Below are 56,913 nucleotides of genomic sequence, written 5' to 3' on the forward strand. Positions count from 1 at the left end.
AATAATTCTTGGTCACTATGATTGCTCAGGCTACCCATGTAATGGATTGTTTGGCTACTTAGCTTTAAAACGAGTCCAAGAGAGATAGAAGACTTTTCAGTCCAATTTTGAACCGGTTTTAGGGTTTATTGTCAATTGTGAGGATACTACAATCGATTAATAGGCCATTAAACATATCACTAATTTTCGGGAAATTTATAGGCTTACCATTCCAAAAAAATCGTTGACGAACTTTGGCAATTTCAAAAAGCCCACTTTTTCAAGGTCAACTAAACTTTGCTTCGAATCTAAACTTACCCATCGTTTTCCTAACAGCTACTTGGGCAATTTCAGTCGAATATAACCCGTTCATTCGACCCTACGAGGGATTACCACTGGCCGATTCCCTTTACAGAAATTGACCTGAATCCGACTTTGGAGCAAAATCCAAACTAATGATCAAAAAAACTAACGAGATTTTGAAGCATATCCTTAGCGCTGGTTTGCTGGTTTTTTCCGAACGTTCTTCTGTTCCGTCTTCGCGCAGGACCATGGCAAATCCTTTCTGGTTTGCGGGGATACCATAGTTTTGTTGTTGACTACGAAAAGTCCACCAACGGGACTCCATCCGTTGTGTGGAGTTGGGATGCGGCAGAAGCCGAGGATCTCCCTGAGGATTAATTCCGGACGATGGATGATTGCAAACTTGACCATGGTGGCAAGTCCTTGCTGGTTTCATCCTCATCCGGGGGGCCAGAAATCCAACATCTACTTGCCATTGATGGCGACGCGAAAATCCTGTAGAGCCAATGCGATCTGGTTTTCCACGGTTTTGGGCGAGATGCCCAGTTCCTTCGAAATCTCCTTGTGGCTGAGCCCTTCCAGTCTTGACAACTCAAATACCTTCCTTCGTTTTTCCGGTATGTTCGCCATCACTCCTCTGATGGTCGATTGGAGCTCTCGGTAGTTAAGCGACTCTTCGATGTCATTAAATCCTGCGTCCAGAAAACTCATTTGGTAAGCCCTTGCAGCTTGCTCCCTGATTTTTTCCTTGAATCGGTCAACAATGGTGTTTCTTGTAATCGTCAGTAGATAGGATTGGAAATTGCTCGTCGGATCCACCTTGCTTCGCACTTCCCAGATTCTCACAAATACTTCCTGTGTCACTTCTTCTGCATCGGAGCAGTCAAGTCCATATTTCACGCAAAACCCATAGACCCGCTTGTGGTACTGGAAATAAATCTCCTCGAAGGATTTTTTACATCCTTTTCGCAGATTGTCGGTAAGCGTCTGCAGTGCAGTACTCATTTTAAAAAACGTATGGGTTTAAAAATAATTTGTGTAATCTATTAAAGATCTTTTAAAAATTTTCCAATAACACTGAAGTATTTGCTTTTATTCGAAAATTTAGATGGTTTAAAGTGGAAAATATTTTTTTTCTTCTGGGGTTTGGGGGATGGGCTTTCTTTTTCAGTATTACTGATAAACACAGGCATGAATCCAGAAATACTCCGGAAATTTTTCAAAGGCGATTGTAGTCCCGAGGAGGTACATGCGATTTTGCGCTGGATCAACAGTGAGCAAGGTAAAACGGAATTGGGGAGATTTTTTGAAAAGCACGACGAAGACTTTCCGCTAGATCCCGACAAAAGCAGGGAAATGTTCGAACGTATATCGCATAGCGTTAATTACGGGGAGGAACTGGAGCGCCGTGTAACGAACCCCATTGAAGTGGTTAGCCCGAGATATTCCAACACTAGAGTTGGCAGCTTTCGAATGGGAATTGTGGCTGCATGCCTAGTGGTCTTGGCGATGGGTTGGTTTATTGCCCACAGCTTTTTTGGGAAAGGCGATACGGTTCCCACTATAGTTTACCATTTGGAATGGATCGAGCGCTCGGTTGCTGCAGGGCAAAAGCTCAAGCTGACACTCGAAGACGGAAGCGAGGTTACGGTGAACTCGCTCAGTACCATTAGATTTCCAAAGAAATTCGCTCCACAGTCCCGTGAAGTTGTTGTCGAAGGCGAGGCCTTTTTTCATGTCACTCCAGACTCAAATCGCCCTTTTTTGGTACGTTCCGGGCAGGTGGTGACTCGTGTGTTGGGAACTTCTTTCTTGGTTAAGTCAGGCGAAGGGGGGCAGCCTTCCCAAGTGGCCGTGCTCACGGGAAAGGTGCAAGTCTCCCTAGCGAACACATCCATGGCAGAAAAAAGCGTGTTACTAGGGGCTATGGACGGAGTGTCGGTCAATGGGGATGCATCATTTCAGAAAAAACAGGTGGGATACGACGACATATTTGCCTGGAAGGATGATGTCATCAGCTTTAACAACTCAACTTTTTCCGAAGTGGTCACCCGCCTGGAAAAATGGTACGGGGTGAAAATCCTGCTACCAGACCATTGGGAGCCCCAAAAACAATATTCGGGGAGGTTTCAGAGCCAAAGTCTAGAGGAAGTCCTGCTTGGGCTTTCCTTTGTTTATGATTTTCAGTTTCGGATTCGAAATGATACCGTCACTATTTACCACTAACCTTAAATTCTTCTGCCTATGGGAAAGGAAACATAAAAAAACAAAAAAGACCATCGATCAAAGCTGGATTTGGCCGTGCAGCGATGATCAATGATCTGATCGTTTACAGACAATAAAAATTATCCACAAACTGCATTAAAATGACAACAAAGTTACGTAAAATAATTGTAACCATGGGGAGACATGCCTTGTTTGGAATAATAGTACAGTGTTTTTTTTACAGTACTATGTTTGCCGAATCCAGTATGGCGCAGTCTCGGCTAGACGAGACTTATCTATCCATGGGAAAGGGGAGGCTTTCTCTCCTGGAAGTGTTTCAAAAAGTGGAAGGGGAGACGGAGTTTAGCTTTTCCTACAGCCACAGCGACATCCAAGGGGAGAGTTACACCCCGGCCAATGCGGGCAAAATCTCCTTGGAAAGACTGCTGGAGGAAATCTCCCGAAGTACAACCCTGAAGTTTCGCCAGGTCAACAACCTCATCCACGTGGGTGTCAAAGATCAGCTGGCTGCTAAAGTTCGGGACGAAAAGGAAATCACCGTGACGGGTACCGTCCTTGACGATGCCCAATCCCCCCTGCCGGGTGTCACAATTACTGTGCAGGGCACCACCAGGGGGACGATCACCGATGTGGACGGCAAATACTCTATCACCGTAGAGGAGGACGCGGTACTCGTGTTTTCCTTTATCGGATACGAGAGCCAAACAGTCGAGGTGGGCAACAGAATCGTCATCGATATCACCATGGGGGAGGATACCCAGGCATTGGATGAAGTGGTGATCGTCGGATACGGCACCGAGAAAAAAGTAAACTTGACTGGAGCCATTACCCCAGTCAAAACCGAGGATATCAACGAAATTCCAGCCACCAACCTTTCCAATACCCTCGCTGGACGCGCGCCTGGCGTAAATGTGACGGGTACTTCGGGCCTGGCCGGAGCGTCTTCTTCTATCCGAATCCGGGGTAGTTTCGGAGATCCGTTGTACGTGATCGACGGAATCGTGCGTGACAAGGCTGCTTTTGATGCGCTCAATGCCAACGAGGTAGACCAGCTGTCCTTCCTAAAAGATGCGGCATCCGCTTCGATCTACGGATCACGCGCCGGAAACGGGGTCGTGTTGGTCACCACAAAGACCGGCACCAAACAAAAGATGACCATCGGTTTCCTGTCCACCTTCACAACCGCTAGGCCCACCCAAGAGCTATTGTCCGACAAGACTACTGCGACAGACGAACTGATCTACCAGAATCGGGTGGCCGAATACCTGGGGACCAGCCTGCCAAATGGCCCGGAGGAGTTTGAGTATTTTGCTAACCGCAGCTACAATGTCAATGACTTTATCTGGCAAAATCCCTTCAGCCAAAACTATGCACTGAGCGTAACCGGGGGAAATGACGATGTGACCTACTATTCTCTTTTGAGCTACATCGGCGAGCGGGGTTCATATAAAAGCGTTGAACACGGAAAGTTCAACTTGCGGACGAATGTCTCGGCCAAAATCACCGAGCGAATCCGGCTGGACCTCAATGTCTCTGCCACGCAGCTAAACCATGACCGCTTTTACTGGCCATTCTCCGGAGATGACGACTACGATGTCTCAGATCTATATCGGGTGAGCTTCAATTGGCCAAAAGTCTATCCCTATTATCTGGAGGCCGACGGAACTCCCGCGGATTACGTCACTGACTTTCCTGTGCAGACCCCGATGGGAAGCTGGCAAGCCTGGAGCGTCATCGACCAAATCGTCGGTGATCGATACATTAAAACCAGAAAACGCCAAGCCAATGCCATCCTCGCGCTTAACGTGGATCTGGGAGATCTGCTGGAAGGACTTTCTACCCGCGTCTCAGGCAACTACCTAGCCGACGACTACATGCGCAAAAAATACCTGACTTACCAGAAAAATTACGTTTTCAACCAGGCGGATCCCGACGGCAATAGGTTTCTACCCGGCCCGCCGGATCCAAACAAAACCAATATCTTCAACTTCAGCCAAAACCAGGAATTCCTGAGCTATGAGTTAGAGACGGCTTGGAGCTACCAGTTTAACTGGTTTTTGAACTTCCAGCGGAATTTTGGCAAGCATGGCATCAATTCCATGCTGGTATATGAACAGGCGGAAAATGGGCTGTACGGTGCTTTTGCCAAAGCAGAAGATCCGCTGACCCACTATGACCAAGATTTCGTGTATTCCCAAGACTCCGAGCGAAGATATGGTCAAGGATGGGAGGGAATCGGAGCGAGAAGGTCGCTCATCGGCCGGGCCAACTACAACTTTGACGAGAAGTACATCGCCGAGTTTTCCTTCAGATATGATGGAAACACACTCTTTCCCAAAGAAAATCGTTGGGGCTTTTTCCCATCGGTGTCGGCGGCTTGGAGGATCGCCGGGGAGGAATTTATGTCTGGTACTTCCAGTTGGCTGGACGACCTGAAGCTTCGCGCTTCTTACGGTACCACGGGAAATGACTTGGATGTAAACAACAATCGGATCAATCCCTTCTCCTATGTCAGTACGTATAGCAACGGCGGCAGCTACATCTTTGGCGATGACTTGTATAGTAGCATAGCGCCGGGAGCCACACCCAATCCCAACCTGACTTGGGCTACTTCCACTACGTTTAACGGGGGCTTGGATTTTGAGCTGATGACAACCCGCCTCTCGGGCTCCTTGGATGTCTTTTACAAGAGAGAAGTGGATATCTTGGGTTCGAGATTGGTCACCCTTCCGGACAACTATGGACAGGCCCTCGCTCCCGAAAACTACGCCGAGAGGTCTTGGCGGGGTGGGGAGTTTTCCCTGCTATGGAGAGACCGCGCCAACGGAGGCAGGATAAGCTATTCCGTGTATGGTAACGTTGGATTGGCAAAGGACCAATGGGATGTGCTGGATCAGGACCCCATTTTCCTTGAGGGAGGCCTGCGTGCGACGGAGTCTGCGATAGGTCAGCCGGTCAACCGCATCACAGGGCTGCGCGCGCTGGGAATCATTCGAACTCAAGAGCAGCTCAACGAACTGCTTGAGGCAGGATTTACCCAATATGGGAGACAGCCCTATCTCGGCGGCCTCTATTTTGAAGACATACGCGGCGATGGTTATTCGCCAGGTCCCGATGGCAAAATCGATGGCAACGACTTCCAGCTGCTGTCTTCCAATGCAGCGCCTCGATTAAACTATGGCTTTGGCTTCAACCTGGATTGGGCTAATTTCTCCGTCGACGCACACTTTCAGGGCGTTGGCGTGTACGACCGTATCATCAGCAATCAAGAGGGGCCGGGAATGAGACAGCACGGGGGATCTATTCGTCCCTACTATCCCATCTGGGCGGATGATGTGTGGACTCCGGAAAATCCGGACGCAAAGTACCCCAGACCCATTGGCCAAAACTGGTACGAGTCGGGGACGGGTGCTACCTCTTTCTGGATCAGAAACGGCGCCTACCTCAGGTTGAAAAATCTGAACGTCGGGTATAATGTGCCCCAGAAGATCCTCTCTTCCATGAAGATCACATCGGCGAAGATCTTCTTCAACGGCACCAACTTATTTGCCATCTCCGAAGTGAAAGAGTTTCACGACCCAGAGCAGAAGAACTACGATTCCTTCCCACTCATGAGAAGCTTCACGCTGGGCTTGGATGTTAAATTTTAAAAGCACTGCACTATGAAAAACTTACTATATTCTCTCGGTATCTGCTTCGTGTTTTCGTCTTGTGGGGACGTGCTGGATATCGAAGACATCAACAACTATAGTCCGGAATTGGTCTGGAACGATGAAAATCTGGCCAATGCCTACATGGCTAATCTCTATCCCATGTTTGGCAACTGGAATACCGGTGCCGACCGAACCAGTCAGCAACTCGCGGGTATCCACTGGTATGACAACCGTATCAATACCACCAATGGCGAATACAAAAACTGGAACTATGGACGGATTCGCCAGATAAACCAGGCAATCGTCGATGTGCAGGCCGGATCATTGCCTCAGGAGATCAAGGACAACATCATCGGGCAGGCGCTGTTTATGCGGGCCTATACCTACTTCGACATGGTCGTTTATCATGGCGGTGTTCCCTACATCACCGTACCCCAGGATCGCTACGAAGACGATTTATATGTCCCGCGAAACTCTACTGCGGAGTGTTTCGAATTCCTGATCAGGGATTTGGATGATGCAATCTCACGTTTGCCGGAAAGCATTGCCACCGGATCATCGGATTTTGGCAAAATCGACGGCAACTTTGCCAGGGCTTTCAAAGCCAAAGTGCTTCTCTATAAGGCTTCCCCACAGTTTAATCCATCCAATCCTTGGGACAACGCCTACTGGCAAGAAGCCCACCAAGCCAACAAGGCCGCATACGAGTCCCTGCTTGCCCAAGGATTTGGACTGGTCGAGGATTATGGATCGGTGGCTTTGGAGGAAAGAAACCGGGAAGTCGTGTTCTCCGTGATCAACAGCTACCCAGACAAGTCCGCCAATTGGGACTTTGGGGTGCGTCCCGGCTCGGAGAGCCGGGGGCCCGCTTCTGCCTGTCCGACCTGGGAATTTATCAAGGACTATCCCATGCTCGACGGGAAGAACTACGATGATCCCACGGGGGCATACTTCCTCGAGGAGGAGGACTTTCTGCAGAACTACTGGAAAAACCGCGACCCCAGATTTGGGAAATCTATCGTTTGGAACGGCAAAGTGTATGAGGTGTCAGGGAAGTCCGGCAAGCGCCAGTACACATCCCTGGGAATTGCCCATGAGCTGGATGACTTTGGCGTCAATCCCAAAGCGGCTACCAACTCTACTAACCTTGACCGGTACACCGGGTTTTTCATCCTAAAACACAGCCTGCTCGATCTAGCCCAGCCGGAAGTGCAGCAGTATGATGTAGACTATGTCGTGATGCGTTTTGCCGAGGTGATGCTGAACTACGCCGAGACAGCCAACGAAACCGGCGATCAAGCTGCGGCAATCCAGATCCTGAAGGAAATCCGCGAGCGGGCCGGCATACTGGCGGGCACCGATGGCATGTACGGATTGGAGGTCGGGTCAAGGGAGCAGGTGCGTGAAGCCATCCTGGCGGAGAGAAATATCGAACTGAGTTTCGAAGGTCGGCGTTTCTGGGATTTGAGAAGACTGAGAATGCTGGACAGGCTGGATGGTGCAACCAAGCATGGCGTGGAGGCTATTGCCATCAATCCGGACGGCAGTGAGCAATCCCTGGCCGCGGCAAGGGAAAAGGCGAATACCTACAGCTTGGTGGAGGAAAATTTCAAATATCAGATCCTCCAAATACCTCGGTCAGGGGTGCAGGTCAGCGTAGTGCCGGAAACTTACTATTTTTTTCCTATCCAGACCTCGGTTATAGACAAGAATCCCAACATAGCCCAGAACATCGACTGGGGCGGGACGTTTGACCCTACCTTGGAATAGACGGCTTATTTTGACTTCAAAGGCCTCGGGGATCATCCCGGGGCTTTTTTTGATTTGGCGCCTAGCCTATCTTCAGCTTTTCCAACCGTTAAGCAGCGCAAAAGCGAATGCGGAAAGCGGCTCAAGACCGGTTGGCCCAAGCCAACCGCTCGCCTTGGTCTTGAACCGCTTGGAGTATTCACGTACCTTCACTTACCTTCGCTTATCGGGTGAAAAGTAAACTTTTGACTGGCCCAATTTTCGGGGGAGCTTACAATTGAAATCAAGTTGGCTTTAGCTGACTAACTATCATCTTTGCAAAAAAAGCATCATGTTGACAGACATTATTCCGAAACTTCCCATGCGTAGCAAGGCTGCGACAAGAGAATTTTATTTAACCCAGTTGGGTTTCATTGACATTGGTAGTGAAGACTATGAAGGCTATTTGTTGGTTAAAAGGGACAATGTGGAAATCCATTTTTTTGAGTTCAAAGGACTTGACCCAAAAGAGAATTATGGACAAGTCTACATTCGTACTGATGACATTGATGCACTTTATCAATCTATGCTGGACACCAATAACAGCATACATCCCTCAGGACATTTGCAGATTAAGCCTTGGGGACAAAAGGAATTTGCAATGCTTGACCCAGACAATAACCTGCTAACATTTGGGCAGCGGATTTAATGTGAATTTAAACGGCTAAAGATTTCCACGAGGATTTTCGATAAGTCCGCAGGACGAAGTGATGAAACCTGGTTGCACGATTCCAATAGCTACAGGTATGAGGAGTTTCCTATGGGATTGTGAACACTTAAGCTCAGAATTATCCTTGGTCGAATCAAGGGTGTTTTGATCAAGGGTGGTGACATGGGAAAATGATTTGGTGAAGTTTGTTCTGACACAGAATTCGATCTATCCCTTCGGTCTCCTGTCTTCCTACTTCCGACCCTCCAGACTTCCCCACTTCCTACTCCGCATTCCCCAATTCCCAATTTTGGAATTAGATTTGGGAGCTTGACGGGCAGATAGGGATTCCGATTTAAGCGGGAAGAGCTGAGATTCCATACCCTTTGTTTCCAAAGATCTCTGCTGCCTTGATTGCCGATAGAGAAGAAATCAAATGGAGATTGACTTTAAGAAACTAAACATTTCAAGCCATGAATTGAAGATCGTCAGATCTGACAGGTCATCGGAAAAGGTAGTGCTTGATACCAAGACTTACTTGCTACACGACATTTGCCACTTTTTCGTCGAGAAGGAATTAAACACGGTTGATGGATTTTGGGGAATGCTCTCCCAAGGCTATCAGCTGGAGCAGCTTTTTGGGAAGACCAACCCCCTGACCGAAAAACTCAGAAGTATTGAGGGGATTGTTGGGGGGACTCAGTCGGTCTACTCCAAGCATATGGATGAGTCAGCGTTTTGGAATTACCTCGATGCCCCTGGTTTTGGCATAAAAGACTCCAATTTTCTTGACAAGGTGATCCCTCAGATCGAGGAATTTATGAACCATTGGCGCTTTTTGCCAATCGGGAAATCGATGACCTTAAAGTTTTAGCAATGGAGATTTTTAATGTCGGAAATAACGGGGTGAACCTCTACTTGCTTAAATCAGCCACCCACAATCTGCTGCTTGATTCTGGTTTTCCGGGGACCTTGCATGACTTGGGAAGGGCATTGAGGAAGACAAACACCAAAATCTCAGAAATAGACTTTTTGGTCGTCACACACTTCCATCCAGACCATGCGGGACTGGTACAGGAGCTGAAAAACAAATCGGTAACATTCGTGATACTGGATTTTCAGGTTCCATTTATAGCTAAAATGGAGCATCAAAAAAAGAGGCTGCTCGAGAGTCGAAACTACAAGCCCCTAATCCAAACCGACAACCGCTGTATTACACTCCCCCAATCGAGGAGGTTTTTGGAGGAGCTGGGAATCCACGGCGAGATCATCTCTACCAAAAGCCACTCGGAAGATGGACTGGCGCTGGTGTTGGACAGCGGGGAGGCATTTATTGGAGACTTGCTCTTGGAAAATATGGCACTCGAACTGAAGGATCCAAAATCCTTGCAGGACTGGGAAAAGCTAAAAAGCTTGGGTGCAAAAAGCATATTTCCAAGCCACTCCAATTAGTTACATTCTCAAAAGTACGGTGCATCGCAGGAGTGCCCTAGCAGGAAAGCAGAGCTACAAAATATTTTTTGATTAATTCTACAAAAATAAAAGATATATATTACTTTTACTTTCGTAGAACATATAAATCAGACCAGTGAAGGGATCTTATCTCGGTGAATTAGAGGAACTTATTTTATTGACTGTTGGCGTTTTGTTTCCGGATGCATACGGTGTTGCCGTGATGGACGAACTCAAAGCTCAGGCTGGTAGATCCCTTAATATCTCCGCTGTTCACGCTGTATTGACAAGGCTGGAGGAAAAAGGGTATGTAAAATCCGAAATGGGACAACCCACAGAAGAACGGGGTGGGAGAAGAAAGCGGATTTTTACCTTGACCGCTGCGGGAAAAAATGTCTTGGAAGAAAGCCAGGCCTTGAGAAATCAGCTCTATGCGATGATCCCAAAGCCGGCATTTGAGTTTAAACTGACCTAGGCCATACCTATTGTATGAAATCCAGACCTCCCAAATGGGCAGACAATTTCCTTAGTTGGTATTGCAGGGAAGATCTCCTCGATGAGATTCAGGGCGATCTATACGAACTCTACGAAAGGGAGTCCAGGGGAAGCAAGAGGGCAGCCAACTGGCAGTTTGTGTGGAATGTGATTCGGTTTTTTAGGATCAAGAATATTAAAAAGAAAAAACCAGCGCCCGATACCAACTTAGTTACTGCAGCTATGCTGATGAACAACCTACTTGTCTTTATCAGGAATTTCCGAAGGAATCCTGGACATTCCATACTTTCTCTTTTTGGCCTTTCCATTGCATTTGCCTGTACTTTTTTGATAGCCTTATGGGTGATCAATGAATTCTCTTTTGATCGGTTCCATCAAGACTCTGATAGGCTTTATAAAGTAATATCCCATGTGGATGCAAACAGTTCGATTCAGACTGAATTTGTAGCAGGATTTAACATCAATACAGAAAGCATCCCGGAAGTAGAGGAGGCGACCCATATATCTACGGGCAGCAGGTGGCCCCATGAACTATGCTTCTGGCCTGAAAACGAAACTGGTGATTGCGTCTATTTCAATGGCGTATATGCTAGCCCTAGTCTATTCAGTACATTTTCTTTTCCAATTATCAGCGGAGATCCAGATCCGCTAAAAGATGTTGCCCAGATTGCCATCTCGGAGTCCATGGCTAAAACTTTATATGGCGAGGAGAGTCCATTGGGTAAAATCATTAAGATTGACGGCACAAAAGAGGTTGCTGTTGCCGCTATCTTTCAGGATATCCCATCCCAGTCTTCCATTACTTTCGATTTTGCCCTTCCGTTCTCTATTCTAAAGAGGCAGTGGGGAATCGATGACAATGCCCTACAATCCCAATTTTTCAATGTTTACCTTAAAACATCCACTCAGATGCCTGCAGGGCAACTTTCAGAGAAGCTCAATCAACCCACAGTGATAGGGGAAGAGTATCTGGCCAATAAAATTACCTACGAGGCAGTACCATTGACCGATTGGCACCTGAACAATTCCTATGAAAACGGAAAGTCTGCCGGTGGAAGAATTGAATATGTCAGGCTATTCATCCTGATCGCCATGTTTGTATTGGCGATGGCGGTCATCAATTTTGTGAATCTGTCCACAGCAAAAGCAACACTCAGAGCCAAAGAGATTGGAGTGAGAAAAGCCATAGGTGCGGTGAAAAGCAGTCTGGTGGTTCAGTTTATGAGTGAATCTTTTATGATGGTGATAGCCGCCTTTTTATTGGGGCTGGGATGGACTATCCTAATCTTACCAACATTCAATACGATCATAGATGACCATGTAACACTTTCTCTTATCGGAGGAATGAATATCGTTTACCTCCTGATTTTCTTGGTTACTGTTGCTGTCCTTGCGGGAATATATCCTTCTGCAGTTCTTTCTTCCTTTCAATCATCTGAAATAATGAAGGGGTTGAAAAATACTGGCGGATCGCTGAATATCCGCAAAGTGCTCATGGCCGTTCAGCTTTGCCTATCTCTGGGAATCATCTTGTTTAGCACAGTGATTTATTTCCAACTGGATTTTATCAAGGCAAAAAATCTTGGTTTTGACAAGGAAAATATGATCAGGGTTGAGCCAACTTATAACCTTCTGAAAACATATGATGCGTTCAAAACTGAGGCACTTAAAAGTGGGGTCATCACGAATATGACTGTCACCAACGCCAACCCCATGGTGATTGGAAGCAATACCATTGCGGTCGACTGGCAAGGAAAATCACCTGATTCCCAAATCAGCTTCCAGACTATAGGTACTATCCACAATTTCCCGGAAATGTTTGGCTTGGAAATTCAGGAGGGGAGGGACTTTCTGCCAGTTCAACAGACGAAAGATTCTCTTGCTTCAGAGGCATTGATTTCGAAAACGGCAGTTGCTTTTTTCGGTTTTGAAAATCCCATCGGACAAAAAATCAGGATTCATGATTACCTGGATTGTGAGATTGTAGGCGTAGTGAATGATTTTCATACCAGCTCCCTGAAAGAGTCCATGCAACCTGTGATCATCTATAGAAATGTAATCACCCAACTTTCCGGGATCTATGTCAAATATAAACCCGGAGAAGCAGAGGCAGCTTTGAAAGCCATTGCGAAGTCTTATGAAACTTTTGAGCCCAACACCACCATAAAGTACTGGTTTCAGGACGAGACTTTTGATAGTCTCTACAAAACGGAGACGATTGCGTCTAAACTGGTTTTGGCTTTTTCAGGAATCTCTATCCTGATAGCAATCATTGGGATTGTTGGATTGGCCACTTTCAATACGATGAGAAAGACCAAGGAAATCGGTGTGAGAAGAGTCTTTGGTGCTTCTCACTCTGAATCCCTTCTGGTACTCCTGAAAGAATTTGTTTGGGTATCCCTGCTGGCTATAGTCGTGGCAGTGCCGTTGGCTTGGTTTGCTTCGCAAAAGTGGCTGAATACCTATGCTTATAGAACAGCAATGCCCTGGATGGCTTTTCTGCTGATTAGCGCATTGGCAGTAGTATTGATCGTAGGAATCATTTGGATTCAAGGCCAAAAAACCATCGCCACAAACCCGACCAAGTCACTACGTTCTGAATAGCTTGGATATTAAATGGATTAATGAAGGTGTTTGCGCAATTTCAGGATTGAATAATTTGAATCGCTTAAAATTACATTTCTGCCTCGTACACTTCGTACGGTACGAGGGGTACGAGCCATACGAAGTGTACGAATCCAGGAATGTTTTTTCCAAAGAATTCAAACACTCACTTGTGTAAGCTCCCCCGAAAATTGGGCTTAGTCAAAAGTTGAATTAAAAGTATCCCTCCGACGAACTGCATCTTGGTGTGCTTTGCTAGTAATTCATTTCTTCGCCAAAATTGGGGACGACGGGCGGTGTACTGGATTTCTGTCTCTGGTGGAATTCAATTTCCAGACTTGTTTTTGACTAGTTTTCCATCTTTCATGATCACGTGGAAATTGTCCTCCGGCTCGGCCAATATCGACAAATCGACCAACGGATCCCCGTTTACCAAAATCAGGTCGGCCAAAGCCCCTTCCTCTATCGTTCCCAGTTTTCCCGGATAGGGGCTTCTCAGCCCGGAAAGTTGCAGAAGTTCGGCATTGTCGTGGGTGATCATCTTGAGGATTTCCGCATTGCCAAACCATTGCTGAAGGCGAAGGATGTAGCGGTTTTGCTGCTCGTTGAGTTCGGGCTCAAAGAGGAAATCCGTTCCCCAGGCAAGCTTTACCCGGTGTTTTTTGGCCATATCCCAGATTCTTTCCTGGCCTTCCAAAACCGGTTTTCGCTTTTCCCTTCGAAGTGGGTCCATATTGGGAGTATCGGCCACGAGATTTTGCAGGCTGAGCCATACGCCTTTTCTGCGCATGAGCTTGAGCGTCTTTGGGTCCAAAAGCTGACCGTGTTCAATGCATTTTACACCCGCTTCTATTGCTCTCTGTACGGATCTCGGGGTATAAGCGTGTACCATCACGTAAGTACCCCAATCCTCCGCCGCCTGCACCGCGGCCCTCATTTCGTCCAAAGTATACTGCGTGACATCAAGCGGATCATAGGCGGAGGAGGTACCGCCGCCAGCCATCAGCTTGATTTGGCTTGCCCCATAGCGGAGATTTTCGCGTGTCGCCGTCAATACCTCGTCCCTGCCGTCGGCAATAAAGGTGGCATGGTATAGCTCGGCCCTGCTCGGCAGGCCGAAAAAGCGCCGTGAGCGTTCTTCGGGAGTCCTAAAATCACCGTGTCCACCTGTTTGGCTGATCGTAGCCCCCGATGGCCAAATCCTGGGTCCGGACACGCTGCCTTTGTCTATCGCAGCTTTCAACGGGAAGATTGGACCACCCGCATCCCTTACGCTGGTAAATCCCCTCATCAGCATTTGTTCCGACCCGGCTGCGGCTTTTTCCAATATCAGCTGCTCGGTCAAATCGGGGGACAGCATATCCTGCATGGAAAGGGAACCGAACACAAGATGGACATGCACGTCAATAAGTCCCGGAATGAGCGTTTTGCCGTCTCCGCGGATAACCTGGGTGCCGTCTTGATTTTCGATGGGAAATGCCGTAATGGCTTTGATGACGTTTCCCTTGACCAAAACGTTTACTGGTTCGGATAGCCTTGGACTTTTTCCGTCAAAAACCCTGACATTCTCAAAAATCACGGAGGCACTGTCTGTCTGCGCGAAGGAAAGCCTGGTGCAGAGTACCGCCAAGAAAAGCGAAAAAGGCATTCGTATATTCATCGTTAGGGGATCATTAACGTGTAGGTCATTCTCACCAGCGCTCCCAAAAAGGAAAAGATGCCCCCTGCCAGAACGTAGTTCAGGGTTCTTGTGTAGTAGCGATCGGCGTGCTCCCTATCGTACCTATTGTCAAGGATACGGTAGAGCGACACGACAAGCAGCACGATTCCTATCAGGGTCGCGACCAAGATGGATATCGAAAAAAGCCCTCCCTTTTTGTCCTGCCTGACCAGGTCTGTGGCAAAATTCAGGACAAAGCCAAGAATGATCCCCGACGCGGTGACCAAAGGCTGTCGAAAATTGAAATTCTGGTCTCTTTCCATTTTCCAAAATATGGTGGATGCCCATCGGGACTGTCGCTATTCCTTGTCGGGCAAACTTGGTCCAAGTCTTAAAAAAGTGGAATATACAGTTTTTTTTTCAGTCAGTTTTGATTTCTGGGGAAAAGAAGCAGTCCCCGAGTTCCGAGGACGGGGGGGGAGTTAAGTCCCGAATTTTCAATGGGTGTTGGAACTGGGGGCGAACCCTGTGGCGATTTTATTGTGTATATTCCGAATCAGAAGTAGTTGATAAATTAGAAAATCCATGTGTAAGTTTTTTGCTATTGTAGGTGTGGCCCTGATGTTTTTTTCATGCGCCACCGAGACACAGTCCTTGATTACGGCCGATAGTGATGAGGCTGAAAGGATCGCAAAGGAAGCCTATGTCTTTTCCTATCCCCTGTTGATGGGGTACCAAGCGCAGTACTACACCGCAATGCCCCAAAGCCCGGGTTATCGCGGACCACTAAACCAGGTTTCCAACGATACCATCCCAGCAGACGATACTCGGAAGGATGTGGTCACCATGAACGGAGACACGCCTTATTCGGCATTCGGTCTCGATTTAAGGGCCGAGCCCATGGTTCTATCGGTTCCCGAAATTAGCGATCGGTACTACGTGTTTCAGTGTGTTGACCTCTTTACACACAATTTTGCCTACATCGGCACCCGTAGCACGGGAACGGAACCCGGGAATTACCTCTTTGTGGGGCCGGGATATCAGGGCGAAATTCCAGACGGAATGTTCTCGGGAATATTTCACAGCGAAAGCCAGTTCATCACCATCATAGGGAGGACGCAGCTCAAGGGGAAAGATGACCTTCCCAAGGTGCTGCAGATACAAAAAGGATACAAGCTCCAGACCCTGAGTGAATTCAACGGGAAAGAGCCCGTACCCGTACCCAAAATCGACTGGGTTCCGCTGGACCCCAAGGAGTTTTTGGACGCCAGGTTTATCAAATACGTCAATTTTTACCTGACTATGGTAAAGCCCTATAACCCAGAGGACCTTGCGGCACTTCAGCGGTTTGAAAAGATCGGTATTTCTGCAGGGGCGGAGTTTGATTCCTCCAGGTACAGCCCAGAAGTTCTTGCCGCCATCGATAGGGGAGTCAAAGCGGGGATTTCGGAAATACAGAATAAAGCCGAGAATATCTCCCAACGGGTAAATGGCTGGAATATGATGGACGCTTTTGGACCTAGGGAATTTTACAAGGGCGACTGGCTCCTGCGTGCCGCAGCGGTCATGGTGGGTATTTATGCAAACGACAAAGCCGAGGCCTTCTATCCAATCGCCTATGTGGATGCGGATGGGGAAACCCTGGACGGGAGCAAGCATCGCTACAAGGTCCGGTTCACCAAAGACAAGATGCCTCCGGCGAAATATTTCTGGTCCCTTACGATGTACAACAAACAAGCAGACGGGGTAGCGGGGTATATGGTCAAAAACCCGATCAACCGATTTTTGATCAATTCGACTACCGAGGGACTGGTGTACGACCGGGAAGGTGGGCTTACCGTTTACATTCAGCCAAATGAACCTGCTGATTTAAACGAGCAAGCCAACTGGCTGCCAGCGCCAAGCGAGCCATTTTATCTGGTTTTGAGGGTCTACGGCCCGGAACAGGCAGCCCTGGATGGATCTTGGGAGCCTCCTGCGATCGAGAAAAACGGAAAATCGGAATAACTGGATTGGGCATCAAGCCTGGTTTCCCGCTGGCTTTTAGAGATGGTCGGATGTTTGTCGCTCCAGGCGTTTTCTTGAACTAAAGGGCTTGTTTTCCGTCATTGACAAGGATTTGTTTATGGGCTGAAAGTCCCTTCCAACCTATTTCTTGGGCAATTTTCGTGTTTGGGTGTATGTTGTCAAAAGAATTGGAATTTCGAGCTTAACATATTTGGCCTTTTTTTGTTTCATCTCTGGAAGCCAACAATTGCTTTTTCCAATCGCCTACGTTTTGGGCGCGGGGTTGAAAGCCAATGGAATTCCTGCCAGCATCACCCAAAAATACAGGTATAAGCGATTTGTTCCGAGTAATTGGCCATCTTCAGAAGGTTGCCGTTTTTACGGAATTATGGCTTGGTATAATCCTAAAGAAAAGAATGTTTAGTGGAGAATGGCATTGATCAAAAGGTATGGTCAAAAAGGTTTGCCTATGGGCAGAAAATGCGAATAGAAATACGGGTGGGCTTCATTGTAACCGCAGAATTGATTTCTACACCCATTGCAGGAGTGGCATAAAAAAAGTCGAAAATGAAGGATTTTAGTTGGTTGGAGACAAACCGTACCATCATGAGGAAGCTCACTTTTAGAGATGCGGAGGATTTCTATACCCTGAATTTGGATCAAGACGTCATTAGATTCACTGGGGACAAACCATTTGAAAGCGTGGAGGCTGCCAGGGATTTTCTCGACGCGTATGGGCAGTACAAAAGTTTTGGTGTTGGACGCCTTGCCGTGGTTGAAAAGGCAAACTTGAGATTTTTGGGCTGGTGCGGACTCGCGTATCGTCCTGAGTTGGATGAATACGATATTGGTTTTAGGTTTTACAGGCGATACTGGAATAGGGGATTTGCCACGGAAACCGCCGGAAAATGCCTCGAATTTGGATTTCAGGAATTGGGGATTCAAAAAGTCGTCGGAAGAGTCATGGAGAAAAATGGGGCTTCGATCAGAGTCCTGGAGAAAATCGGAATGGACTTTAAGGACAGGTGTGACTTTGATGGAAATCCCGGCTTACTCTACGAAATCTTCAGCAATGGCCTATCAGGTGGCAAGGGGACTATCAGTCCCCTAAAGGCGGCCCCTTCGAGGTTCTTGTAATTCACTGCCACTTTTGAAACCTGAACGAAGCAAAAGTCTTTCCCTCGGCATGGAATGTAAAAAGACTGGGGCCAATCTAAAAGACCTTGATCGAATGGAGGAATCTCCCAAGGATGGATCACTGCTCCATTGATGCGTTTGCGAAGTCATTTGTCACTTGTACAAGCTCCCGGCAGCTGCTGTCCAAGGTTGCGGCATCACTCAGTTAGCCCTCCAATCCATCTACCCAATCATACCTCATCAAAAATCCGCATCGCCAGAAGTCCGTTTCCCACGGCTCCGCCTGCTCGGATAGCGGAGGCTATGAACACGGTTTCGGCAACTTCCTCCTTGGTGGCACCGGCCTTTTTTGCGTTTTGGATATGGGATTCCATGCAATAGGCACATTGTGTGGTCAATGCCACGGCAATGGACATCAGTTCCCTGTATTTGACGGGTATCAGGCCATCTGTGCGTTCGGCGGTGTGTTTTAGCTGCCGACTCTCTTGGTGCAGATTCCAGTAGTTCTTTGGTGTAGGTTCGGTCTTTTGGGTTTGATGATTGGAAGGATGCTTTCCGGGCGGAGTATTCCAAAGAAGTATTTAAGATGAGCCTGAAAGAACTGGAGGGATTTCCGCACTATGCCTGCGTGTATTTTGATGAACAAGAGGAAGATATGACCCTCAGCGCCATGACCGACTTTGGGTACGACAACTTGGTCAAGGAACTGGTCAGCATGGGAATTGACGCTCCAACCGAGCCGGACATTCGCTTGCATATCTCCATGAAATCAGCCATCCGCGAAATAACCGGATGAGATCCCGAGTTGCTCCCTTTCGAAAGCTATTTCGGCCAGGAACCTGTTGAGGATAAAAACAGTCCGGAGCTGGATGCGTTGAATGCGTTTTTGGCAGAGCTGATGCCCGCGATCAACTCCAAAGCAGAAGTCGATCTGGATGAATTGATCCGTAAAACGGGGGCAGACCCCGTTGCGGCGAGGGCGATTAATGGGGATTTGATGAGAAAATTGAATAGATGAAGGTGACAAGTGACAAAGTGGCTCCGTTTCCTGAGCATGTCAAGGCTGCCCAGCTATTGTCTAATTAACCATCCAATAACCACTTTCCCCAAAACGCTTTAATCTCCAACAAACAGGCTTCGAGGGGTATTTTTTCAGCTTCACTTATTTTTTTTTTCCGAATCTAAGGCCTGACTTCAATTTGGTGGCATCAAACATTTCCATGGAAAGATGTCATACAACCATTTGCGCCAACTATCCCTTACTTTAATTGCCTTATTTCTCGCTGTAATCCCGCTGATGGGGCAAAAAGTCTCCGTCCGAAATTTTGGGGATATTTTGGACTTTGCCTATACCCAGTCCGATGAGAAACAGCTATGGGAGCTCCAGCGTCTTCAGGAAGAATCCTCCCAACGGGAATCCAAATCCGAGCTTTTGCCTAGGCTGAGGGCTTATGGCAACTGGGACAATTATCTGGAGCTTCCCGTTCAACTTCTCCCTTCGGAGTCAGTGGGGGGAGAACCTGGAACTTTTACCGAAATCCGATTTGGCACCAAGTATCAAGTCAACCTCGGGTTGGAGTTTTCCATACCGTTAGTAGACCTGGAACTTTGGAATCGAATCAAGACCGACCGCCTCAAGTATGAAGTAGCCAAGGAGGATATTTCCAGTCAGGAACATGCTTGGGTAGAGCAGCTCGCCAGGTCATATTATCTTCTTTTGCTCCACAAGGAAAGTCTGGAGTTGGCGAAAAATCGGTACGTCCTATCTGATTCGATTTATCGATTGGCAAAAGCAAAGTTTGAAATCGGAGAGCTGGAGCCTCTTCCCTTTCACAGGATCGAAGCGTCTGCACGATCCGCCAAAAACCAGGTTTTCAACCAAGAAAAACAAGTGAAAACCGCCTTGAACAGTCTTAACCGGCTGATAGGTGCAGATCAAACGTCGGAGTTTGAATTTCTGGACCAACTTGCTGATCAACAACCCGAGATACTTACAGCCGACTATGATTTGGAGCAATTGCCCGAATGGAAAATGGCTCAACACAGAGTCGACTTGAATGAACAGGCTCTCAAGCAATCCAGAACAAGCCATCTTCCGACCCTGATGGCCACTGGGAGCTTTTATCAACAAACACTCGGTAACCAGTTGAACCTTCAGGATGCGAGTTCTTTTGAGGTGGGCGTTTGGGGCCTTCGGCTGGAGTGGGATATTTTCCAAGGGGGTAAGCAGAAAACCAAAACCAAAACTGCGGCCCTTGATTACCAAATCGCCCAAAAACAGCTGGAGGTGACCAGGCAAGCTCTGGTGCAGGAAAAACTGGATCTGGAAGCTGAAATAGTCCACAATCAGGCTTTAGCAACCGGTTTTCTGCCCTTGCTTTCGGTATACGAATCCAACTATCGCCTTGCGGGAATTCAATGGGCCGAAGGTTTTATCCCTGTGGATGAATTGCTGCAGGTAGAAAATGAATGGATCGACCAACAGCTGGACTACCTACTCGCCTTGTCTGAACTCGCTACTTCCAAAGCATTGGTTTCCATTCGCAACCATTCCTATTCTCAACAACCCTGAATCCTATACCCATGAATAAATTACGCCAAACAATCGGCCTCGCATGGATTGCCACTGCAGTTTCCTGCGCAAATCCGGAAACGATCCAGCCTGAAACCAAATCGGTAATGGAAGCTGTTTATGCCTCCGGCTTTCTGGAAGCCATTGGCCAAGTTGAACTTAGGTCCCAGACCGAAGGCGTCTTGCAGAATGAATTTGGTACGGAAGGGGAAAAAGTCCAAAATGGGCAGGTTCTGTTTACCATTTCAGGTTTAGCCTTGGATAGCAGACTTCAGACTGCACAACAGCAATTCGAACTTGCCAAAATCAATGCCTCGCCTTCCAGCCCGGTATTAGCAGAATACCTTCAGGGAGTCAAAATCGCAGAAGAGCAATATCGTGCCGATTCGTTGACGTGGCTACGCCAGTCAAGACTCTACGAGCAAAAAGCAGTTTCCGTCTCACAATTCGAGTCGGCGGAAACGGCTTTTGAAAGCTCCAAACAGAATTGGAAAAGAAGCCAAAGCCAACTGAAAAGCAAAAGGGACCAAGTCCTGATGGATTTGGAATCGACCCGTAAAGACCTGCTCCTGCTTCAGGATGAGTTGGACCATTACAAAGTCCGAAGCGACCGGGATGGAGTCTTTTTCCATTCTGAAGCCGAGATTGGAGAATTCATCAAAAAAGGCGACGTCTTGGCCACCCTTGGTACAGACCGTGGATTTATCGGAAGTCTCAAGATTGACGAGCAGGACATCAGCAGAATCAGCTTAGGTCAAAAAGTACTGCTGGAAATGGATGCTTTTCCCGGAGAGACCTTTCAGGCAGAGCTCACCAAAATCTACTCCAAAGTCGATCCGATGGACCAGATGCTCCGAGTCGATGCCCGCCTGAAAGACACCTTGCCTTCCAGGCTGATCGGATTGGCTTTGGAGGCAAACATCCTGGTGCGGGAGAAAAGTGAGGCATTGGTGATACCCGGAAGTTTGCTTTTGCCAGGGGACAGCGTGCTGATACTCCATGATGGAAAAACCCGGAAAGTAAAAGTAAGCCCCGGTATCAGAACATTGACAGAAGTGGAAATTTTGGACGGGTTGAGTAAAGACTCAAATCTGATCAAGCCATGAATGTCATCCTCACGATAGCCAAAACCCACCTGCTTTCCAAGCCGAAGCAGACCCTGGTCGCCATGCTGGGTGTGACTTTTGGCATTGGCATGTTCATCATGATGATCAGCCTGATGACGGGGCTAAACAATTTCACGGAGGATCTTACCAAAATTTCCTCTGCCGATATCCGGTTGTACAAGGATGTCACCGAACCCCGATCGACGATTTTGGATAGAATTCATCCAATTGGGCTAAACCACGTCCACAGCGTAAAGCCAAAAAACGAGTCCGACAAAATCAGAAATGCCCGCCAAATCGCGGAGATATTGCGGGAGGATCCGGAAATCATTGGGGTAGCACCAAGACTAACGAGTCAGGTATTCTATAATTTCGGACCGGTAAAGCTGAATGGATCTGTTGCAGGGGTGGATATCCTGGAAGAAGACAAGCTTTTCAACCTCAGCTCCAAAATGAAGGCAGGATCACTTTCTGCCCTCATTACCACTTCCAACGGTTTGATCATCGGTTCGGGCTTGGCAAAAAAGCTTTCCGCCAAGCTTGGTGACCTGCTTATCCTGACCACGCCGCAGGGTGTTACCTATTCGATGAAAGTCGTGGGAATCTTTCAACTGGGATTGGGCGAGATAGACAATGTAAGAAGCTATTCCAACATCTCCACCGTCCAAAAACTCCTGGGAAAAGACGCCGGGTACATCACTGACCTCAACATCAAAACAACCGATTATCGATCTGCCAAACTCAAGGCAGAGAAAATTCAGGCGACTTTTGGAGAGAAGGCTGAAGACTGGGAAACAGCTAATTCTACCCTCCTGGCCGGAGCGATCATCCGGGATATCATGACCTATTCCGTATCCATCACGCTTCTGATCGTCGCGGGATTTGGAATCTATAACATTCTCAACATGACGATTTACAATAAAATGAAAGACATCGCAATTCTAAAAGCGACAGGCTTCGCAGCCAAAGATGTGACAGCGATATTCCTGACCCAATCCTTGATTATCGGGCTTCTGGGAAGTCTGATGGGACTGATTATGGGATTTGTTTTCTCTCTTCTCTTGGCACAGGTGCCTTTTGATGGAGGGGAATTACTTGCATTGGATTCCCTTCCGATCAATTTCGACCCCCAGTATTATGTCATCGGAATTGTCTTTGGCGTATTGACTACCGCATTGGCGGGCTGGATTCCCTCCCGGAAAGCCGGATACATTGATCCTATTGAAATAATCCGAGGAATCTAACCATGAAAAGTGTCTTACTTAAAACCCAGGGGATTACCAAATACTTCCATGATCCATACACCTTCCAAGTCTTGAAGGATATCGATATGGAAGTCTACAAGGGCGAATTTCTCAGCCTGGTTGGCAAATCGGGCAGTGGAAAGTCCACGCTGCTTTATTTGCTGAGCACAATGGATATGGATTTTGGAGGCAAACTTAACATCAACTCCGAAGAACTGACCGGTAAATCCCCCGATTACCTGGCGAGGTTTCGAAATGAACATATAGGTTTCGTTTTTCAGTTTCATTTTCTTCTTCCTGAGTTTACCGCCCTGGAAAACGTGATGATTCCTGCACTGAAGCTGGGAAAATTCTCCGAAGCCAAGATCAAAACCAAAGCCATGGAAAAGCTTGATCTGTTGGGTATAGCCGATCAGGCATCCAAGGTATCCTCCAAACTTTCGGGTGGACAGCAGCAAAGGGTGGCGATTGCAAGGGCACTAATCAACGATCCTCTGATCATCATGGGCGACGAACCAACCGGAAACCTAGATTCAATAAATTCGAAGATAGTTTTTGATACCTTTAAACGCCTAACACGTGATTTGGGCCAGACCATTATCGCCGTGACACATGATGAGGATTTTGCGTCCAGAACCGATCGAACCATTGAAATGAAAGATGGAAAAATCACGAGTTGAATCTGGGTTTTGGGAAGTTGTCATCTCAGGCAGGTTTTATCAAAACATCGCCTTTATCAAAGGTTTCGACAGGAGTATTGCACGATTGGAGCAAATAGAAAAAGACCTTAAAAAGACAGGCAAAAAAGAGGGTGATGAAGCTGAGAAAAAACTTCGGGATCGAGTATAGCTTGATTATCGCAATCACGCTGATCAGCGGTCTGGTTCGCTATTCCATTTGGGACAAGCTCGAGGTCATTGGCCCATTTCCGGCTGAGTCTATCTTATACACATTTCTGTTTTTATCGTTTACGTGGGAGTTTTTCAGGGGAATGAATGCCTATCTGAACAAGGTTATCCCATTTACGGATCGGTTTCTCCTAAGGCTGAATACGCAATTGGTGTTAGGTGTTGCATATATGCTTACCATTAACCGCCTGCTTTTTTCATTGGCGGGAAAATACTTGGAAGGGGCCATGTCGGTCATGTTCAGCCTGTCCACAAATGCTGTGTTTATCGTTCTGTCATTTCTGATCAACAGTATATTCGTAGGGAAACACTTCTTCGACGAATGGAAAAAAAGTATTCTCCGGGCTGAGCGATTGGAAAAGGAAAAGACCCAGGTACAGTTTGACAATCTCAAAAACCAGCTCAATCCCCATTTTCTGTTTAATTCACTCAGTTCGCTTCACAGTTTGATTTTTGACAATCCTAACCTTGCATCGGAGTATGTCAACAACCTTTCAAAAGTCTATCGCTACGTCCTCAAATATGAAAGTCAGTCCCTTGTTTCTATTCGGGAAGAACTTGATTTTATCGGACACTTCATCTTCTTGCTAAAAACTAGGTTTGGCAATGCGATTGAGATCCAAACGGATATTTCTGAGGGAGTGATGGATCAGGGAATTGCTCCTGTTTCTCTTCAGGTTTTGCTCGAAAATTGCATTAAACACAACGCCATAGACCCGGAGCATCCCTTGAAAATCGATATTTACTCCAAAGAAAATTACCTTGTCGTAAGAAACTCAAGGCATCCTAAAGTTTCGGTTATTGCATCAAACAAGCAAGGTCTCGCCAATCTGGAAAAGCTGTATGGCTTCCTCTCAACGCATCCGGTTCAGATCAAAATGACGGATGAAAACTATACAGTAGCGATCCCTTTAATCTCAAGGTACTGACCCAGCGTTATGAGTAGCTATTTCCAAAACGAAAAACCCAAAATCCTCATCCTTGAGGATGAGCCGCTCGTAGCGGATGGGCTGTGCAAGCACATCAGGGATTTGATTCCCGGCGCTCAGTTTTTGGAAATCCTTTCCAGTGTGAAAAAAGCGTTGCATTGGTTTGAAAAGTCGGCTTCTCCTGATCTGATCTTTGCGGACATACAGCTTTCCGATGGTATTAGTTTTGATGTATTCAAGCAATATGAGCCCGCTTGCCCGGTCATATTTACCACTGCTTTTGATCACTATGCCATTCGGGCTTTTGAGGTTAACAGCGTGGATTTTCTTTTGAAACCCATAGCGAAATCGGAGCTTAGAACTGCCTTGGAAAAACTGCGAAAGCGACGGGAGTCCTTTGCATTGCCGGATTTCCGGACGGCCATCGAGAAGCTAACCTCCGGAAGGATCTATTTGGAAAGACTTCTGGTCAACCATCAGAACCGTTTGATTCCAGTGGGAGTTGAGGACATATCCGGTTTTCAAAAAGCTGAGTTAATCTACCTGATCCACCGAAACGGAAGCAGGTTCATTACTGATTTTCAAACCATGGAGGAACTGGAGAACAAACTCGATCCTTCGTTTTTCTTTCGGGCGAATAGGCAGTTTCTCATCCGGATCGACGAAATCAGGCATATCAAGAGCACCCACAAAGGACTGGAGGTATTTCTCAAAAATCCCCAATTATCCCAGGTAGAGATCAGCCGTGAGCGCAGCCCCATTTTTAAACGGTGGATTCTGGGAGGGAAGTGAGAGAGAAACCTGACACACAACTCTGATACCAGACATTTTAATAGCCACAAGTCCGGTTCGGGCTTGTTTGGCATTGGAAATTGCTTCAGTTGTAGGTACTTTTAGTTCGAAACGATTGACGATTAGGAAGAGCTTCCTCCAACGCTACGCGCAGGCCATGTGAGAAGACAGTCCCACGGACGATTTTGTGGAAAGGTGAACGTGTAATTCCCTTGCCTGACTGATCAACAGGATTTGAAAGCGAGCGGTGTGCTGATGAAAAAAATCAAAAAAATATGAAACCAAGCATCTCAGTAATAACATTGGGGGTGTCTGACTTGGAAAAGGCAGTTGAATTTTACCGGGACGGACTTGGCCTGCCGACGCAAGGAATCATTGGAAAGGAATTTGAATTTGGAGCTGTCGCTTTTTTTGACCTTCAAGGCGGACTCAAATTGGCGCTTTGGCCAAGAAAGAGCATTGCCAAGGATACGGGGTTACCCGATCAGAATATTTCCTCGTTGGAATTTACTTTCGGACACAACGTCGCAAATAGACAAGAAGTGGATGCAGTAATGGAAATGGCAAAAAAAGCCGGGGCTACTATCGTCAAACCTGCCTCGGATACTTTTTGGGGAGGTTATGCAGGATATTTTAAGGACCCCGATGGGCACCTTTGGGAGATTGTTTATAATCCTGACTTTATACCTACTGGCTGAAAAAATAGAAAAGTTAAGACTGCTATTTTGGATAATCCCAAAATAGGCAAGGTTCTTACTAGCCTATCCACGGAAAACGATCCCAGACATTTTCCGACTCACAGCTCGAAATGACAATCAAATCACCATAGCTTTGTTGGTATAATTGACATGGCTATGAAGATTTCCGAGCATCAGTTTCTTTTATTGGGACGGGAGCTTGATAGGCTTCTGGAGCGGGTAGCCCAGCGGATTCGTGACTTAAACACCCTCTATTTCATGGACAGCAATAAGTTGACCGCCAAGGGAAGGGCAATTGAATTTGAGCTCAAACGGGCAAAAGAATACTATGGGGAACGGGATCCGAGGCTGTGGGATTCGCTTTACTACCTCACCAAAAACGGAATCAGGTTCAAGTCCTTTCTGCTACCCCGGGACTTCGTTCCGTTGAAGGAACAGATGAAAGACCTGAATGAGAAAAACGTTCCCATGAAGATCAACCGGTAACTGGAAGATATATCGGTTCCGTATCGCGAATGCTGGAAATGGCTGTTGGATTAATGCTGAAACAAATCCCCTTACATGGTATTGATCGCATGATTTGCCTTAATCCTGAAAAGGAGGATTCAAATGCCCTTGCAATGATTTATGAATTTCAGACAGCTTCGTTTAAGCGGTTTCCCGAGTTTCGGATTCGTTTGGGAAGTGAAATTTATGCTAACCGGCAGAATGGATTCAGCCTCCATCTTTTTGCGCTAAAGGACAGGGTGCTCAAAACGGCTGGCAATTTGGGATTTCGTGTGGTTCCTCTTTTTTTTAGTCAAAGCTCCACACTCGATTTTCTGCCCGCCTCATGAGCTTTGATCGCTTTGACGATCTGCGTTTCTGTGAATCTCGATTTTTTCATAATAACCATTTAAAGTTGATGATTTCAATTCAACTTTCAAATGGCTGACTTTTAGGGGAGCTTACACTCGGGTAGCACCCGTTGGAACGCCCACCTTTTTGGTCTATATTCATCATTCAAGGCACACACAAAAACTATAAGTCATGGCGGCCCCTTGATATTTAATTTTTATATTTCGGTGTGTCGCCACGCCTTATAGCTAGTCGTTACCTGCAATCTTACACCCAAACCATGCAAATTAGAGATGTTCGAAATTTTCAAAAAGCATATAGCTAAATTCGCAAAAGTATCTGATGCTGAATTTGAAGAAATTAAAAAATTCTTTGACATCAAAGAAATCGCCAAAAAAGAAAACCTATTAGAAGAGGGACAAATTTGCAGGTGTCATTTTTTTGTTTTGAGTGGCTTGTTGCGAAAGTTTTACATCAATGAAAAAGGCACTGAACAAACCACTGAATTTGCCATTGAAACCTGGTGGCTTACAGATAACTTTGCCTACGAAAACCAAGTTTCAACGGAATTTTATATTCAGGCTGTAGAAAAATCTTTTGTGCTTTATATCACTCAAGATAAACAGGAAAAATTATTGAATGAATTTCCTGTGATGGAACGCTATTTCCGTTTTGTTTATCAACGAGCTTATGCAGCAGCTCAAAAGCGCATCAAATTTCTTTTTTCGTTTTCAAAAGAAGAATTTTATTTCCAAGCTGTGAGAAATCATCCCGAATTTGTACAACGTGTTCCGCAATACTTAATCGCTTCATATCTCGGATTTACTCCCGAGTATTTAAGCGAAATACGAAAAAGACATCTTTCTTAAACCAGTTTAAGTTTTTTCACTTCCTTACTCTCCAACTTTGCATTAAACAATCAAACAATAAATACAATGCAAAAACGATTTAACTTTAAGGAAGTTGCACCAAATGCACTAAAAGCGATGGTTGGTTTAGAAATGCATCTTTCAAAGGCTTCTATCTCTAAATCATCCAAAGAGCTTATAAAAATCCGAGCTTCACAAATCAATGGTTGTGCCTATTGTATCAACATTCATACTCAAGACGCAATTAAAAATGGCGAAACAAATCAACGGATTTTTTTACTAAATGCTTGGAGAGAAACTGAAGACATTTTTACGGAAGAAGAAAAAGTAGTGTTGGGGATAACGGAAGAGATAACATTAATCCATCAAAATGGATTGTCAGATGAAACCTATTCAACCGCATTACAGTTCTTTAGCGAAACTCAAATTGCAGATATTATAACTGCCATAATTACGATCAACCTCTGGAACAGGGTCGTATTAAGCACCCACTTACCAATAGGACAAAGTCTTGCATAGTGGACAATTATAAAAAAGAAGCAGGTTTAATCACCTGCTTCTTTTTACACGAAAAGGATATCTTTGTAATTTGGCTTTGCCAAACAACCAGGATTCCGTGCGGCTTGCAAAGCCAAGCATGAAATGCAAAGCATTCACCGAATGCCCTTGAAACCAATTTCACAATGAGGTAAACCGCTATTGCACTGCCCATCCCGACTTTTTCGGGAAAACCGGTGAGATTCCTTTGGGCGTTGAGTCGAGTCAGGTACCTGCTCCGATCGAACCGAAATCTCCAAATCTACCAATGTTATAGCTCCCTCTCCTAGAGGAAGCCTTTCCCGATGAGCGCAGCGATTTCGGGAAGGGCTAGGGGTGAGGTAAAAAAGCCAATTCCTCCCAGCTACTTTTCGGGAAAGTAAGGATATCAGGGTAGAATTTCCTGCCCGTTTAGTAGGCGGGCTTCCGACAGCTGTACTAAGCCCACCCTATCACAGCGAAAATTTGACTGCATCCATCTTGGGGCTTCCTTTTTAAGCTACTTTAAAAGGCGATCAAGCTGATCCTTAAATAATTTCCCGATAGGTACAGTGTAATTGTCAATAGTTATCTGGTTTCCTTCTATGCTCTTTATGTGCTGTCGAGCCACCATAAATGAGCGATGCACTTGAACAAAATCGCCCGTCGGAATGTGCTCTGACAGTGAAGATAGTGTTCCTCGGAGGGTGATCACCTGGTCCTTCAGCACAATTTTGATGTAGTTGCCGGAAGCTTCCACAAATAAGATGTCATCCAGCGCGACTTGTACATGTTTGTTGTTTGTCCTCAGGAAGATTCGTTCCGGCCTTGTCTCCCGAACTTCATCTTTCAGAGTAGGAATCGGTTTGGAAGGTTCTATACTCGCCTTATTGATAGCCTTTAAAAAACGCTCGAATGAAAAGGGTTTCAATAAGTAATCAACAATATTGAGTTCATAGCCTTCCAAAGCATATTCTTTGTAAGCCGTCGTCACGATTACCCTGGGCGGATGAGGCAGTGTTTTTAAAAATTCAAAGCCCCGAAGCTTAGGCATATTGAGATCGAGAAAGATCAAGTCAACCGGGTTACCACTGAGGTATTCAATGGCTTCAATAGCATCATAGCAATCCCGCATCACCTGCAGATTGGGGAGCAGCTCGCAATATTTTCGGATGATGTCATGGGCGACAGATTCGTCATCCACAATGATGCATTTAATACTCATAGTCTAAGTCTAAGTCGGATCTTGTACAAGCCGGCAGGCTCAGTGGAAATTTCAAGTTCATGCCTATTCTGATAGACTAATTCCAGTCGCTTTTTCAGGTTTTTCAGCCCAATACCTTCACTTCCATCCATCTCCTCCGCATCAAAGTTGTTCTCGATTTCAAAATCAACCAATTGCTTTGTGGCTTTTAAGCGGATGTGAACGAATGCATCGGCTCTTAGTTTTTCCACGCCATGCTTGAAGGCATTTTCCACCATAATGATAAACAGCAAGGGCATAATTTGGATGCTGCGGTCTTCCGCGTCTACATCAAAGCGAATGGAAATCTCCTTATGATACCTCATCCGATGCAGATCCATGTAGTTGTCCAGATAGGCGATTTCATCAGCCAAAGTCACCCAATCATTTTGTCCTTCATAGATACTGTAGCGCATCATGTCCGAGAGCTTGAGGATCAACTCTTGGGCTTTTTCGGTGTCCTGGCCGACCAGTCCATACAGGTTATTCAAGGTATTGAAGAAAAAGTGTGGATTTACCTGGCTTTTCAAATGCGTTAATTCAGCCTGTTTCTTTTCGTTTTTAAGTCTTAGGATGAATTTTATTTGAATGACCAGCCATCGGATCATCCAAATTGCCATGGAAGTGAAAAACAAAAGAGAGAAAACTATTAACTCATCCGTCTCTCCAAAAGCATCATTGAAAACCAGAATTACAATGGTGGTTGTAAGGAAAAAATAAGGTACTAGCCTTTTGAGCAATTGCTTATTGAAAGGTTTTTGAAAGAAAGTCATTCGGCGAAATTAATCAAAAACCGATGGGCACCCAGTCCTTGTTGCAGACGTAGCCGGTAGCGTGACGGAATGCCTGAATATTGGTTTCAAGTGCTTTCTTCCCTGAATTCCAGTGTTTCAAAACTCCTGCAAATACGTCTGTCCCAGTTCTTTTTTTCGGTCTTTTTCACCGACTAATCTTGGGTCAAAACTAGCGACTCATGGACAACCTGATCATCACTGACCTCTCTAAAACCTACAAAAACGGAGTGAAAGCACTTCAAAATATTTCCTTGCAAATACCTAAAGGCATGTTTGGACTGCTGGGCCCCAATGGTGCCGGCAAGTCAACACTCATGCGTACCATAGCCACACTTCAGGAAGCTGACCAGGGGGAGATTTTGCTTGGAGGCCTTAACATCCAATCCCAACCGAATGAACTGCGAAAAGTATTGGGCTATCTGCCACAGCAATTTGGTGTATATCCATCATTGTCTGTAGAGATGCTGTTGAACCATTTGGCGGTGTTGAAGGGGATTATAAACCGAAAAGAGCGAAACGATATTGTGCATGCACTTCTTCATAAGGTCAATCTCTTTGAAGTCCGTAAGCAAAAGCTTGGTGAGTTCTCCGGAGGAATGAAGCAGCGCTTTGGCATTGCCCAGGCCTTGCTGAATAATCCGAAGCTATTGATTGTGGATGAGCCAACGGCGGGCTTGGATCCTGTCGAGCGCAACCGGTTTTATAACCTGCTGAGTGAGATAGGGGAGCAAACCATCGTGATCCTCTCCACGCACATTGTGGATGATGTGAAAGAACTATGCACCAAGATGGCCATTATCAACAAGGGCAATGTGGTAATTCAGGGAAATCCCCTCGAAATTATTGAAAGTCTAAACGGGCGATTGTATGAGAAGACCATCCACAAAAGTGATTTGGAACAATACAAAAAAGAGTATCAGGTAATCAGTGACCGATTGTATTTGGGAAAGCAACTGGTACATGTGGTGAGCGACACCCACCCTGGGTCAGACTTCAAATCTATTGAAGCCAACCTCGAAGATGTTTACATGTCTCAAATTTTTAACGGCTAAGCTGAACACGTCATGCTATACGAATTTTTCAAATTCGAATTAAAGTACCGATTGAAGCGGCCCGAAACCTATTTCTTCTTCCTGCTTCTGTTTTTGTTCTCCGTTGTTGGGGTCGAGTTTGTCTTTCAGGGGATAGATTTAGGATTGGTGAAGAAGAATTCTCCACTGGTGATTGCCAAATCCATGGGTGCCATAACGGGATTGTCCATGATTATTGCCTCGATGATCATGGGTGTTCCGGTTCTGCGAGACTTTCAGTACGACATGGTTTCCCTTATTTACGTCAACCCGATCTCCAAAAGGGATTACCTAGCAGGCCGATTCTTGGGATCCTTTGTGGTGTTACTCTTTATCTTCAGTGGGGTGCTCTGGGGAATGATGATCGGAGAATTTTTGCCCTGGAATGATCCAAAGGAGTTTCTGCCGTTTCAATTCATAAATTACCTACAGCCATTTCTGTGGGTGGTCTTACCCACCGTGTTTTTTGGTTCTTCTGTGTTTTTTGCAGCTGGGGCGCTCAGCAAAAATCTGATGGTCGTGTACACTCAGGGTGTGGTCATCTTTGTTTTGTTTATGATCACCAAAGGGATCACGAATGAAACTTTTCAAGCCTTGCTGGATCCATTTTCCCTTACCACATTGACCAAAGCAACTAAGGAGTGGACGGTAGCGGATAGGAATGCTCTTCTGATTCCTGTATCGGGGATCATGTTGCTCAACAAACTCTTCTGGATAGTTTTGGGCATATCGGTTCTGGCGATCGGCTACACCAAGTTTCATTTGATGGTGGTAAATGAAAAGGCTTTCAATAGAAAGCAGGCACAAAAAGTCAAAACCTTAACGGACACCATTACCAAGAACCTACCCTCGGTTACACCAGTCTTTCACACCAAGGCGCAGTCTGCACAGCTACTTTTTAACACCTGGTTTCATAGCGTATCCATTCTCAAGCTCAAATCCTTTTGGGCGATTATTCTGTGCTGTTTCATCATTATTCTTGTCAATTCGGTGAGCTTGGGCACCTCCTATGGAGTGGATAGCTATCCAACCACCTATCTCATCATCGAAGAATTGCGCGAGATGTCCATTTACTTCTTCATGATCATTTTGGTTTTTTATTCAGGTGAAATCATGTGGAAGGAACGGGACGTGAAACTTGACCTCATTCATGATGCCACGCCTATTTCAAGTTTTGTTAATGTGAGCAGCAGGTTCCTTGCATTACTGCTTATCTATGCCATTGTCATGCTTTCACTTATCGCTGCCGGTGTGCTGTTTCAAACATTGAATGGCTACCATCATTACGAACTGGCGGTCTATTTCTTTGGATTCTTTTTGGAGTTATTTCCATTCCTGGCCTTGTACACATTCGCGGCGATCTTCTTTCAGGCACTTACCGGAAACAAGTTTATGGGCATGCTCGCCACCATCGCATTCGCCATCATCAATGTAGCCATTGGCGTATTTGGCTTGGAACATGCCTTACTCAACTTTGGTGGACATGCCTTGGCTACCTACTCGGATATGAATGGTTATGGACACTTCCTGACTGCCTATCTCTGGGTGAAAATCTATTGGGTGTTGTTTGGTGTGCTGCTCTTGATCTCCGCCAGCATTTTGATGGTAAAGGGGAACGAAACGGGCTTGAGTAAACGATGGAAAAGCGGACTAACGCAAATCGGGAAGCCGCTAGCGGCATTTGGTATAGTTTGCTTTATGTTCTTTCTGAGCATAGGAGGGTATGTTTTTTATAATACCAATGTCCTGAATGAATTCTGGACCAAGGCAGAACAAACTAGTTACAGAGCGGAATACGAAAAGTCGCTGAAGCAGTTTGAATATTTTCCTCAACCAAAAATCATAGATGTCAAACTGAATATTGATCTATTCCCATCACAAAGGGCCTATGAAGTAGCAGGGTATTATGTGCTTACCAATACATCACAAGAACCCATTCGGGAAATCCATGTACAGAAACTGATAGAGTCAAACGTGGACTTGATGGATGTGACCTTCGATCGAGAAGCTGCGACAAACAACACGTATTCCAACTTTCATTATACCATTTACGAATTGAGCCAATCCTTGGCTCCGGGTGATACCCTGAAAATGAACTTCAGACAAAGCCTACAGCCGGAGGGTTTTGAAGCGGATAATTCCGGTACGGATGTGGTGTATAACGGGACTTTCTTTGACAATGCAGAACTACCGGGTTTTGGTTATCAGAAAAAATACGAACTGCAGGACGAGGACGATCGGAAAGATTTTGAGCTGGCTCCACGACTTCAAAAAGCCAAACGTAATGATGTAAAAGAATTGGTGAACTCGCGCAGTGGAAGCGATTCGGATGGTACCACTTTAGAAGTCATAATCAGTACCGAAGCGCCACAAACAGCGCTCACCTCTGGAGATTTAGTGGCAACATGGAATGAGGATGGTCGCAATTATTTTCACTACAAAACCAATCAACGAATCATCCACTTTTATCCCATAGTATCAGCTCACTATGAGGTGCTAAGAGATTCCACAAATCCTTCGGGCAATACTGCAGACGAGTTTGTTGATTTGGAGATCTATTATCAGAAAGGTCATGAATACAACCTCACACGCATGATGGAGTCGATGAAAATGTCATTGGGCTATTACAGCAGGCAATTCAGTCCGTACCAACACAAGCACCTTCGTGTCGTAGAGTTTCCAAGGTATCGGGCTTTCGCCCAGTCTCTACCGGGAATCATTCCTTTTTCCGAGGCAATTGGTTTTATTATGGACATTGATGATGAAAAAGATGTGGACATGGCATTTTATGTTACTGCGCATGAGGTGGCTCACCAATGGTGGGGCTTACAACTCGAAGCTGCAAACGTACAGGGGCAAAACATGATTTTGGAAACCTTGGCCCAGTATTCAGCCATGATGGTGCATAGGGAAAAATACGGTGATGAAAAAGTTCGACAATTCCTTAAGCTCCAGTTGGAGAACTACAAGGAAGCTAAGATAAAGTCCAGCAAGGAGGAACTACCCTTAGCCTTGGTTGAAAATGAGGAACATATTTACTACAACAAAGGGGCTTTGGTCATGTATGAATTGCAAACGCAGATTGGAGAAGAAAATGTAAACAAGGCCCTGCAGAATTTTCTGAATGATTGGCATTCCTTCGATAATCCCCAGAAGCCAAGTCGCTATGCAACCACTTTTGAGTTGATTTCCTGTTTTCGGGAAGTAGCACCTGAATCGGAACAAGGCACCATTACCGATTTATTGGAGAAAGTAAAACCCATTGGCGAAAACTAGTTTCGGCAGATAAGTGAAACGGCGACAAATTACTGATTTGAACTACTTAAATACAGCAAAATGCAAGACATCAATTCCATCAACATTCTGGACAAATTTTTCATGTTCGAAAAGCTATGGACACCCCATATCATTGGAGAACTCAATGGACAATATGTGAAGCTTTGTAAACTTAAAGACGGCTTTGTTTGGCATAGTCATGAAAACGAAGACGAACTTTTTATGGTGTTTAAAGGGACGCTCCTAATGGACTTTCGGGATGGTCGTACCGTAGAAGTGAAGGAAGGAGAAATTCTCATCGTCCCCAAGGGAGTCGAACACAGACCGCATACAAACGGAGAAATTGTATTTAACCTGCTCTTTGAACCCAAAGCAACCCTGCACACAGGGAATGTTGAAAATGAGATGACGGTGAAAGAACTTGGTTGGATCTAATTTAAATGGTTTTGACCCTGTTAAATCGCACACCTGGATTTGCAACAAAAAACTGGACATTAGGTTAACACGGCCTTCGGTGGCCCCCGTTTGGGGATCCGCTGGCTGCTGACCATGGATTCCTTTTGGCAGCAGGGGCAGTACCTTGGGTTGTAGAGGTCCAGAATCCTAGGTTCCTTTTCCGGGATCAGCTGGACCAGAATCTCCAAGTCATCCACTGCTCAAATTCCCTCTCCTCAAGGAAGCCTGCCCCGATGAGCGCAGCGATTTCGGGAAGGGCAGGGGGAAAAACAGACATTGAAAAATGAAATCCGACGACTTACAGGAAAAATGGCTAGCAACAACTAGCTACCCTTTGGATCGTGGTGTGTACTATCTGCCTGGCTATTTCTAGAAGCCGGAAAGGTTCATATGGGGATAAGAAGCCTGAAAAGTCCCTAAAAGAGGAACCGGTAGCAGCTCACGGGAGGGATGAGTAAAGCGTGATTCAATTAAACTCTTTCAATTCCGCTCAGAAAGGGTTTTTTGGAGGTTATGCCTCTGCCATTTGGCAAACAAGTCGGGAATAACCTATTGATCAGGTTCTTTCCAGGAGTCACGCTGGTCTGATGAGATTCCTAACCAACATTCTGAGCAGTATCAGACCAAAAAATCTTTTCTGAGGAATGATTTGGCGAAGGGGCCGGCATGCGGGGAGGGGAGGCTTGGGCCATAAGAATTTGTTCTCCGTTCCAGCAGCCTTCCTGAGACCACTATTCCATTTCCAAAAAACAATCCCCCAAGGGGGTCAGTTTGCTCCGGCCAGCGGGGGGCACTTTAGTCCGGCTAATGGAGGCAGTTTCGCCGGTTTTTGCAGACAATAGCACTGAACAAGGACTGTGAAACTCTCACAGGTATACATATTTCGAAGCATCTTTTTTCATGTGTTTTTTGTATTAATTCATTCTACAAACGGACAGGACTTGATTCTATCCTATGTCTAATCATTTTTTTTTCCTTTTTAGTCGATGAGAAATTCCTTTCCGTCGCGCTCTACTTTTTATACTCCCCCTTTGAATTCTAGGTCGACCAGGTCATTATAGACTAATGGAATAACTTCCTTTCCACTTTTATCTATAAATCCATACTTCTCTTTGATTCGTACTGCAGCCAGTCCTTCCGAAAAGTCAACTACGCAGTCGTATTTAGGTTAGATTACTATATCTCCTACTTGTCTTATAAAGCCATAAATCCAATCGATCCTAACAGCCGCCATACCATCGGAAAATCCATCTAAATCCTCATAAATAATTGGGATGACTTCACTTCCTGTTTTGTCAGTGAGAAATATACTGTTTGATATTTATCACTATTTGATCGTTCGCTTCTTATTTCTCATAGTAGTAGCTCCTTGTCAAACTATATCCAGTTTGTTTATTGTTTTCTTTTCCCCACTTCTCAAAATCATTATGGCCAGAATTTTTAAAATCAAAGTAATTTTTCACAAGCTCTGAGTCTTCATCAATTTCTTTCGTCCAGTAATCTCTTAGATCCGGTGAGGACAATTGTTTAATTTGCTCTCTGATCTTTTCTTCAAGCTGTATGTCTTCAATCGGATCTCCTATATAAAACTCCGGTAAATGATGGATTGAATAGTTGATTCGATTAGCCCACCAACCTAATAATATTTGCCTCGCCAAGTCATCTGCAGGATTAACTTCTAAAGCCTTAAATATGTGTTTTTCACTATGATAGTATTTTCCATACCATCTGAAAGGATTGTGGTCTTTTTGTTCTGTTGAACACCATTCTTCCAAAGCTGGTTTTACTAGATCTACGTTTAGTGGCTGAGGAAAAGGGCCATAGTCTGCATCTTCTACATTTTCAAAATAGTGAAATAGAAATCTGACGAATTCTATTTTCATGTCAAAAGACCAATCTTTGGATGATTTTAAGAATTTGTCAAGACTTTTAAAGGCTTCTTTTCTTAAGCCTTTTTCTCTCATGAAACAGTAATCTGCGTAATATTTCCAAGCGCTATTTTCTGAAGCGGCTTTCGCTATTGCTAACAAAGCTAGATTTTGGTCCTTTGTAATCACTGAATTTATCGTTAGAAATATAATGTCTCCACAATCAAGGAGTTGTCTTTAGGTTTTAGTAGAATAGTGACTTAAGTAAATTTTAGTATGAAAACGCTGCTTAATACTGGAAGTAATTGGTGTTTTATATGTTACCTACTTTCTTGCCATTTTTGTTAATGTAGATTGCCTTTCCTTTGAGATATACTGGAGCTTTTCCGTCAATGAATTTACATGCTGAACTCATTGAAGGGACATCTTCAAATTGTGGAGTGATTACCATTTCTCCCGATTCATTAACAAACCCCCACATCTCACCTACTTTTACAGCTGCCAAGCCTTCAGAAAAGACAGCGGCATTTCCGTATTTTGGTGTTATTACTTCTCTACCTGATTTGTCTATAAACCCATATCTGCCATTCAATTTTACGATTGCTAGAGATCCTCTATATGGGAAAGAGTAAATATTGTCATATTTAATCGGAACAATTATTTGATTGGAGATATTGACAAATCCCCACTTACCGGACTCCTGCACCATTATTGCTCCTTCTATCTCAGCCGAAAAATCGTCCAAATAATCATATTTAATAGGAATAACGACCTCACCTGCATTATCGATAATTCCCCGTTTGCCATCTAATTCCACTACAGCTAGTCCATCTGTAAACACGAAGTTATTGTCATATTTTGGAGGAATTAGCTCTTTTCCTGTTAAGTCCAGTGCTCCTCTTTTGTTGTTCACCATTACCAAAATAAAATTTTCCATAGGTAATATTCCATCGTATTTTAGAGGTGTCACTTCTTTTCCTTTCTTGTCTATTAGACCCGACTTTCCATTTGACGTAACCGCTGCAAGATCAATATTAGGCAAAAAGGCACTTCCTTTGTCGTATTTCGGGACAACAATTTCTTTTCCAGACTCATCTATGTAACCTAATTTGTTGTTTAATAATACCCTGGCAAATCCATTTTCGAAAGGAGACATAATATCATACTTCGGAGCTACGACTTCATTTCCATTAATGTCATTCAATCCAAATTTTCCATTCCTTTCAAAAGATCTTAACTGTGCGAAGCACGTAAAGTGGGTAAACAAGAGTATAGCCATAAACAGAATTTTTAATCTACTGACTAAGTTGTCCTCTTGTTTTGAAGGTATAAAGCAAGGTGATTTTTTAAAATATATCATCGTTGTTGTAGTAAATTGATTTTTTTAGTTTAATGATTGCGTTAAAAAATCGGGAGATACTTTTTCAGCTACATTGAGCTTATTCAACTTTTCTTCCATTTTTATCGATAAAAAATTCTTCATCTCCAAGCCCAACTTTTATGACCCCTCCCCTGAAACCATCGTTGACCTCGTAAACTATATAGTCATAGATTGGAGGTATAATCCAGGTGCCTTTTTTGTCGATGAATCCAAATTTGTAATTAAATTTTACGGCCGCTAAGCCTTCTGAATAGTCATTTGCTCTCTCATATATGGGGGGTATGACTATCTTTCCGGTTTTATCTATAAATCCGAATTTGTCATTGAGCTTTATAGCTCCCAAGCCCTCTGAAAAACTATATGCTCCTTCGTATTTAGGGGGGATGACTTCCTTTCCTGTTATGTCTATATAACCCTGCTCCTCATCTAAACTCACTTCAAACAACCCCTCTCTTTCACTACCTCTAGTAATTTCTTCATACTTAATCGGGGTTATTTCTTTTCCTTCGTGATTTAGTAATCCTTTTTTTCCTCCAATCCAAGCGCCTACGATTTCCCTTCCGCCTATCGTTACAATTGCCAATCTGTTAACATAGTCTTCGGCATGATCGTACTTGATCGGTGTCAATTCTTCCCCATTTTTGTCTATGTAGCCGTATTTATCGTTCAATTGAACAACTGCCCTTTCATCTTTAAAGGCTCGGATTTGGTCATATATAAAGCCGGATAGTTCTTTGCCGGATTCGTCAATCAATCCAAATTTTCCATTCATGTAGGCAATTCCTACACCTTCCTGAAAATCCAGATAATCGTATTGTAAGGGAGTGATTTCTTTACCATTCTGGTCTATCAAACCGTATTTTCCTCCGATGTAATTGCCTTCTGAATTTACTACAGCTCCTTTGTTTACAACTGCAACGCCATCAGCAAACACTGTTGCATAATCGTACTGGGCGGGGATGATCTCTTTTCCTAACTTGTTAACAACTCCTAATTTGTTCCCTACCTGCATTATCGCTACCCCTTCATCGGAAATATAGCTTTGGATGCCGTCATAGTTGAGCGGTATTACTTCTTGGCCCTCTTTATTGATATATCCCCACTTGGTACCAATCGCAACAGGTGCAAATCCTCCACTAAAAGTTCCAGCACCATCATATTTCAAAGAGATCAGCTCTTTACCAGTCTGGTCGATGAACCCTCTTTTGTAGTTCAGGTCCACCAGTGCCATACCTTCTGAAAAGTTTGAAACGAAATCGTATTTCAATGGAACCACTTGATCCCCGGAAAGCTCTATGAAACCCCATTTGCCATTTAAGGAAACCGCTGCCAATCCTTCATTGAATTTCTTGACTTGGTCATATTGCAGAGCAATTACTTCCTGACCCTTGGTGTCTATAAAACCAAATTTGTTGTCAATTTGTACAGGGGCAAACCACTCCGAAAATTCACCTGCCCAGTCATACCTTGGCTGAATAACTATGTTGTGATCATAATCTTCATAACCCCATTTGCCATTATTGCCTTCAATAGGCTTTGGAGAAAATCTGTTCACATAATCCATAATATTGAATTCAAAAAATACGGAGTCAATATATACAGGTTCAATCTCCTGTGCAGAAGAAGGTGGGCTTGGCAGTCCTAAGAAAATCAGGGTTATTATGCACAGTTTGACAAGTGGATGATAATTTGTACGTTTTCTCATTTGGAAACTTTAAATTTATTTAGTGATTATCCGCTTTTATTCCAGTAGGTAGCCTTGACTATCCGAAAGAATGCTAAAACTTTAGGCTTTGCCCAACTTTTGTCTTCCGTCATAGGTCTACCGTCGCGAGTGAAGAAGCAATTCGCTCACAGGTGAGATTGCGGATATACACAATTTGTTTTTTCAAGATCAGGTGTTGGTTTCAGCGTCAAATCTGCTTGCAAAATACCACGGGAAGAAAGGGACAGTCAATAGCCCTTTTGTGTCATTTTTGAGCAAAAAAAGACCATTCGGTTTTACCCAATATCAATTATCAAATCGGCGGAGGGATATTGTGCCTGCCACTTTTCTATCAAGCCAAATTCTTGGCTGCCAACTCGGGCAAGAAGGGTGTCAAGTTTCGGGAAACTTTCGAGTATAATGGAAATGCCGTCGGCAGATACTCCGGTGGATATGATGTCCAAGTACTCCAAATTTTCAAGATGGAGAATGCAATCCAGATTGCCGTCTGTTAAGGGAACGCCCCTAAGGTCTAGATATTCAACCGCAGAAAGTTTTTTCAAACACTCCAGCCCTTCTTCCGAAACCAGTGTTCCTCCAATAGCAAACCTGTCTATCTTGCTCACATATTGGGTGACAAAAAACACATCTTCATCGGTAACCTCGCTATCGCGACAACCAAACTGCTTTAGATATGTCGGAATTTTCTTTTTATTATCGGTATGGAAATACATTTTCAAAAGGTATTTCTCTCGGGCTTTCGAAAACTTCATCGTTCACACAATAAGCAATTATAAGAGACCACTCACCATACTCTCTTTGATCAATTGAGCCGTGCTGGTCACACCAGCTTTTTTAAGGATGTTTCGTCGGTGATTTTTTACGGTATCGAGAGCAATGCAAAGTTTGTCTGAGATCTTTCGGCTTGTCAGACCAGAGGCAATGAGTTTCAGTATTTCCTTCTCTCTCTTTGAATACACCTTAGTTTCCAATTGCTTGCTAATAACATCCATCTCTGTGTAAGAGCATTCTCCATTTAAGCCTATAAGGGATACCTTATAGTTGTTTTTTGAAGTAATATGGCTGATGTCGGTGTGAATGTTAAGGGATTTGGCATAACCGCCTTTTTCATCGAGCGTGAGGACCAGGTTTTGGTGCAATAGCAGTTTGTAGGAGCCATCAGCCATTCGCGTACGGAAGCAATAACTTCCCTTGTACAAAAGCAATTTGTCCCAACCAATTTTTTTGTCAAACATCTCTATGATTTTCTGCTCGGCCTTGGCCACAAAGTCGAGATCGTCCGGATGCATCAATTCCAAAATGTCATTGAATGTTGTCGCCGCTGGGTCCAAGCCGTGCACGGCCTTGATGGCCGAACTAACTTGTGATACCGACATGTCAAAAAAATCAAGTACGAAATAAAATGAGGGCCCAGCTGTAAACACAGCACTGACTATTTCATCAAAATTTATGGGAAGTTTAGTTTGGCTAACGGTTTTCATTTCATGCTGCCAAACTTTATGCAAGTTTAAAATTTGTTGATCCATTAAGGTTTTAGACTGAATGTTCGCGATCAATTGCATGTATGGGTGATACAGTCGCATTGATCAAATGTTCTATTAACTCGAACCCAAAATATCCGCAACTGCGCTTTTAAACAAAAAAAATGAAGTAATTCTCGATCTAGTTGCATGCTACCATATGATTTTTCGAAGGGTTTGCCGCTTTCGCTTACGATTGCCTTGGGTAAGCGGGCCTGGTGCCTCTTACAACTTCACTCATGTAGCTGCCAAAAAATCATTTAGATCAACAAACTTAGAATAGACCACCCTATGATCGGTTCCCTCCGATCGTCAAGAAGTGATCCCTTTGGAGGGCTGAGCGTTGAGGATTAATCTAGCGAAGAGCCAGACTGTAGGGGAGGTTTAGCGAGAGCCTGTCCCGATGAGCGCAGCGATTTCGGGAAGGGCGGGGGTGAGGCAGGAAAGAACCTGTCCCGAGCAGCGTATCGGTAGGCTAGCATGCAAAGTGAGACGAATGGACTGCCTCAGCGTTCACAAACCACCCGATTCATAACGAATCTAAAAGTCAAAACCACAGCAAAAAAGAAAGTCTCCTGAATTGGCAGCGACCCCGTTGTGTCCGGCGCGGTCGGGGGACAAACCGTTAGGAAACAGCCCGCCGCGGCGGACTGTTTTAGGTTTGGGCCAGCTTCCAGAGCCTGTCCCGATTGCATTTCGGGAGTTGGAAATTCCAACTAATTCCATTTTCTTAGGGTACCAACCCTCTACCACCGTTCTGCAACCCGTTTAACCCCGATGATCCCCGTATTCCAGTCTTTACTGAATTTGGAAATTCCCTTCGTCTACATTTCCGTTTCTCCGCAATCCGAGACAAAAACCTGGTGGACCATAGGTATCGAATAGTCGACAACAAACGCTTAAAATCGGATAAACGAGGAATGGGCTGCCGTATCGGCGATTATTATAGGAAAGCATCCCACAGGGATAATGGAAATACACGACACTCGGTAGGGGCGTGGGACTTATACGGTTGTTGTAGTGCATTTAAGAAAACCTAACAATCGAAATAATAAACATGATTGTATTTGAAATCATTGGAGAGATTTTAGGACGAATTTTCGTTGAAGTAATATTTGAAGGAATCATTGTTGGAACTTTTCGACTTATAAAAAAAGGTGTTGAGTGGATTAAAGTGAACATTTTTGGATTTCAACCAAAATCAATTGACCCGAAAAAATCACTCGAAAAAAAATTACTTTATAAAAAGATTGAATTGACCGAAAATCTGAATTCTGTTCTGAAAGCAGGACAAAATGGAGCAATCTTGGAAGTAATCAATCAGGATAATGTTTTTGCAGAATTCTATGACAGAAAAGGAAATCAAATAGAATGGAATGATGAATTGGTCTTTAAAATTAATATGAATCAATTCAAATTGAAAAAATAGAAAAACGCACTACAACAACTCATATAGCTTATGGCGGCTGAACGGATGCCAGCAAGGTTTTCGCCTTGTAGCCAGCTTTGGTTTCGGTGGACAGAAAAGTGCCTCGAAACCGCCACAAGCCAAATGCAAAACGTTAGCCATTTTAATGACAACCATCGATACCAAAAGACATATCGAAATTAATGAAGGCTTTCAAGGTATAAACTTGACAGAATTTGCCATTGGGGTTGACGAACCAATTAGCAACGACCAAATTGTTGACACCTTCATTCGCTCAAAAAAATTCTCATTTGACAGTTTGCGTGACTGTGTAAAAGCTGAACCAAACAAGGGTTATTTAAGACAAGCTTTTGACGTTGACAAAATAAAAATCACCGATTTCAAGAAAACAGACAAACAAGGGGTATCAAAATTCCTTATTGACTTTTTATATGAGCCAGACTGGGGTGACGATAGAAACGAATTTGCTAAACTTCTCGACAGATATTTTGAAATTCACAATGAATTTGGGGACAACGAGTTTTATATTTTATCAAAGGACTGGTTCGACAAAGAAGATGAAAGAGTAATTGAACCCGAAAGTTGGGTGTATACCTATTATTTTTTGATTATTTCGGTAGACAGGAAATTAAACTTATTGACATTGACAGAATGGACAAACGATTAACCAAATGACACAAAAAACGGCTCATAGTAACTAGATTTCCGTGCGGCTTGCAAAGCCAAGCATGAAATGCAAAGCATTCACCGACACCTTGTAAATCAATAAGAATGGAGGTAAACCGCTGTTGCACTGCCTGTCCCGACTTTTTCGGGAAAACCGGTGAAGTGCTTATGCTGATCAAGTCGGAAATTTGTGGCAGTATTTCTCGCTACTCTGTCCTCTGTAAGTTTTGCTTCGACGTAGAACAACTCGGATCGGGCCACGACCTCCAAGCCGACCACTGCTCAAGCTCCCTCTCCATGTGGAAGCCTGTCCCGATGAGCGCAGCGATTTCGGGAAGGGCAGGGGTGGGGTAGAATCTCGATATGCGCAGCGATATCGGGAGGAGGTGAGCTGGGTTACCTGTGCTGGTGAAAATCCCAACTATTACAAGTACAATTTCATAATTTCCAAGCGCTGCCACTTTAGCAACAGTATTATTGTCAGTCAAACAGCTTGACGACAGATTTTTTGTCACTTCTTAGACCATGACCTATTCCGACAACCTTTTTTACGGCGCTTCAATACTTACTCACCAAAGAGCTCGAGAGCTTCGCAAATCACTTACTCCTGCTGAGCGGATACTTTGGGATGTTCTCCAAAATAGACAGATGGAAGGGTACAAGTTCCGTCGCCAGCATCCAATCTACCGATATATTGCAGATTTCTACTGCCACGAGCTCCGCCTGGTGATTGAGCTCGATGGCGGCGTGCATGATAAGGTTGACCAACAAGAACATGATAGCAATCGAGACCTAGTGATCCGCGAATTTGGTATCCGTATCCTGAGATTCAAAAACGAGGAAGTGGTGAACGAGCTTGAGAGGGTTTTGGAGAGAATAAGGGCGGTTCTGCCTTGATTTACCCCACCCTAACCCTCCCCTTAAAGGGAGGGGACTAGATCCGTGTTGCATGGAATAACCTTCTCCAATTTTCTTTTCTCTTGTGAGATGCTCCGATTTCTGTGACCTTCTAGCTCTACTTTTAGCAGAAATGATCGCCCTCTCCTTGAGGAAGCCTGTCCCGATGAGCGTAGCGATATCGGGAAGAGGGCATCTGATACTGGACAGTTCGGTATTTTTCGTCCATTTGGATCTCTTGCAAACTTCCTTTCGGATACGACTTTTCAACCGGACCACTACACAAGCACCTTCTCCTAAAGGAGAAGGCGGGGGATGAGGTATATTGAAAAATACCCAATACAGGGTATTTTTTGTTTCAACTAATTCCCTTTTCTTGGGATACCAACTGACTGCCACCGCATTGCTATCCTTTATCCAATCTAAATGATTTCAGCATTTCGGGGTCTTTTTATCTTTCTATTCTTCTTAAGGACGATTTCTGTATTTGCACAGACAGAGTTTAAAGTCTACTTGACTAAAACCGGAGCAAAATACCATCGCTCAACCAGCTGCTATGATCAGACAGGTGACCAGGATCCCCAAATCTACCACTGCTCAAGCTCCCTCTCCATGTGAGCCAGTCCCGCAGAATTGCGGGAAGAGGGGTAGGGTGAGGTAGAGGAGGCACCACCACCAATGCCGGTTCCCGATGCTCCCGAAAAGCATCGGCAGAAAGTAGTTATTGCTGGCAGCATGTTGGATAGAGGATTGGGCCAATTGATCCCGGCAACTGTACTGGATGGTATGGATGGCAGGTGGAATTGCCTTCCCATTCCGCAGGCGGGCTTTCGACAGCTATCCGGAACCCATGCAGTCCAAAAGACAATTTTACTACTTCCAGCAGGGGTAGACAAATCCCATCTAGCCTAAACGATAATTTTGCTGCTCCTAGATAAAGGAAATTAAACTTCAAAAGATGAAGTACTTTTTGTTCATAGACGAATCCGGCGATCATGGATTGACAAGTCTCAATCCGGATTACCCGGTGTTTCTGCTTTGTGGGATAATAGTGTCCGAATTGGATTATCAGCAAATCAGACACAGCTTTAATCAGATTAAGACTGGACTTTGGGGACGAAAAGAAGTGATCTTTCACAGTCGGGATATCCGAAAATGTGAGAAGGAATTTTCCATACTCTTTGATCTGGAAAAGAAAAAGTGGTTTTATGATCACTTGAATCTACTCATGGTGGAGCGGCCATTTACAGTAATTGCCTCTGCCATTCGGAAAATCGAATACATCCGGCGATTTGGTAGACTTTCCAATGATGTCTATGAGTTGGCGCTGTCTTTCATCATCGAGCGTTCGGTTTTTTATCTGGATGCTTTGAAAATGCGTGATATTGAACTTGAAATCATTATTGAGAAAAGAGGAAAGAAAGAGGATAAGAGACTGGAAGAACATTTTCAGCGCTTACTGGCTAGAGGGACCGGCTATGTACCAGCAGATCGCCTAAAAGGGTATGGGATTAAAATTATATTTAAGTCCAAGCTAGAAAACACCAATGGATTGCAATTGGCTGATTTGGTGGCATATCCTGCAGCTAGGTATGTCATTGAGCCAAATCGGGCTAATCCAGCATTTGAACTAATTTACCCCAAGTTTTATCGGAAAAACGGAAAACTTTATGGACTTAAAATTTATCCTTAAAAAAAAAACAAAGAGCCCAACTTTCGCTGAGCTCCTTGCCGATCGGGGACACCCCGGTCCAAATGTTTCTCTGAGGTATTCATCAGATTTAACGCAATTTTAATCAATTAGGTTAGATAGGCCAAGTTTAAGGTCGAATTATTTCAAGATCATGAGTGATAGCACTAAATAGCATTAATAATAATCAGAAAGACAAGCAACCCCACAGTTTCATTGATGATCATATTTCACAGATATCTGCTATTTCCTAATTCTATAAACTGGGATTTGAGTACCTCTCCATGAGGGATTTGATTTTTCAGTACCATCATACCCCTTCAAAAAAACCTCCCTTCCCCTCCCTTTTCCCACTTTTCTACCAAAATACCCACTACCAGGTATTTTTTCTTCCCCAATAATCCCTTTCTTGGTATGGAGAAGCTTTTGATAATCAGCCAAAGTAAGCGCTTAAGGTGCCAAGGGATTACCAATCTTGGATTTTCTGCTGAATGATCGCCATGACTTTAAAAGCCTGTCCCTCAGGATTACGGGAAGGGACGGGCTTCCTCGGTGGTAATGGGAATTCCCTAAATCAATCCGGAAGGATACCTATTCCTGGATCAAAAAAGAAAGTTGGGATTAGTTAAATGGATAAAGAAGCAAATCGATAAATTCGGTCTCACCGAAGACGATTTGGGCCTCAAAACTGCTGAATTTTAAGGGTTTTGGATGCCGTTAGTCAGAATTTGAATAGGCAACACCTTATGAAAATAAATACTCACGCTGACAAGACATCGGAACCCATAAGTCAAGCCGTTGTGAATAGTTTACCCAAACAGCAAAGTAGTGGCGAATCAGCTTTTAAGCTTGTGGACAACAGACCAGAGGCTATTGCACAAAGGAAACTACAAGAAGCGATTAACAATAACCCTCGTCGTGTTCAGCAATTGAAAGCGAATCCGCAGGTGGCAAAAAATAACCCTCAGATAAAGCAACTAAGGGATTACCAGGCCATGGCTGATAATTTCGCTTCTCAAACTGTACAAGGAAAAGAAAACTTGGCAGACGGCGGGTGGACGGGGGACAAAAACACGCAATTGCGTCAATCGCCGGCCGCTTCCGGCAATATCGTTCAATGTTATGGGCAGATCCGTTTTGCCAACCTGGCCAGCGATGCGAAATATCAGACAAAAGGAGCCGCCATTATCGCGGCTTTACAGGCAACACCGAATATCCAGAACTTCCTGGCCAATAAAAATGCAGTGATCACGCTGGAAAGCGACCCGCAACTGGCTTCTGTACGTGTGAGGGACGATCAAGTGCAAATCACGCTTTCCCCCTGGTTTTTCGAACAGGAAAGCCGGGGCAGGATTCTCGGCATGCTGGCGCATGAGTTCGGCGTCCACCCACTTGCCGACGAAGCTTTGACAGGGCCGGAGCAAGCCCAGGAAACTCTGGACATAACGAATAATACCGCTTTCCCTACCGGTATTCCCGGACATCCTGGCCACACGATCACACCGGGAGCAGCGGGGCAAACAGATCACGTCTTTGCCGCCGTTGCCGGTCAGCCACGTTTTATTTCTTATCAGCAAACGGCCTATCAGATGGCCAATGCCATGTACCTGCGTTCCCTGGCCCCTGGAGGCGATGTAACTGGGGCGCACGTCACCGACCAGATCATGACCTATCTATCGGATATCGCCATGATCCTGGCAACCAATGATCATCGGGGCCAGATTGTTTTGGAGCCTCAAAGGACCGCGGATGCCTTCAACCACCTGCGCACGGGGTGGCTTGCATTTGTCGGGGGACAACCGAATGGTGCCGCTCTGACGGGGCTTACGCCTGGTGCGAAATCCAAAGGCGATGTGCTGGGAGAGGTGACTGGCATGATGGGTAAATTCATTTTGTCGATCGGCACCGGCAGCAAGGATAACTCCCAAATCGAGCAAACCAAGACCGGCTTGTTCAATCCCACATATGCGGATCTCACCAATGCGCAAACAGGAGTGTTGGCCGATCATAACCTTAATTTACAGCCTAAAAATTCAGGGGCACCTACTCCTTCCTTTTTAGATGCACTCGATGACGTTACCGGCAATGCAGCAGGCCACAACCGGCTGCAGGCACGTGCGAATATTTTTGCTCACAGGCCCGATCCAGACCCGGCAACAGATGCGGCCCTTGGCCGGTTATTTGTGAACTTGACGAATAACACACTGGAGAGTCCCATATCTTCCGACAATCTGCATTACCTTGCTGTTTTCCTGAACTTAAAGATCCGCATTGTAAAAGCAAACGGACAAATGGAAGTGAAGGGAAATGGAGTGCGATGTACCCTGCTAGAAGTCGCCAAGCCCGCGCTACATTACCGTTTTGCAACTTGAGACCGGCTGCAATGAATAAAACTGCCAGTAACCACTAGGCTTTCGTTGCGTGTGAAGCACCGCCTGTCCGAATTTTTTCAGGAAACTGCTGAAGTTCTTATGGGGATTGAGTGGGGTAGTACCCAATAAAGGATTTGTAATCCCAAACCCACCTTTTCCCACCCAAAAATCCTCGGTTTCTACCCGATTTTTTTCTTTTTGTCCAAAAAATACCCTGTACTAGATATTTTTTAGCTCCAAATTTTTCCCTTTCTTGAGGAACCAACTCACTATCATCCAATTGCCAACCTTTAATTACTCGAATTATTCCTGCATTTCGGAGATTTATTGATTTTCCGATTTTTCCAAATGCTATAATTCATGAAGATCTCAGTCGGAGCGGACCAGGATCTTTAAGACAGGGATTTGAGGTGGTAGGGTAAATCAAACCGGTAGTAAAAGTTGCGAAAAAGGAACTTGATCACGTTCATGATATTGATTCATTTGTAAAATAAAAGCTGCACTAAAACTAAAACGCTAAAATGGAATCTTTTGACAAACTCGGTGAAATTTATGATAGGTCAGGGCCTTTTGGAGATGCCGAGGCTTCAAATGTTGATTTCCGAAAATTGAGAAATTCTTTCATCAACTTAAATTCGTTTCAGAATCAAACGATTGAAGAAACTTTAGATACCTCTACTCGAGTAATTGTCGGTAGAAAAGGATCAGGAAAAACTTTATATTTGAGGTTTATTCAAGATCATTATAGAAGGCTAAATTCAGAAAATGATAATACTGTATATATTACAGATATAGATAATAAACCAACAGATTCAGAGCTTATTACGAAAATCAATTCGTGGTTTGATAAAGATGATAGTAAAGCAGATGAAACGTGGAGAGGAATTTGGAAAATGGTTATACTAAGGACGGCATATACGCATTTATTCTATTCTAAAACTCTTGATAAATATATAACAAAAAAAGAAAAATTGGAGTTTTCTTCTAAGTATTCAAAAATATTGCCTAAAATTAACTCTCCAACTTCAATCTTCAATCAGTTAACTAATATATTAACTAGATTTAATTCTCTACAGGATTTAAATTTTTTTATGTTTGCAGATGAATGGGGGCATTTTGAATATGATATGAATTTGTTGATTAAATCAGCGCCTCCAATTTATTTCTTTATTGATCAACTGGACGATGATTTTTCACACGCGCCATATGATTGGTTAAAATGTCAATATGGCTTATTTTCTGCTATGTTTCGTTTTATCAGAGGCAATACTCTTGGGGGTAGACTGCATATAATAGCATGTATTAGAGAGTTGGTTTATGCCTATATTTTAAGTACTCAGCATGGAAGTAAGTACCTAAGTGAGCCTAAGATTAAAGTTATAAGATGGGATTATAACTTGGCAAAGCATTTTTTTGATAGAAAAGTTGAGTCTCTGGATGATTCTTTTTTTAAGAATCCAAGAAATGGAAAAACAATTCAAAATTTTTTCGGACTTTCTGAATTAAAACTTTCACGAGGTAAAGGATTTAATGAAGAAATCCATTCATATATACTAAGGCATACAATGCTTATGCCAAGAGATATTATAAATGTTGGCAATATATTTAATGAAAAATGCAATAATAGTTTGGGCTTTATTGAAAATGAGAATGCGTTGAAAGATGCTGTAAAATATGTTGCAAGACAAATTGCAAAGGAGCAAACTGTAATTGCTTCAATTTTAATTAGTACAAGTTGGATTTATAATGGAGTAGTAGAAGATGGTGCATTGTCAGTGTATACTGATGAGGTGATGGTGAATTCGATTAATGCCAATTTGTGTAAAATGATTAGATATATTGGGGAAGATAGGTTTTCAGGAAGAAAATTTAGTAATATCAATAAAAGCCTGTCTAAATTTGGATTTAAAGAGTCCGACCGGCCATTTAATGCGCTTTTCATTGCAGGTTTACTGGGGTATATAGAGTTAGATTCTAATAAAAATGAGAGAGCTGTATTTTTTTCCGAATCAAGAAATGCACTATTCGAAATTCCAAAACATAGAAAAAGCTATGTGTTTCATTCAAGTTTAATAGATTATTTAAATATAAAAGCTAAAGGAAAACCCGTGTATGCATAGTCTGACATTTAAAAATTGGGATGATTTTAAATCAAACATGATAAAAAAACTTTTGATTAGTTCTGGTAAATCCTCTATTAATTCATTTTTGTTTAGAGGCCAAGCAGACTCGAAGTGGGATTTAATTTCCTCTTTTGATAGAAAAGAAAAGAATAAATCTAAATACGACTTGCTATTGAGAAATTTCGAGTCTATTTGTAAGATATATAACTTTAATGAGGAATTGTTTAGCAAATCTAGAAACGAGCCTGAATTAATAGCAGCTTATGCGCAACATTATGGGCTTCCGACAAGACTTTTGGATTGGACAACAAGCCCATACTTCGCTGCTTTCTTTGCTTTCTCTGATGCGTATTCACTTAACATCAAGTCCAAGTCTTGCGTTGTTTGGGTAATTAATAGAGACTCAGTTTCACTTAATACGGCGCAGGGACTTAAATTTGTAAGTCTTTCAACTAATAAGTATAACTACAGGATAAAAAATCAACTAGGTCATTTTACCTTATCTCAACACTCAGAAAGTTCAATTGATGAGTTCGATAAAATGCTTTGTTTTAAATATCAGAGTGATGACTTACTCTGGAAAATGGAGATTAATTATAGTAGTATAGAAGAAGTTTTAGCTGATTTGGAGATAATGGGAATAACACCTAGTATTGCCTATCCTGATATAGAAGGGTATATAAAAGAAGCAATATATAAAACTGGTATTGGTGTTTATTTGTGAATTTGATGTTTAGAATTTTTTACAATGTGTAAGGTTGTATTTATGTAATAAAATTTATTTTGTTCACATAAAATCAACTGTTTACGGAATGATTGTTGTTTTGCTTACTTGATTTTCCATTTCCACCAGTCTTTCTCAAAGGTGATGTAGCTTCTGGTGTCCCCAAATCCCACAAAAATATCGTTTCCCAAGACCTCCAACACTTGGCCTGTGAAGGCGTTTCCGGGGTACTCGCCGATTTCTTTCCAGCTTTTGTCGGCGGGGTTGAATTGCCATATTTCCTTGAACTGCCGATCTTCGCCCGAGTAATCGCTTTCCTTTCCCCCAAGTATATACCCAAAACCATCATGGGAAAATCCCACGGCACTGTATCGTTTTATCCCAGGGAAATCCGCCAAGGTTTCCCAATGATCTGTAATCAGGTCATAGCTATAGACTGATTTGGTTCCCAATCCATTCCCCATTGGACAGACAAAATAGACCTTACTACCGATCCTGAAATTCGCTGAGAAGACTATAGGCGCTTGTGGCCCTGATTTTTGGATGTATTGAAAGTCAGCCAAGTTGATTTCGTAGGTTCTCATATCCAGGAAGAGAAAGGCCCTGTCACCTTCTACCTTTATCGTTCCATAGTCCATACCCTTCAGATTGGGCAATTCGGCTACTTTCTCCCAAGTGTCCGAAACTGGATCATAGGCGTGCACCGCGGAGTAGTAGATGTGGTCACAGGGTGAATTTAATTGGCAATTCAGCACACCTCCGGCGAAAACGTAGCCTTTTCCCTTGTAGGACATAACCTCACCTCCAATGAAGGGGCCGAGCGGAAATGGGGCTTTCTCGGCCCAGATGTCCGTATTTGGATTGTACTCCCAAAAATCCCCGTTATAGGTGGCGTTGGAGCCAAAGCCAGTGCCCATGTAGATTTTGCCCTCGATCGTAAAAGAAAAGGCTCCCGTTCGACCCTGGGTGGGAAATTCTCCCGCTTTGGAGAAGTCCAGAATGGCTTCCTCCCCATCGGGACTTTGTAGTTGCGGTTCCTCAGTTCCGGTACATCCAGAAAGCATTCCCAGGATCAGGACGACAGCAATATAGTGCTTCATCAATCTTAGTTTTAGTAGCAAAATGTGATTGGAAAGGTTTGAATGCCTTTTCCATTTTTTGATCGGATCTTCATTTCCAGACGGTTTGTTAAAAATGGAAGAGGCTGCGTAAGATTGGATATTTTGTGATCATGAAAAATACCCTGTACTGGGTATTTTTTAGTTTCAGATTTTTCGTTTTCTTTAAAAACCAACTTCTCTACCACCGCTTTGCAACCTGTTTATCCCTCCGATGATCCCTGCATTCCGGTTTCTTCTGATTTCCATTCTTCTCTTTGCATCCGTTTCCGCTTCGGCGCAGTCGGTGAGCAATGTATTTGTCACTAAGACAGGAGTCAAATACCACCGGGCTACGCAGACAGGTGATGAGGATCTCCAAGTCTGCCACTGCTCAAACTCCCTCTCCTCGAGGAGAGGGTTGGGGTGAGGTTGAAAGGAGGGGTGAGGTAGGAAAGCCAATTGAAAATTGGTTTGGATATTCAAGTGAAGTTGCAAACTTCACTCAGTCCCAATAAAATTTACCTACTCCCAGAAGGGGTTGTGCTGACGGATTTTTTTTCTGATAGGCTCTGACTATTAGTATTTTACACTCATAAATTGTAGTTTTAAGAATTAGCGTGTTTACGAATAACTCTGAAATATGACCGGCCGACTTATTCTAACATTTGTTTTTTTGATTTTCTGCATTTATGCATTTTACTCCCAGTGTATGCGCTATCAAAAACTCGGCAATGATGCGCAGAAAGCGGAAGATCCGGAGGAAACAAAAGCTCTAAGAAAAGCGCAGATTAGAATGCTGCCAAACATGATTTTGCTGGCCATCGGAATTGCCGGAAATTTGATCATAATCAAAATGATAATGTCTGGGCCTCAATGGGATGGTTAATTTTCATACTACTTGTCTGCTTCTTTTTGGTATACTTCACTAGGAGAAAAAAGAGGATAAAGGTCGACTACGAAAAAATTCATAGACAAAGGGAGGCTGAAAACGCACCGAAGATCCTATATCTCCGAGCTTTTGACGTAGACGGCGATGATGGTAGCAATGGCAATATATCCTTCCTTAAACTTTTGCCCAAGGAAATGGACTTGGCCGAACAGTTGATCAACCTTCCATATCATCTCGTTGCAGTTGGAAGGCCAAATGAAGAGGTTCCAGAAATTGGTTTTGACCGTAAGAAATTTTCAGACGACAAATGGCAAGACGCTGTGTTGCGGTTCATGAAGGAGAGTGAAATGATAATCTGGAGGCCTGACACTTCCCATGGTCTTTTTTGGGAGCTTTCAAAAATATTTGAATTGAATTACCGTAATAAGTTAGTTGTTTGGACGGAAATGGGCTATGAGAACCTGATTGATGTGCAAAAGACACGTTATGATATTTTTGCCCGAAAGGCTAACCAACAGTTCGAAGAAATCTTCCCCCCTTTCAATAGATATAAACAATTCATTGTGAGCAAAGAGAAAGATCACTGGGAAGCATTTATGTTTATTCAACATACCCCTTTGTTTAATAAAATATCAGGAGAAAAATAGTTGCTATATAGACAGGAATAGATGCATTTTTAGATGAAAGTGGACCGTGGGGACACCCTATCGGGAGGTACGTGGGAGAAGGGGCAGTGTACCAAAATGATCATTAAAGTATCATGTATGGATTGTAAAACAATATTTAATTCAATAGGGTTGCTTCTTACAATAATTGGAATTTGTATTATGTATTTCAACTCACCATTAAATTCACATACTATAGATGGGGGTGGGGCTGATACAGACTTTTCTAAAAGTGAGAGAACTACAAACAGAAAAAATAAATTATTGAAATTAGGGGTCTTCGTCGTGATTTGTGGGACATTTTTACAATTAGTAAGCAATTTTTTTCCGTAGTTATTTTAACCATAACATAATGGGCAATAAAAACCATTGGAGGCAATAGAATAAAAATTATCAGATGAAGCAATCAATTAGTGTATTTACTAGTTTTCAGTCGACAGTTGGTAGCTGGATATTCCGGCGCATATTGACACCCTAGATCCGGAGGAATTTCAGTTTCGAAAAGTGCCTTCAGGCGCTTCATTCGACTGACATTCCGGCGGATAGCCTGTCCCGAGTATCGGGGTTGACCCCCAAAGCGGGATTTCCGTCTGGATTCCGGAGTATATTTGTCCACCCTATGATCCCTGCATTTCGGCTTCTTAAGCGGGAAAAAATCATTTTGGATCTGCAAATGTCTCCTATTCCACTTCAGATATGTTTTTTAGTCGATTTTTACCAGCTCAATAAAGGATTCTTTCAAATGAACAAAGTCATTATCCTTTGTGAATAAGGTGGCATTGACCACAGAAGCTGTGGCGGCAATCCAAATATCATTTTGACCAATAATTTGGGACTTTCCTGCATTTAAATGCGGATGGTTGTTTTGGCAATAGGCCTGTATTGCTGCATAGGCTTTCATCAGTTTTTCATCTCTGCCATCAATAGATAATATGATGGATTTCTCCAAAAGCTTTCTCCAGCGTTGAGTCTGTTTTTCACCGTAATTTTTTCTCAGGAAAAAACCCTCAATTTCCCCAATGCTGATCGCAGAAAGTAAAATAATGGAGCCTGCATCAGTCAATAAGTGATGTTCCTCCTCTATCTTTCGGAAGGTTGCATCTCCTCTCATATAATGTAGAATCAAGGAGGTGTCGAGGAGGACTTTTTTCATAAATCCAGATCCTTTAGTAAAGCTTCAAACTCTTCGTCAGTTTCCGAACCGGGCCAGGAACCAACGATCAGGTTCAGAGGGTTAGTTTCTTTTCCTTCTTTTAATTGTCTGCTGATCTGCTCCTCCAGACTTTCATGCCTGGGTTTCTTGGAGAAAAAAACATCTCCATCAGCCTGATCAAATATCTGCTCTATTTCTATGGCGAATCTTTTTCCCGGCTTATAGTGTTTTGTTCCTACTACGGTGGCCTCTTTGCCCCACCAATCCTTGATTTTATCGGTGTCAAGCTTTTCCGACAAAAAAGCATCCACCAGTCCCTCCCTGGTCAAAATCCTTACTTTTTGCGTGCTGAATTTCAACTCCTCTATTCTTCCGTTGATTATAGTTCCTTCTGAGGCAGGGATTTCTTCTTCTATTACCTGAATCTGTTTGAAATCAGACTTTTTAAGTGAAAATTCTGAAATGGTCCCCTCATTCTTTATAGAGAAAACTTCCTCATCACCCTTAAACGATTTTTTAAAGTTTATGAGCTCCTTCAGGAGAGGTTTGTCCAGTAGATCACTCTCCTCAGGACTTTGCAAAGCCGCCATGAAGGATTCCACTACCAGACTTATTGGGGTTTTTTGGGGCAGGTCCTGTTGATGCTCTATTCTGAACAGATCTGTTTGAAAAGAGGGTAGGGTCTTTTCGAAGGTCTCGCTTTGAAGGCATAAAATGGTACTCCCTTTTTCTATGCCTGTCAGAGTTACTTTCAGTGCATCCTCCAGTTTCCATATCTTTTTGGCTTTGCTCAGTCCTTTTAGCCTAAGCATTAATGCCCCTTCCGCTATTTTTCTCAAACTTTCTGAGATATTGGAAAGCCTCTGGAGATCAATGCTGCCATCGTTATCCGATGCATGCGCTATTTTTAGTTCATACTTCATGATTTATTTTTTATTCCAAGCTGCTCTTTATACCTGCCTTATTCTCAGGAGTGCAATGCTCACTTCCCCTCCAATATCCTCCGTATAGCCTCGTTCATCTGCAGCATCGTCTCCATCATCTTCATCATCACCTCGGTTTGTTTTGCATCGGTAGCTTTGTAAATGCTGTTTGTTTGAATTGCAATATTATTTGAGCCAGTAATCGCTTCAACATAATTACTTGGCTGAGCTGAAATCAAATGAAGTGGATCCACTTTAAAAAATTCAGAGACCTTTTGGACTAGATCCACAGTGATTTTGCTTTCTCCCCGTTCGTATTTGGTGTAAGTGGCTTCCTTAATTCCAAGGTAATCAGCAACCTCTAAAGCTTTTGTGTCTGTTAGTTTTCGATACAGATAGAAATTCCTGCCGATTTTTTTGTTCTCCAAGACGGTGAATCCTGATTCTTCCTCTTCTCTCATAGTAATGTGGTTTGTCCAAAAATAGAGTTTTTAAGCCTATTGAGCCTTGTTTTATGTAAATAG

59 protein-coding genes and 2 pseudogenes (1 of these 61 cut by a window edge) are annotated in these 56,913 nt (G+C 44.0%); 37 read left to right on the forward strand and 24 right to left on the reverse strand.

The features are described 5' to 3' along the window. On the reverse strand, positions 1 to 2 hold a 2-nt sliver of the coding sequence (locus J0A67_RS04400) for an RNA polymerase sigma-70 factor (protein ID WP_241265061.1). It extends 565 nt beyond the left edge of the window; just 2 of its 567 coding nucleotides fall inside the window; the start codon is cut by the window's left edge — 2 of its three bases fall inside, at positions 1 to 2; its stop codon lies beyond the left edge, outside the window. 337 nt (positions 3 to 339) lie between these two features. Here J0A67_RS04400 and J0A67_RS23035 point away from each other — a divergent pair, with 337 nt between their 5' ends. After that, a complete protein-coding gene (locus J0A67_RS23035) occupies positions 340 to 435 on the forward strand; it encodes a RagB/SusD family nutrient uptake outer membrane protein (RefSeq protein ID WP_206568629.1) in 96 nt (31 codons plus the stop codon). 36 nt (positions 436 to 471) lie between these two features. Here the strand turns inward: J0A67_RS23035 and J0A67_RS04410 are convergent, their stop codons facing one another. Next, positions 472 to 693 (reverse strand): hypothetical protein, encoded by a 222-nt coding sequence (locus J0A67_RS04410; RefSeq protein WP_206568053.1) that lies wholly within the window; start codon positions 691 to 693, stop codon positions 472 to 474. A gap of 54 nt (positions 694 to 747) precedes the next feature. Then, positions 748 to 1,287 carry an RNA polymerase sigma-70 factor gene (locus tag J0A67_RS04415; protein ID WP_206568054.1) on the reverse strand — a complete coding sequence of 180 codons (540 nt, stop codon included), beginning with the start codon at positions 1,285 to 1,287 and terminating at the stop codon, positions 748 to 750. A gap of 186 nt (positions 1,288 to 1,473) precedes the next feature. Between J0A67_RS04415 and J0A67_RS04420 the strand changes: the two genes are divergently transcribed. The 8 genes from J0A67_RS04420 to J0A67_RS04455 all read left to right on the forward strand — a co-directional run bounded on the left by J0A67_RS04420 (position 1,474) and on the right by J0A67_RS04455 (position 13,149). Further along, a complete protein-coding gene (locus J0A67_RS04420; protein WP_206568055.1) occupies positions 1,474 to 2,508 on the forward strand; it encodes a FecR family protein in 1,035 nt (344 codons plus the stop codon). A gap of 140 nt (positions 2,509 to 2,648) precedes the next feature. After that, positions 2,649 to 6,158: a SusC/RagA family TonB-linked outer membrane protein gene (locus J0A67_RS04425; protein WP_206568056.1), complete on the forward strand. Its 3,510-nt coding sequence runs from the start codon at positions 2,649 to 2,651 to the stop codon at positions 6,156 to 6,158. A 12-nt stretch (positions 6,159 to 6,170) separates the two neighbouring features. Continuing rightward, positions 6,171 to 7,931: a RagB/SusD family nutrient uptake outer membrane protein gene (locus tag J0A67_RS04430; RefSeq protein ID WP_206568057.1), complete on the forward strand. Its 1,761-nt coding sequence runs from the start codon at positions 6,171 to 6,173 to the stop codon at positions 7,929 to 7,931. Positions 7,932 to 8,241: 310 nt separating this feature from the next. Beyond that, a complete protein-coding gene (locus J0A67_RS04435; protein WP_206568058.1) occupies positions 8,242 to 8,598 on the forward strand; it encodes a bleomycin resistance protein in 357 nt (118 codons plus the stop codon). Between the two features lie 436 nt (positions 8,599 to 9,034). Further along, positions 9,035 to 9,472, forward strand: coding sequence for a hypothetical protein (locus J0A67_RS04440; RefSeq protein ID WP_206568059.1), 438 nt, complete (start codon positions 9,035 to 9,037; stop codon positions 9,470 to 9,472). 2 nt (positions 9,473 to 9,474) lie between these two features. After that, the gene (locus J0A67_RS04445; protein WP_206568060.1) at positions 9,475 to 10,050 is read left to right on the forward strand and encodes an MBL fold metallo-hydrolase; all 576 of its coding nucleotides are present in this window, start codon (positions 9,475 to 9,477) and stop codon (positions 10,048 to 10,050) included. A gap of 136 nt (positions 10,051 to 10,186) precedes the next feature. After that, complete coding sequence (locus tag J0A67_RS04450; RefSeq protein ID WP_206568061.1) at positions 10,187 to 10,525, forward strand: PadR family transcriptional regulator; 339 nt, start codon at positions 10,187 to 10,189, stop codon at positions 10,523 to 10,525. Positions 10,526 to 10,539: 14 nt separating this feature from the next. Then, positions 10,540 to 13,149, forward strand: a complete 2,610-nt coding sequence (locus J0A67_RS04455; RefSeq protein ID WP_206568062.1) for an ABC transporter permease — start codon at positions 10,540 to 10,542, stop codon at positions 13,147 to 13,149. Positions 13,150 to 13,474: 325 nt separating this feature from the next. On the opposite strand, the gene J0A67_RS04460 is transcribed toward J0A67_RS04455, so the two are convergent. Beyond that, a complete protein-coding gene (locus J0A67_RS04460; RefSeq protein ID WP_241265062.1) occupies positions 13,475 to 14,809 on the reverse strand; it encodes a metal-dependent hydrolase family protein in 1,335 nt (444 codons plus the stop codon). A 2-nt stretch (positions 14,810 to 14,811) separates the two neighbouring features. Then, positions 14,812 to 15,132, reverse strand: coding sequence for a hypothetical protein (locus J0A67_RS04465; RefSeq protein ID WP_206568063.1), 321 nt, complete (start codon positions 15,130 to 15,132; stop codon positions 14,812 to 14,814). 262 nt (positions 15,133 to 15,394) lie between these two features. On the opposite strand from J0A67_RS04465, the gene J0A67_RS04470 reads away from it, so the two are divergent. Further along, on the forward strand, positions 15,395 to 16,816 hold the full coding sequence (locus J0A67_RS04470; protein ID WP_241265063.1) for a DUF1254 domain-containing protein: 1,422 nt from the start codon (positions 15,395 to 15,397) through the stop codon (positions 16,814 to 16,816). 606 nt (positions 16,817 to 17,422) lie between these two features. Continuing rightward, the gene (locus J0A67_RS04475; protein ID WP_206568064.1) at positions 17,423 to 17,953 is read left to right on the forward strand and encodes a GNAT family N-acetyltransferase; all 531 of its coding nucleotides are present in this window, start codon (positions 17,423 to 17,425) and stop codon (positions 17,951 to 17,953) included. A gap of 230 nt (positions 17,954 to 18,183) precedes the next feature. On the opposite strand, the gene J0A67_RS23040 is transcribed toward J0A67_RS04475, so the two are convergent. Then, positions 18,184 to 18,369: a carboxymuconolactone decarboxylase family protein gene (locus J0A67_RS23040; RefSeq protein WP_241265064.1), complete on the reverse strand. Its 186-nt coding sequence runs from the start codon at positions 18,367 to 18,369 to the stop codon at positions 18,184 to 18,186. A gap of 170 nt (positions 18,370 to 18,539) precedes the next feature. Between J0A67_RS23040 and J0A67_RS04485 the strand changes: the two genes are divergently transcribed. The 13 genes from J0A67_RS04485 to J0A67_RS04545 all read left to right on the forward strand — a co-directional run bounded on the left by J0A67_RS04485 (position 18,540) and on the right by J0A67_RS04545 (position 28,427). Further along, positions 18,540 to 18,749, forward strand: coding sequence for a hypothetical protein (locus tag J0A67_RS04485; RefSeq protein WP_206568065.1), 210 nt, complete (start codon positions 18,540 to 18,542; stop codon positions 18,747 to 18,749). Positions 18,750 to 18,758: 9 nt separating this feature from the next. Then, positions 18,759 to 18,971 (forward strand): hypothetical protein, encoded by a 213-nt coding sequence (locus tag J0A67_RS04490; RefSeq protein WP_206568066.1) that lies wholly within the window; start codon positions 18,759 to 18,761, stop codon positions 18,969 to 18,971. A gap of 210 nt (positions 18,972 to 19,181) precedes the next feature. Then, the gene (locus tag J0A67_RS04495; protein WP_206568067.1) at positions 19,182 to 20,525 is read left to right on the forward strand and encodes a TolC family protein; all 1,344 of its coding nucleotides are present in this window, start codon (positions 19,182 to 19,184) and stop codon (positions 20,523 to 20,525) included. An 11-nt stretch (positions 20,526 to 20,536) separates the two neighbouring features. Beyond that, positions 20,537 to 21,631: an efflux RND transporter periplasmic adaptor subunit gene (locus J0A67_RS04500; RefSeq protein WP_206568068.1), complete on the forward strand. Its 1,095-nt coding sequence runs from the start codon at positions 20,537 to 20,539 to the stop codon at positions 21,629 to 21,631. After that, the gene (locus J0A67_RS04505; protein ID WP_206568069.1) at positions 21,628 to 22,875 is read left to right on the forward strand and encodes an ABC transporter permease; all 1,248 of its coding nucleotides are present in this window, start codon (positions 21,628 to 21,630) and stop codon (positions 22,873 to 22,875) included. The genes J0A67_RS04500 and J0A67_RS04505 overlap by 4 nt, the downstream gene beginning before the upstream one ends. Positions 22,876 to 22,877: 2 nt before the next feature. Further along, the gene (locus tag J0A67_RS04510; protein ID WP_206568070.1) at positions 22,878 to 23,555 is read left to right on the forward strand and encodes an ABC transporter ATP-binding protein; all 678 of its coding nucleotides are present in this window, start codon (positions 22,878 to 22,880) and stop codon (positions 23,553 to 23,555) included. A 134-nt stretch (positions 23,556 to 23,689) separates the two neighbouring features. Further along, complete coding sequence (locus J0A67_RS04515) at positions 23,690 to 24,712, forward strand: sensor histidine kinase (protein ID WP_206568071.1); 1,023 nt, start codon at positions 23,690 to 23,692, stop codon at positions 24,710 to 24,712. Between the two features lie 9 nt (positions 24,713 to 24,721). Beyond that, positions 24,722 to 25,504, forward strand: a complete 783-nt coding sequence (locus J0A67_RS04520) for a LytR/AlgR family response regulator transcription factor (RefSeq protein WP_206568072.1) — start codon at positions 24,722 to 24,724, stop codon at positions 25,502 to 25,504. Positions 25,505 to 25,779: 275 nt separating this feature from the next. Continuing rightward, positions 25,780 to 26,202: a VOC family protein gene (locus tag J0A67_RS04525; protein ID WP_206568073.1), complete on the forward strand. Its 423-nt coding sequence runs from the start codon at positions 25,780 to 25,782 to the stop codon at positions 26,200 to 26,202. A 156-nt stretch (positions 26,203 to 26,358) separates the two neighbouring features. Next, the gene (locus J0A67_RS04530; RefSeq protein ID WP_206568074.1) at positions 26,359 to 26,688 is read left to right on the forward strand and encodes a hypothetical protein; all 330 of its coding nucleotides are present in this window, start codon (positions 26,359 to 26,361) and stop codon (positions 26,686 to 26,688) included. A gap of 53 nt (positions 26,689 to 26,741) precedes the next feature. Beyond that, a complete protein-coding gene (locus J0A67_RS04535; protein WP_206568075.1) occupies positions 26,742 to 27,038 on the forward strand; it encodes a hypothetical protein in 297 nt (98 codons plus the stop codon). Positions 27,039 to 27,332: 294 nt separating this feature from the next. After that, positions 27,333 to 27,908: a Crp/Fnr family transcriptional regulator gene (locus J0A67_RS04540; RefSeq protein ID WP_206568076.1), complete on the forward strand. Its 576-nt coding sequence runs from the start codon at positions 27,333 to 27,335 to the stop codon at positions 27,906 to 27,908. 66 nt (positions 27,909 to 27,974) lie between these two features. Next, on the forward strand, positions 27,975 to 28,427 hold the full coding sequence (locus tag J0A67_RS04545; protein ID WP_206568077.1) for a carboxymuconolactone decarboxylase family protein: 453 nt from the start codon (positions 27,975 to 27,977) through the stop codon (positions 28,425 to 28,427). Between the two features lie 517 nt (positions 28,428 to 28,944). Here the strand turns inward: J0A67_RS04545 and J0A67_RS04550 are convergent. After that, a complete protein-coding gene (locus J0A67_RS04550; protein WP_317195044.1) occupies positions 28,945 to 29,628 on the reverse strand; it encodes a LytR/AlgR family response regulator transcription factor in 684 nt (227 codons plus the stop codon). Positions 29,629 to 29,645: 17 nt separating this feature from the next. Further along, complete coding sequence (locus J0A67_RS04555) at positions 29,646 to 30,440, reverse strand: sensor histidine kinase (protein WP_206568079.1); 795 nt, start codon at positions 30,438 to 30,440, stop codon at positions 29,646 to 29,648. Between the two features lie 200 nt (positions 30,441 to 30,640). On the opposite strand from J0A67_RS04555, the gene J0A67_RS04560 reads away from it, so the two are divergent. The 3 genes from J0A67_RS04560 to J0A67_RS04570 are packed head-to-tail and all read left to right on the forward strand — an operon-like array spanning position 30,641 to position 35,242. Next, the gene (locus J0A67_RS04560; RefSeq protein ID WP_206568080.1) at positions 30,641 to 31,513 is read left to right on the forward strand and encodes an ABC transporter ATP-binding protein; all 873 of its coding nucleotides are present in this window, start codon (positions 30,641 to 30,643) and stop codon (positions 31,511 to 31,513) included. A 12-nt stretch (positions 31,514 to 31,525) separates the two neighbouring features. After that, positions 31,526 to 34,807 carry an ABC transporter permease/M1 family aminopeptidase gene (locus J0A67_RS04565; protein ID WP_206568081.1) on the forward strand — a complete coding sequence of 1,094 codons (3,282 nt, stop codon included), beginning with the start codon at positions 31,526 to 31,528 and terminating at the stop codon, positions 34,805 to 34,807. Positions 34,808 to 34,867: 60 nt separating this feature from the next. Then, positions 34,868 to 35,242, forward strand: a complete 375-nt coding sequence (locus tag J0A67_RS04570; protein ID WP_206568082.1) for a cupin domain-containing protein — start codon at positions 34,868 to 34,870, stop codon at positions 35,240 to 35,242. 59 nt (positions 35,243 to 35,301) lie between these two features. Here the strand turns inward: J0A67_RS04570 and J0A67_RS23375 are convergent. The 9 genes and pseudogenes from J0A67_RS23375 to J0A67_RS04605 form a co-directional block, all read right to left on the reverse strand. Continuing rightward, positions 35,302 to 35,421, reverse strand: a pseudogene (locus tag J0A67_RS23375) (IS91 family transposase); the annotation flags it as partial. A gap of 860 nt (positions 35,422 to 36,281) precedes the next feature. Further along, positions 36,282 to 36,395 (reverse strand): WG repeat-containing protein, encoded by a 114-nt coding sequence (locus J0A67_RS23280; protein ID WP_206568632.1) that lies wholly within the window; start codon positions 36,393 to 36,395, stop codon positions 36,282 to 36,284. Continuing rightward, positions 36,372 to 36,425, reverse strand: a pseudogene (locus J0A67_RS23285) (hypothetical protein); the annotation flags it as partial. The gene J0A67_RS23280 and the pseudogene J0A67_RS23285, both read right to left, overlap by 24 nt. Before the next feature lie 6 nt (positions 36,426 to 36,431). Continuing rightward, entirely contained in the window at positions 36,432 to 36,584 is a 153-nt protein-coding gene (locus J0A67_RS23290) for a WG repeat-containing protein (RefSeq protein ID WP_206568633.1), read from the reverse strand. A gap of 25 nt (positions 36,585 to 36,609) precedes the next feature. Beyond that, the gene (locus tag J0A67_RS04585) at positions 36,610 to 37,227 is read right to left on the reverse strand and encodes a hypothetical protein (RefSeq protein ID WP_206568083.1); all 618 of its coding nucleotides are present in this window, start codon (positions 37,225 to 37,227) and stop codon (positions 36,610 to 36,612) included. 217 nt (positions 37,228 to 37,444) lie between these two features. Beyond that, entirely contained in the window at positions 37,445 to 38,410 is a 966-nt protein-coding gene (locus J0A67_RS04590; RefSeq protein WP_206568084.1) for a WG repeat-containing protein, read from the reverse strand. Positions 38,411 to 38,570: 160 nt separating this feature from the next. Then, positions 38,571 to 40,217: a WG repeat-containing protein gene (locus J0A67_RS04595; protein WP_206568085.1), complete on the reverse strand. Its 1,647-nt coding sequence runs from the start codon at positions 40,215 to 40,217 to the stop codon at positions 38,571 to 38,573. Positions 40,218 to 40,513: 296 nt separating this feature from the next. After that, complete coding sequence (locus tag J0A67_RS04600) at positions 40,514 to 40,951, reverse strand: hypothetical protein (RefSeq protein WP_206568086.1); 438 nt, start codon at positions 40,949 to 40,951, stop codon at positions 40,514 to 40,516. 57 nt (positions 40,952 to 41,008) lie between these two features. Next, complete coding sequence (locus tag J0A67_RS04605) at positions 41,009 to 41,764, reverse strand: LuxR C-terminal-related transcriptional regulator (RefSeq protein WP_206568087.1); 756 nt, start codon at positions 41,762 to 41,764, stop codon at positions 41,009 to 41,011. 1,051 nt (positions 41,765 to 42,815) lie between these two features. On the opposite strand from J0A67_RS04605, the gene J0A67_RS04610 reads away from it, so the two are divergent. The 4 genes from J0A67_RS04610 to J0A67_RS04625 all read left to right on the forward strand — a co-directional run bounded on the left by J0A67_RS04610 (position 42,816) and on the right by J0A67_RS04625 (position 44,750). Further along, positions 42,816 to 43,187: a hypothetical protein gene (locus J0A67_RS04610; protein ID WP_206568088.1), complete on the forward strand. Its 372-nt coding sequence runs from the start codon at positions 42,816 to 42,818 to the stop codon at positions 43,185 to 43,187. Positions 43,188 to 43,332: 145 nt separating this feature from the next. Further along, the gene (locus J0A67_RS04615; protein ID WP_206568089.1) at positions 43,333 to 43,854 is read left to right on the forward strand and encodes a hypothetical protein; all 522 of its coding nucleotides are present in this window, start codon (positions 43,333 to 43,335) and stop codon (positions 43,852 to 43,854) included. 104 nt (positions 43,855 to 43,958) lie between these two features. Beyond that, entirely contained in the window at positions 43,959 to 44,207 is a 249-nt protein-coding gene (locus J0A67_RS04620; protein ID WP_206568090.1) for a hypothetical protein, read from the forward strand. Positions 44,208 to 44,378: 171 nt separating this feature from the next. Further along, positions 44,379 to 44,750 (forward strand): endonuclease domain-containing protein, encoded by a 372-nt coding sequence (locus tag J0A67_RS04625; RefSeq protein ID WP_206568091.1) that lies wholly within the window; start codon positions 44,379 to 44,381, stop codon positions 44,748 to 44,750. Positions 44,751 to 45,337: 587 nt separating this feature from the next. On the opposite strand, the gene J0A67_RS04630 is transcribed toward J0A67_RS04625, so the two are convergent. After that, positions 45,338 to 45,487: a hypothetical protein gene (locus J0A67_RS04630; RefSeq protein ID WP_206568092.1), complete on the reverse strand. Its 150-nt coding sequence runs from the start codon at positions 45,485 to 45,487 to the stop codon at positions 45,338 to 45,340. Between the two features lie 221 nt (positions 45,488 to 45,708). Here J0A67_RS04630 and J0A67_RS04635 point away from each other — a divergent pair, with 221 nt between their 5' ends. Next, positions 45,709 to 46,443 carry a DUF3800 domain-containing protein gene (locus J0A67_RS04635; RefSeq protein WP_206568093.1) on the forward strand — a complete coding sequence of 245 codons (735 nt, stop codon included), beginning with the start codon at positions 45,709 to 45,711 and terminating at the stop codon, positions 46,441 to 46,443. Between the two features lie 240 nt (positions 46,444 to 46,683). Here J0A67_RS04635 and J0A67_RS04640 read toward each other — a convergent pair whose 3' ends face one another. Continuing rightward, positions 46,684 to 46,881 carry a hypothetical protein gene (locus tag J0A67_RS04640; protein ID WP_206568094.1) on the reverse strand — a complete coding sequence of 66 codons (198 nt, stop codon included), beginning with the start codon at positions 46,879 to 46,881 and terminating at the stop codon, positions 46,684 to 46,686. 305 nt (positions 46,882 to 47,186) lie between these two features. Here J0A67_RS04640 and J0A67_RS04645 point away from each other — a divergent pair, with 305 nt between their 5' ends. The 3 genes from J0A67_RS04645 (at position 47,187) to J0A67_RS04655 (ending at position 51,659) form a co-directional block, all read left to right on the forward strand. Beyond that, positions 47,187 to 48,812, forward strand: a complete 1,626-nt coding sequence (locus J0A67_RS04645; RefSeq protein ID WP_206568095.1) for a hypothetical protein — start codon at positions 47,187 to 47,189, stop codon at positions 48,810 to 48,812. A 521-nt stretch (positions 48,813 to 49,333) separates the two neighbouring features. Next, complete coding sequence (locus tag J0A67_RS04650) at positions 49,334 to 50,932, forward strand: P-loop ATPase, Sll1717 family (protein ID WP_206568096.1); 1,599 nt, start codon at positions 49,334 to 49,336, stop codon at positions 50,930 to 50,932. Continuing rightward, on the forward strand, positions 50,925 to 51,659 hold the full coding sequence (locus J0A67_RS04655; RefSeq protein ID WP_206568097.1) for an FRG domain-containing protein: 735 nt from the start codon (positions 50,925 to 50,927) through the stop codon (positions 51,657 to 51,659). The genes J0A67_RS04650 and J0A67_RS04655 overlap by 8 nt, the downstream gene beginning before the upstream one ends. A 104-nt stretch (positions 51,660 to 51,763) precedes the next feature. Here the strand turns inward: J0A67_RS04655 and J0A67_RS04660 are convergent, their stop codons facing one another. Further along, positions 51,764 to 52,759, reverse strand: coding sequence for a Kelch repeat-containing protein (locus J0A67_RS04660; protein WP_206568098.1), 996 nt, complete (start codon positions 52,757 to 52,759; stop codon positions 51,764 to 51,766). Positions 52,760 to 52,942: 183 nt separating this feature from the next. Next, entirely contained in the window at positions 52,943 to 53,218 is a 276-nt protein-coding gene (locus J0A67_RS04665; RefSeq protein ID WP_206568099.1) for a hypothetical protein, read from the reverse strand. Between the two features lie 250 nt (positions 53,219 to 53,468). Between J0A67_RS04665 and J0A67_RS04670 the strand changes: the two genes are divergently transcribed. After that, entirely contained in the window at positions 53,469 to 53,645 is a 177-nt protein-coding gene (locus tag J0A67_RS04670; protein ID WP_206568100.1) for a hypothetical protein, read from the forward strand. Positions 53,646 to 53,842: 197 nt separating this feature from the next. After that, a complete protein-coding gene (locus J0A67_RS04675) occupies positions 53,843 to 54,295 on the forward strand; it encodes a hypothetical protein (protein ID WP_206568101.1) in 453 nt (150 codons plus the stop codon). A 721-nt stretch (positions 54,296 to 55,016) separates the two neighbouring features. On the opposite strand, the gene J0A67_RS04680 is transcribed toward J0A67_RS04675, so the two are convergent. The 3 genes from J0A67_RS04680 to J0A67_RS04690 are packed head-to-tail and all read right to left on the reverse strand — an operon-like array spanning position 55,017 to position 56,850. After that, a complete protein-coding gene (locus tag J0A67_RS04680; RefSeq protein WP_206568102.1) occupies positions 55,017 to 55,466 on the reverse strand; it encodes a type II toxin-antitoxin system VapC family toxin in 450 nt (149 codons plus the stop codon). After that, positions 55,463 to 56,389: a hypothetical protein gene (locus J0A67_RS04685; RefSeq protein ID WP_206568103.1), complete on the reverse strand. Its 927-nt coding sequence runs from the start codon at positions 56,387 to 56,389 to the stop codon at positions 55,463 to 55,465. The genes J0A67_RS04680 and J0A67_RS04685 overlap by 4 nt, the downstream gene beginning before the upstream one ends. Positions 56,390 to 56,448: 59 nt before the next feature. After that, positions 56,449 to 56,850: a helix-turn-helix domain-containing protein gene (locus J0A67_RS04690; protein ID WP_206568104.1), complete on the reverse strand. Its 402-nt coding sequence runs from the start codon at positions 56,848 to 56,850 to the stop codon at positions 56,449 to 56,451. Between the last annotated feature and the right edge of the window lie 63 nt (positions 56,851 to 56,913).

Origin of the sequence: Algoriphagus aestuariicola, from assembly GCF_017254835.1 — a bacterium.
GTDB classification, from domain to species: domain Bacteria; phylum Bacteroidota; class Bacteroidia; order Cytophagales; family Cyclobacteriaceae; genus Algoriphagus; species Algoriphagus aestuariicola.

What these genes read in the sequence shown, in the direction of transcription:
- J0A67_RS04555 (WP_206568079.1), bottom strand. Translation starts at nt 30,440, where the DNA reads ATGACTTTCTTTCAAAAACCTTTCAATAAGCAATTGCTCAAAAGGCTA.
- J0A67_RS04530 (WP_206568074.1), top strand. Translation starts at nt 26,359, where the DNA reads ATGAAGATTTCCGAGCATCAGTTTCTTTTATTGGGACGGGAGCTTGAT.
- J0A67_RS04630 (WP_206568092.1), bottom strand. Translation starts at nt 45,487, where the DNA reads ATGCTGCCAGCAATAACTACTTTCTGCCGATGCTTTTCGGGAGCATCG.
- J0A67_RS04465 (WP_206568063.1), bottom strand. Translation starts at nt 15,132, where the DNA reads ATGGAAAGAGACCAGAATTTCAATTTTCGACAGCCTTTGGTCACCGCG.
- J0A67_RS04415 (WP_206568054.1), bottom strand. Translation starts at nt 1,287, where the DNA reads ATGAGTACTGCACTGCAGACGCTTACCGACAATCTGCGAAAAGGATGT.
- J0A67_RS04545 (WP_206568077.1), top strand. Translation starts at nt 27,975, where the DNA reads ATGCAAAAACGATTTAACTTTAAGGAAGTTGCACCAAATGCACTAAAA.
- J0A67_RS04495 (WP_206568067.1), top strand. Translation starts at nt 19,182, where the DNA reads ATGTCATACAACCATTTGCGCCAACTATCCCTTACTTTAATTGCCTTA.
- J0A67_RS04445 (WP_206568060.1), top strand. Translation starts at nt 9,475, where the DNA reads ATGGAGATTTTTAATGTCGGAAATAACGGGGTGAACCTCTACTTGCTT.
- J0A67_RS04590 (WP_206568084.1), bottom strand. Translation starts at nt 38,410, where the DNA reads ATGGCTATACTCTTGTTTACCCACTTTACGTGCTTCGCACAGTTAAGA.
- J0A67_RS23040 (WP_241265064.1), bottom strand. Translation starts at nt 18,369, where the DNA reads ATGTCCATTGCCGTGGCATTGACCACACAATGTGCCTATTGCATGGAA.
- J0A67_RS04595 (WP_206568085.1), bottom strand. Translation starts at nt 40,217, where the DNA reads ATGAGAAAACGTACAAATTATCATCCACTTGTCAAACTGTGCATAATA.
- J0A67_RS04475 (WP_206568064.1), top strand. Translation starts at nt 17,423, where the DNA reads ATGAGGAAGCTCACTTTTAGAGATGCGGAGGATTTCTATACCCTGAAT.
- J0A67_RS04645 (WP_206568095.1), top strand. Translation starts at nt 47,187, where the DNA reads ATGAAAATAAATACTCACGCTGACAAGACATCGGAACCCATAAGTCAA.
- J0A67_RS04500 (WP_206568068.1), top strand. Translation starts at nt 20,537, where the DNA reads ATGAATAAATTACGCCAAACAATCGGCCTCGCATGGATTGCCACTGCA.
- J0A67_RS04535 (WP_206568075.1), top strand. Translation starts at nt 26,742, where the DNA reads ATGCTGAAACAAATCCCCTTACATGGTATTGATCGCATGATTTGCCTT.
- J0A67_RS04610 (WP_206568088.1), top strand. Translation starts at nt 42,816, where the DNA reads ATGATTGTATTTGAAATCATTGGAGAGATTTTAGGACGAATTTTCGTT.
- J0A67_RS04460 (WP_241265062.1), bottom strand. Translation starts at nt 14,809, where the DNA reads ATGAATATACGAATGCCTTTTTCGCTTTTCTTGGCGGTACTCTGCACC.
- J0A67_RS04685 (WP_206568103.1), bottom strand. Translation starts at nt 56,389, where the DNA reads ATGAAGTATGAACTAAAAATAGCGCATGCATCGGATAACGATGGCAGC.
- J0A67_RS04585 (WP_206568083.1), bottom strand. Translation starts at nt 37,227, where the DNA reads ATGAGAGAAAAAGGCTTAAGAAAAGAAGCCTTTAAAAGTCTTGACAAA.
- J0A67_RS04440 (WP_206568059.1), top strand. Translation starts at nt 9,035, where the DNA reads ATGGAGATTGACTTTAAGAAACTAAACATTTCAAGCCATGAATTGAAG.
- J0A67_RS04540 (WP_206568076.1), top strand. Translation starts at nt 27,333, where the DNA reads ATGTTCGAAATTTTCAAAAAGCATATAGCTAAATTCGCAAAAGTATCT.
- J0A67_RS04435 (WP_206568058.1), top strand. Translation starts at nt 8,242, where the DNA reads ATGTTGACAGACATTATTCCGAAACTTCCCATGCGTAGCAAGGCTGCG.
- J0A67_RS04520 (WP_206568072.1), top strand. Translation starts at nt 24,722, where the DNA reads ATGAGTAGCTATTTCCAAAACGAAAAACCCAAAATCCTCATCCTTGAG.
- J0A67_RS04615 (WP_206568089.1), top strand. Translation starts at nt 43,333, where the DNA reads ATGACAACCATCGATACCAAAAGACATATCGAAATTAATGAAGGCTTT.
- J0A67_RS04570 (WP_206568082.1), top strand. Translation starts at nt 34,868, where the DNA reads ATGCAAGACATCAATTCCATCAACATTCTGGACAAATTTTTCATGTTC.
- J0A67_RS04470 (WP_241265063.1), top strand. Translation starts at nt 15,395, where the DNA reads ATGTGTAAGTTTTTTGCTATTGTAGGTGTGGCCCTGATGTTTTTTTCA.
- J0A67_RS04430 (WP_206568057.1), top strand. Translation starts at nt 6,171, where the DNA reads ATGAAAAACTTACTATATTCTCTCGGTATCTGCTTCGTGTTTTCGTCT.
- J0A67_RS04670 (WP_206568100.1), top strand. Translation starts at nt 53,469, where the DNA reads ATGCGCTATCAAAAACTCGGCAATGATGCGCAGAAAGCGGAAGATCCG.
- J0A67_RS04485 (WP_206568065.1), top strand. Translation starts at nt 18,540, where the DNA reads ATGAGCCTGAAAGAACTGGAGGGATTTCCGCACTATGCCTGCGTGTAT.
- J0A67_RS04505 (WP_206568069.1), top strand. Translation starts at nt 21,628, where the DNA reads ATGAATGTCATCCTCACGATAGCCAAAACCCACCTGCTTTCCAAGCCG.
- J0A67_RS04565 (WP_206568081.1), top strand. Translation starts at nt 31,526, where the DNA reads ATGCTATACGAATTTTTCAAATTCGAATTAAAGTACCGATTGAAGCGG.
- J0A67_RS04510 (WP_206568070.1), top strand. Translation starts at nt 22,878, where the DNA reads ATGAAAAGTGTCTTACTTAAAACCCAGGGGATTACCAAATACTTCCAT.
- J0A67_RS04410 (WP_206568053.1), bottom strand. Translation starts at nt 693, where the DNA reads ATGGTCAAGTTTGCAATCATCCATCGTCCGGAATTAATCCTCAGGGAG.
- J0A67_RS04420 (WP_206568055.1), top strand. Translation starts at nt 1,474, where the DNA reads ATGAATCCAGAAATACTCCGGAAATTTTTCAAAGGCGATTGTAGTCCC.
- J0A67_RS04680 (WP_206568102.1), bottom strand. Translation starts at nt 55,466, where the DNA reads ATGAAAAAAGTCCTCCTCGACACCTCCTTGATTCTACATTATATGAGA.
- J0A67_RS04515 (WP_206568071.1), top strand. Translation starts at nt 23,690, where the DNA reads ATGAAGCTGAGAAAAAACTTCGGGATCGAGTATAGCTTGATTATCGCA.
- J0A67_RS04620 (WP_206568090.1), top strand. Translation starts at nt 43,959, where the DNA reads ATGGAGGTAAACCGCTGTTGCACTGCCTGTCCCGACTTTTTCGGGAAA.
- J0A67_RS04560 (WP_206568080.1), top strand. Translation starts at nt 30,641, where the DNA reads ATGGACAACCTGATCATCACTGACCTCTCTAAAACCTACAAAAACGGA.
- J0A67_RS04425 (WP_206568056.1), top strand. Translation starts at nt 2,649, where the DNA reads ATGACAACAAAGTTACGTAAAATAATTGTAACCATGGGGAGACATGCC.
- J0A67_RS04675 (WP_206568101.1), top strand. Translation starts at nt 53,843, where the DNA reads ATGGACTTGGCCGAACAGTTGATCAACCTTCCATATCATCTCGTTGCA.
- J0A67_RS04635 (WP_206568093.1), top strand. Translation starts at nt 45,709, where the DNA reads ATGAAGTACTTTTTGTTCATAGACGAATCCGGCGATCATGGATTGACA.
- J0A67_RS04605 (WP_206568087.1), bottom strand. Translation starts at nt 41,764, where the DNA reads ATGGATCAACAAATTTTAAACTTGCATAAAGTTTGGCAGCATGAAATG.
- J0A67_RS04455 (WP_206568062.1), top strand. Translation starts at nt 10,540, where the DNA reads ATGAAATCCAGACCTCCCAAATGGGCAGACAATTTCCTTAGTTGGTAT.
- J0A67_RS04660 (WP_206568098.1), bottom strand. Translation starts at nt 52,759, where the DNA reads ATGAAGCACTATATTGCTGTCGTCCTGATCCTGGGAATGCTTTCTGGA.
- J0A67_RS04625 (WP_206568091.1), top strand. Translation starts at nt 44,379, where the DNA reads ATGACCTATTCCGACAACCTTTTTTACGGCGCTTCAATACTTACTCAC.
- J0A67_RS04650 (WP_206568096.1), top strand. Translation starts at nt 49,334, where the DNA reads ATGGAATCTTTTGACAAACTCGGTGAAATTTATGATAGGTCAGGGCCT.
- J0A67_RS04525 (WP_206568073.1), top strand. Translation starts at nt 25,780, where the DNA reads ATGAAACCAAGCATCTCAGTAATAACATTGGGGGTGTCTGACTTGGAA.
- J0A67_RS04655 (WP_206568097.1), top strand. Translation starts at nt 50,925, where the DNA reads ATGCATAGTCTGACATTTAAAAATTGGGATGATTTTAAATCAAACATG.
- J0A67_RS04690 (WP_206568104.1), bottom strand. Translation starts at nt 56,850, where the DNA reads ATGAGAGAAGAGGAAGAATCAGGATTCACCGTCTTGGAGAACAAAAAA.
- J0A67_RS04600 (WP_206568086.1), bottom strand. Translation starts at nt 40,951, where the DNA reads ATGTATTTCCATACCGATAATAAAAAGAAAATTCCGACATATCTAAAG.